50 protein-coding genes, 1 other RNA gene and 2 pseudogenes (1 of these 53 running past the window's edge) are annotated in these 56215 nt (G+C 72.0%); 28 read left to right on the forward strand and 25 right to left on the reverse strand.

Annotated elements, in window-relative coordinates; translation table 11 throughout:
- Positions 1-690: 690 nt before the first annotated feature.
- A pseudogene (locus tag ACWD68_RS11475) lies at positions 691-1839 on the reverse strand (hypothetical protein); the annotation flags it as partial.
- 245 nt (positions 1840-2084) lie between these two features.
- On the opposite strand from ACWD68_RS11475, the gene ACWD68_RS11480 reads away from it, so the two are divergent.
- The 3 genes from ACWD68_RS11480 to ACWD68_RS11490 are packed head-to-tail and all read left to right on the forward strand — an operon-like array spanning position 2085 to position 5134.
- On the forward strand, positions 2085-2936 hold the full coding sequence (locus ACWD68_RS11480) for a Nif3-like dinuclear metal center hexameric protein (protein ID WP_451806214.1): 852 nt from the start codon (positions 2085-2087) through the stop codon (positions 2934-2936).
- Positions 2933-3676 (forward strand): zinc ribbon domain-containing protein, encoded by a 744-nt coding sequence (locus ACWD68_RS11485; RefSeq protein WP_451806299.1) that lies wholly within the window; start codon positions 2933-2935, stop codon positions 3674-3676. The genes ACWD68_RS11480 and ACWD68_RS11485 overlap by 4 nt, the downstream gene beginning before the upstream one ends.
- 12 nt (positions 3677-3688) lie before the next feature.
- Complete coding sequence (locus ACWD68_RS11490; RefSeq protein ID WP_451806215.1) at positions 3689-5134, forward strand: bifunctional RNase H/acid phosphatase; 1446 nt, start codon at positions 3689-3691, stop codon at positions 5132-5134.
- Positions 5135-5146: 12 nt separating this feature from the next.
- Here the strand turns inward: ACWD68_RS11490 and ACWD68_RS11495 are convergent, their stop codons facing one another.
- Positions 5147-5947, reverse strand: coding sequence for a helix-turn-helix domain-containing protein (locus tag ACWD68_RS11495; protein WP_451806216.1), 801 nt, complete (start codon positions 5945-5947; stop codon positions 5147-5149).
- Between the two features lie 121 nt (positions 5948-6068).
- Here ACWD68_RS11495 and ACWD68_RS11500 point away from each other — a divergent pair, with 121 nt between their 5' ends.
- Positions 6069-7085, forward strand: coding sequence for a zinc-dependent alcohol dehydrogenase family protein (locus tag ACWD68_RS11500; protein ID WP_451806217.1), 1017 nt, complete (start codon positions 6069-6071; stop codon positions 7083-7085).
- Here the strand turns inward: ACWD68_RS11500 and eda are convergent.
- Both eda and yaaA read right to left on the reverse strand, forming a co-directional pair.
- Complete coding sequence (gene eda / locus ACWD68_RS11505) at positions 7037-7747, reverse strand: bifunctional 4-hydroxy-2-oxoglutarate aldolase/2-dehydro-3-deoxy-phosphogluconate aldolase (protein ID WP_451806218.1); 711 nt, start codon at positions 7745-7747, stop codon at positions 7037-7039. The genes ACWD68_RS11500 and eda overlap by 49 nt on opposite strands.
- Before the next feature lie 69 nt (positions 7748-7816).
- Positions 7817-8617, reverse strand: a complete 801-nt coding sequence (gene yaaA, locus ACWD68_RS11510; RefSeq protein WP_451806219.1) for a peroxide stress protein YaaA — start codon at positions 8615-8617, stop codon at positions 7817-7819.
- A 227-nt stretch (positions 8618-8844) separates the two neighbouring features.
- Here yaaA and ACWD68_RS11515 point away from each other — a divergent pair, with 227 nt between their 5' ends.
- From ACWD68_RS11515 to rnpB, 4 genes and pseudogenes are all read left to right on the forward strand, one after another.
- Positions 8845-10278 (forward strand): RNB domain-containing ribonuclease, encoded by a 1434-nt coding sequence (locus tag ACWD68_RS11515; RefSeq protein ID WP_451806220.1) that lies wholly within the window; start codon positions 8845-8847, stop codon positions 10276-10278.
- Positions 10279-10593: 315 nt separating this feature from the next.
- The gene (locus ACWD68_RS11520; protein ID WP_451806300.1) at positions 10594-11412 is read left to right on the forward strand and encodes an AraC family transcriptional regulator; all 819 of its coding nucleotides are present in this window, start codon (positions 10594-10596) and stop codon (positions 11410-11412) included.
- A 191-nt stretch (positions 11413-11603) separates the two neighbouring features.
- Positions 11604-12368 (forward strand): annotated as a pseudogene (locus ACWD68_RS11525) (DMT family transporter); the annotation flags it as partial.
- A 70-nt stretch (positions 12369-12438) separates the two neighbouring features.
- Positions 12439-12844, forward strand: an RNA gene (gene rnpB, locus ACWD68_RS11530) — RNase P RNA component class A.
- Between the two features lie 103 nt (positions 12845-12947).
- Here rnpB and ACWD68_RS11535 read toward each other — a convergent pair.
- From ACWD68_RS11535 to ACWD68_RS11545, 3 genes are all read right to left on the reverse strand, one after another.
- Positions 12948-14300, reverse strand: coding sequence for a hypothetical protein (locus ACWD68_RS11535; protein ID WP_451806301.1), 1353 nt, complete (start codon positions 14298-14300; stop codon positions 12948-12950).
- Positions 14301-14485: 185 nt separating this feature from the next.
- Positions 14486-14926 (reverse strand): MazG-like family protein, encoded by a 441-nt coding sequence (locus ACWD68_RS11540; RefSeq protein ID WP_451806221.1) that lies wholly within the window; start codon positions 14924-14926, stop codon positions 14486-14488.
- 35 nt (positions 14927-14961) lie between these two features.
- A complete protein-coding gene (locus tag ACWD68_RS11545) occupies positions 14962-15507 on the reverse strand; it encodes a DoxX family protein (protein ID WP_451806222.1) in 546 nt (181 codons plus the stop codon).
- 132 nt (positions 15508-15639) lie between these two features.
- Between ACWD68_RS11545 and ACWD68_RS11550 the strand changes: the two genes are divergently transcribed.
- A complete protein-coding gene (locus tag ACWD68_RS11550; RefSeq protein WP_451806223.1) occupies positions 15640-15966 on the forward strand; it encodes a nuclear transport factor 2 family protein in 327 nt (108 codons plus the stop codon).
- Positions 15967-15989: 23 nt separating this feature from the next.
- Here the strand turns inward: ACWD68_RS11550 and ACWD68_RS11555 are convergent, their stop codons facing one another.
- The 3 genes from ACWD68_RS11555 to ACWD68_RS11565 form a co-directional block, all read right to left on the reverse strand.
- Positions 15990-16214 (reverse strand): hypothetical protein, encoded by a 225-nt coding sequence (locus ACWD68_RS11555; protein ID WP_451806224.1) that lies wholly within the window; start codon positions 16212-16214, stop codon positions 15990-15992.
- A gap of 136 nt (positions 16215-16350) precedes the next feature.
- Positions 16351-17118 (reverse strand): ABC transporter ATP-binding protein, encoded by a 768-nt coding sequence (locus ACWD68_RS11560; RefSeq protein ID WP_451806225.1) that lies wholly within the window; start codon positions 17116-17118, stop codon positions 16351-16353.
- A 91-nt stretch (positions 17119-17209) separates the two neighbouring features.
- Positions 17210-18676: an ABC transporter permease gene (locus tag ACWD68_RS11565; protein ID WP_451806226.1), complete on the reverse strand. Its 1467-nt coding sequence runs from the start codon at positions 18674-18676 to the stop codon at positions 17210-17212.
- A 362-nt stretch (positions 18677-19038) separates the two neighbouring features.
- Between ACWD68_RS11565 and ACWD68_RS11570 the strand changes: the two genes are divergently transcribed.
- A complete protein-coding gene (locus tag ACWD68_RS11570) occupies positions 19039-20220 on the forward strand; it encodes a D-alanyl-D-alanine carboxypeptidase family protein (RefSeq protein WP_451806227.1) in 1182 nt (393 codons plus the stop codon).
- A 270-nt stretch (positions 20221-20490) separates the two neighbouring features.
- Here the strand turns inward: ACWD68_RS11570 and ACWD68_RS11575 are convergent, their stop codons facing one another.
- Positions 20491-21258, reverse strand: coding sequence for an SDR family oxidoreductase (locus ACWD68_RS11575; RefSeq protein ID WP_451806228.1), 768 nt, complete (start codon positions 21256-21258; stop codon positions 20491-20493).
- 145 nt (positions 21259-21403) lie between these two features.
- Here ACWD68_RS11575 and ACWD68_RS11580 point away from each other — a divergent pair, with 145 nt between their 5' ends.
- Positions 21404-23050, forward strand: coding sequence for an alkaline phosphatase D family protein (locus tag ACWD68_RS11580; RefSeq protein WP_451806229.1), 1647 nt, complete (start codon positions 21404-21406; stop codon positions 23048-23050).
- Here the strand turns inward: ACWD68_RS11580 and ACWD68_RS11585 are convergent.
- A complete protein-coding gene (locus ACWD68_RS11585) occupies positions 23037-24065 on the reverse strand; it encodes a Gfo/Idh/MocA family protein (RefSeq protein WP_451806230.1) in 1029 nt (342 codons plus the stop codon). The two genes, ACWD68_RS11580 and ACWD68_RS11585, sit on opposite strands and share 14 nt — an antisense overlap.
- 81 nt (positions 24066-24146) lie before the next feature.
- Here ACWD68_RS11585 and ACWD68_RS11590 point away from each other — a divergent pair, with 81 nt between their 5' ends.
- The 3 genes from ACWD68_RS11590 (at position 24147) to ACWD68_RS11600 (ending at position 27757) form a co-directional block, all read left to right on the forward strand.
- On the forward strand, positions 24147-25535 hold the full coding sequence (locus ACWD68_RS11590; protein ID WP_451806231.1) for a multidrug effflux MFS transporter: 1389 nt from the start codon (positions 24147-24149) through the stop codon (positions 25533-25535).
- Complete coding sequence (locus ACWD68_RS11595; protein WP_451806232.1) at positions 25481-26662, forward strand: serine hydrolase domain-containing protein; 1182 nt, start codon at positions 25481-25483, stop codon at positions 26660-26662. The genes ACWD68_RS11590 and ACWD68_RS11595 overlap by 55 nt, the downstream gene beginning before the upstream one ends.
- A 90-nt stretch (positions 26663-26752) precedes the next feature.
- Positions 26753-27757, forward strand: coding sequence for a small ribosomal subunit Rsm22 family protein (locus ACWD68_RS11600; protein WP_451806233.1), 1005 nt, complete (start codon positions 26753-26755; stop codon positions 27755-27757).
- Here ACWD68_RS11600 and ddaH read toward each other — a convergent pair.
- Complete coding sequence (gene ddaH / locus ACWD68_RS11605) at positions 27754-28617, reverse strand: dimethylargininase (RefSeq protein ID WP_451806234.1); 864 nt, start codon at positions 28615-28617, stop codon at positions 27754-27756. The two genes, ACWD68_RS11600 and ddaH, sit on opposite strands and share 4 nt — an antisense overlap.
- Before the next feature lie 155 nt (positions 28618-28772).
- Here ddaH and ACWD68_RS11610 point away from each other — a divergent pair, with 155 nt between their 5' ends.
- Both ACWD68_RS11610 and ACWD68_RS11615 read left to right on the forward strand, forming a co-directional pair.
- Positions 28773-29426: a TetR/AcrR family transcriptional regulator gene (locus tag ACWD68_RS11610; protein ID WP_451806235.1), complete on the forward strand. Its 654-nt coding sequence runs from the start codon at positions 28773-28775 to the stop codon at positions 29424-29426.
- A 129-nt stretch (positions 29427-29555) separates the two neighbouring features.
- On the forward strand, positions 29556-30290 hold the full coding sequence (locus tag ACWD68_RS11615; protein ID WP_451806236.1) for a bifunctional DNA primase/polymerase: 735 nt from the start codon (positions 29556-29558) through the stop codon (positions 30288-30290).
- Positions 30291-30298: 8 nt separating this feature from the next.
- Here the strand turns inward: ACWD68_RS11615 and ACWD68_RS11620 are convergent, their stop codons facing one another.
- The 5 genes from ACWD68_RS11620 to ACWD68_RS11640 form a co-directional block, all read right to left on the reverse strand.
- On the reverse strand, positions 30299-31309 hold the full coding sequence (locus ACWD68_RS11620) for a hypothetical protein (protein WP_451806237.1): 1011 nt from the start codon (positions 31307-31309) through the stop codon (positions 30299-30301).
- Positions 31266-32141 (reverse strand): iron uptake transporter permease EfeU, encoded by an 876-nt coding sequence (gene efeU, locus ACWD68_RS11625; protein WP_451806238.1) that lies wholly within the window; start codon positions 32139-32141, stop codon positions 31266-31268. Before efeU ends, ACWD68_RS11620 begins: the two co-directional genes overlap by 44 nt.
- Before the next feature lie 2 nt (positions 32142-32143).
- Positions 32144-33445 carry an iron uptake transporter deferrochelatase/peroxidase subunit gene (efeB, locus tag ACWD68_RS11630; protein ID WP_451806239.1) on the reverse strand — a complete coding sequence of 434 codons (1302 nt, stop codon included), beginning with the start codon at positions 33443-33445 and terminating at the stop codon, positions 32144-32146.
- A gap of 10 nt (positions 33446-33455) precedes the next feature.
- Positions 33456-34604, reverse strand: coding sequence for an iron uptake system protein EfeO (gene efeO / locus ACWD68_RS11635; RefSeq protein WP_451806240.1), 1149 nt, complete (start codon positions 34602-34604; stop codon positions 33456-33458).
- 190 nt (positions 34605-34794) lie between these two features.
- On the reverse strand, positions 34795-35541 hold the full coding sequence (locus ACWD68_RS11640; RefSeq protein WP_451806302.1) for an ATP-binding cassette domain-containing protein: 747 nt from the start codon (positions 35539-35541) through the stop codon (positions 34795-34797).
- A 158-nt stretch (positions 35542-35699) separates the two neighbouring features.
- On the opposite strand from ACWD68_RS11640, the gene ACWD68_RS11645 reads away from it, so the two are divergent.
- Positions 35700-36344 carry a PhzF family phenazine biosynthesis protein gene (locus tag ACWD68_RS11645; RefSeq protein ID WP_451806241.1) on the forward strand — a complete coding sequence of 215 codons (645 nt, stop codon included), beginning with the start codon at positions 35700-35702 and terminating at the stop codon, positions 36342-36344.
- A gap of 302 nt (positions 36345-36646) precedes the next feature.
- Here the strand turns inward: ACWD68_RS11645 and ACWD68_RS11650 are convergent, their stop codons facing one another.
- Positions 36647-37342 (reverse strand): biliverdin-producing heme oxygenase, encoded by a 696-nt coding sequence (locus ACWD68_RS11650; RefSeq protein ID WP_451806303.1) that lies wholly within the window; start codon positions 37340-37342, stop codon positions 36647-36649.
- 196 nt (positions 37343-37538) lie between these two features.
- Positions 37539-38396, reverse strand: coding sequence for a type I methionyl aminopeptidase (gene map, locus ACWD68_RS11655; RefSeq protein ID WP_451806242.1), 858 nt, complete (start codon positions 38394-38396; stop codon positions 37539-37541).
- Positions 38397-38454: 58 nt separating this feature from the next.
- On the opposite strand from map, the gene ACWD68_RS11660 reads away from it, so the two are divergent.
- Entirely contained in the window at positions 38455-38691 is a 237-nt protein-coding gene (locus ACWD68_RS11660) for a hypothetical protein (protein ID WP_451806243.1), read from the forward strand.
- 436 nt (positions 38692-39127) lie between these two features.
- Here ACWD68_RS11660 and ACWD68_RS11665 read toward each other — a convergent pair whose 3' ends face one another.
- The gene (locus ACWD68_RS11665; protein ID WP_451806244.1) at positions 39128-39730 is read right to left on the reverse strand and encodes a hypothetical protein; all 603 of its coding nucleotides are present in this window, start codon (positions 39728-39730) and stop codon (positions 39128-39130) included.
- A 116-nt stretch (positions 39731-39846) separates the two neighbouring features.
- Here ACWD68_RS11665 and ACWD68_RS11670 point away from each other — a divergent pair, with 116 nt between their 5' ends.
- The 3 genes from ACWD68_RS11670 (at position 39847) to ACWD68_RS11680 (ending at position 41999) form a co-directional block, all read left to right on the forward strand.
- Positions 39847-41010 (forward strand): sialidase family protein, encoded by a 1164-nt coding sequence (locus ACWD68_RS11670; RefSeq protein WP_451806245.1) that lies wholly within the window; start codon positions 39847-39849, stop codon positions 41008-41010.
- Between the two features lie 68 nt (positions 41011-41078).
- On the forward strand, positions 41079-41783 hold the full coding sequence (npdG, locus tag ACWD68_RS11675) for an NADPH-dependent F420 reductase (protein ID WP_451806246.1): 705 nt from the start codon (positions 41079-41081) through the stop codon (positions 41781-41783).
- 54 nt (positions 41784-41837) lie between these two features.
- Complete coding sequence (locus ACWD68_RS11680; RefSeq protein ID WP_266758085.1) at positions 41838-41999, forward strand: hypothetical protein; 162 nt, start codon at positions 41838-41840, stop codon at positions 41997-41999.
- 41 nt (positions 42000-42040) lie between these two features.
- Here the strand turns inward: ACWD68_RS11680 and ACWD68_RS11685 are convergent, their stop codons facing one another.
- A complete protein-coding gene (locus tag ACWD68_RS11685; RefSeq protein ID WP_451806247.1) occupies positions 42041-42838 on the reverse strand; it encodes a site-2 protease family protein in 798 nt (265 codons plus the stop codon).
- A gap of 257 nt (positions 42839-43095) precedes the next feature.
- Between ACWD68_RS11685 and ACWD68_RS11690 the strand changes: the two genes are divergently transcribed.
- Positions 43096-43254: a hypothetical protein gene (locus tag ACWD68_RS11690; protein WP_451806248.1), complete on the forward strand. Its 159-nt coding sequence runs from the start codon at positions 43096-43098 to the stop codon at positions 43252-43254.
- Between the two features lie 14 nt (positions 43255-43268).
- A complete protein-coding gene (locus ACWD68_RS11695) occupies positions 43269-46817 on the forward strand; it encodes an AfsR/SARP family transcriptional regulator (RefSeq protein ID WP_451806249.1) in 3549 nt (1182 codons plus the stop codon).
- Between the two features lie 55 nt (positions 46818-46872).
- On the opposite strand, the gene ACWD68_RS11700 is transcribed toward ACWD68_RS11695, so the two are convergent.
- The 3 genes from ACWD68_RS11700 to panB all read right to left on the reverse strand — a co-directional run bounded on the left by ACWD68_RS11700 (position 46873) and on the right by panB (position 49808).
- Positions 46873-47694 (reverse strand): ABC transporter permease, encoded by an 822-nt coding sequence (locus tag ACWD68_RS11700; protein ID WP_451806250.1) that lies wholly within the window; start codon positions 47692-47694, stop codon positions 46873-46875.
- A complete protein-coding gene (locus tag ACWD68_RS11705) occupies positions 47691-48725 on the reverse strand; it encodes an ATP-binding cassette domain-containing protein (protein ID WP_451806251.1) in 1035 nt (344 codons plus the stop codon). Before ACWD68_RS11705 ends, ACWD68_RS11700 begins: the two co-directional genes overlap by 4 nt.
- Positions 48726-48923: 198 nt before the next feature.
- Positions 48924-49808, reverse strand: coding sequence for a 3-methyl-2-oxobutanoate hydroxymethyltransferase (gene panB, locus ACWD68_RS11710; protein WP_451806252.1), 885 nt, complete (start codon positions 49806-49808; stop codon positions 48924-48926).
- A 239-nt stretch (positions 49809-50047) separates the two neighbouring features.
- Between panB and ACWD68_RS11715 the strand changes: the two genes are divergently transcribed.
- The 5 genes from ACWD68_RS11715 to ACWD68_RS11735 all read left to right on the forward strand — a co-directional run.
- Positions 50048-51649, forward strand: coding sequence for an MFS transporter (locus tag ACWD68_RS11715; protein WP_451806253.1), 1602 nt, complete (start codon positions 50048-50050; stop codon positions 51647-51649).
- A 99-nt stretch (positions 51650-51748) separates the two neighbouring features.
- Positions 51749-52369, forward strand: coding sequence for a TetR/AcrR family transcriptional regulator (locus tag ACWD68_RS11720; protein ID WP_451806304.1), 621 nt, complete (start codon positions 51749-51751; stop codon positions 52367-52369).
- Between the two features lie 200 nt (positions 52370-52569).
- Positions 52570-53607, forward strand: coding sequence for an endonuclease/exonuclease/phosphatase family protein (locus tag ACWD68_RS11725; protein ID WP_451806254.1), 1038 nt, complete (start codon positions 52570-52572; stop codon positions 53605-53607).
- Positions 53608-53796: 189 nt separating this feature from the next.
- Complete coding sequence (locus ACWD68_RS11730; protein ID WP_451806255.1) at positions 53797-55020, forward strand: MFS transporter; 1224 nt, start codon at positions 53797-53799, stop codon at positions 55018-55020.
- Positions 55021-55126: 106 nt separating this feature from the next.
- Positions 55127-56215 carry the 5' portion of an NAD+ synthase gene (locus ACWD68_RS11735; protein ID WP_451806256.1) on the forward strand. It continues 666 nt past the right edge of the window, so 1089 of the gene's 1755 nt are visible here — the first part of the coding sequence; it begins with the start codon at positions 55127-55129; the stop codon falls past the right edge of the window.

Consider the following 56215-nt stretch of genomic DNA (forward strand, 5'->3'; position numbering starts at 1 on the left):
GGCGGGGAGTGCGGCTCGGGTCCTGGTGCCGAGGCTCATGCCGGGTGGGGGTGTGTCGGCGACCTTGGTCCAGAGGTTGGTCTCGGGCGGGCGGGGTGCGCCGCTCTTGGCGGGGAGTTCTCCGACGGCTGGGGCCGGTGCGAGGGGCGGGAGTGGTCCGGTGGTGTCGGGACCGATTCTCACGACGGGCGGGAGTGGTTCGGCGGTGTCGGGGCCGAGTCCCGTGCCGGCGGGGAGTGCGGCTCGGGTCCTGGTGCCGAGGCTCATGCCGGGTGGGGGTGTGTCGGCGACCTTGGTCCAGAGGTTGGTCTCGGGCGGGCGGGGTTCACCGGTCTCGGTGGGGAGTTCCCTGACGGCTGAGACCGCTGCGAGGGGCGGGAGTGGTCCGGTGGTGTCGGGGCCGATCCTCACGGCGGGCGGGAGTGGTTCGGCCGGCTCGGCGCCGGGGCGCATGTCGGCCCGCCGCGCTTCGGCGGCCGCGGTCCTGGTGGTGAGGCTCGTCACCGTCGGCAGCGGCACCGTGTCCCTGGGCGCGGGACCCGCACCGGTGCGTGCCGCCTCGGCGGCGTCGACATCGAGGAGCGCGTCGGTGCTCGGCGCCTCCGTCAGGTCCGTTCTCAGGGTCAGGTGCACCGAGGGAGTCCGGGCCGGGCCCGTTCTCTGGGCCGCCCGGTCGGTCGACGCGGTCGACCGGCCCTTCAGGGGCGCCTGCTGGAGGGGGACAGGGCGCGGCGCGGGGCGTCTCGGGGGAGCCGGATTCCTCAGGTCCGGCTCCCCCGCCCCGTCGGGTGCTTCCAGTCGTGCGACGCCGCACGGTACGACCCCCGTCGCGTACGGCAGTTGGAGCACCCCCTCCGTGGTCCACAGTCCGGTGCCGGGCAACCAGCCCTCGGGCGCCTGGCGATGGTGGATCCGGCGCTCCGACGGGCGCCACACACCCACCCAGGTGCTGCCCGGCCCGTCGATGCGCAGGGCGACGGCGCAGGACTCCGGGGTCAGCACCTGTCCCGGCTGGATCGCGAACGGGGTGATCGAGCAGCCCGTCGCGGTCAGGCAGTCCGGGAAGCGGACGGGCAGGGTGCTGCCGAGCACGCCCCAGCCAAGACGTTCCCGGCCGGGGGACGGCGCGTCGGAACGGATGAGGAGAAGCCCGCTGTCCGCGTCCGCGAGAAGCAGCCGGTCGTTGCTGTGCTCGGCGATCTGGAGGAGCGGCGACACCTCTCCGCCGCGTTCCAGGTCGACGACCACGGTCTTGGTGCGGCCGTTCTGGACGCGGTCCAGCGCGAGCAGGCGTCCCGTGCCGTCCAGCCACACCCCTCCCGAGCAGTGGCCCGGTACTTCGGCCAGATACTCGGGGCCGAAGGCGCCGCCCGCCACCAGCCACACCGCCGTGGATCCCCGGCCCACGGCGAGGGCGTACGCGCGTTCCCCGTCCGGCGCGGGCGGCAGCAGCCGCAGCCGGGTGCCGGCGTCGGGGCACTCCACCGCGCCGAGTGGGAGCTCGCCGGTGCCGGGACCGGTCGGGTAGAGGAGGGAGAAGGCGTGGCGTCCGTCGGCCGCGCGATGGATCAGCACCCGTCCGTCGGTCAGCGGCAACACCTCGGTGCCGGGCTCCTCGGGCTGAGGGCCGGGCAGCGGCACGGCGTACGGCTCGGGGCCGTCCAGCGTCCAGCGCTCCGGGTACCAGGACTCGCCGTCGCGCGCGAGCCGCGCCCCGTAGGCGCCGTCGACGGTGATCACGCACAGGGGACGGGCAGGCCACCGACTCGCGTCGTCGCCGTACTCGCCGCCGTTCTCGCGCTCGCTCTGCACCACGGGCTCCGTCGCACCGGCCGTCATCGTTCGGTCACCTCCGGCGACGAAGGTAGTTTTCGCACGCACAGACGTGGGACCGACGGGCTGCCGCTTCACACATAAGGGTGGCCACATCGGGATTCGCCTGAGGGAACGGGGGCGGATGTGCTGAACGATGGTGGGGAGACCGGGCCAGGAGCGGCGGGAACCGCGTTCCGTCCGCCGTCCGGGTGCCGGTCCCGCGGTCCGCGAACGGTCGGACAAGGACGTAAGCCAGGTAGCCTTTCCCCGTGCCCCGTCTGTCTGAAGTCATCGCCGCGCTCGACACCCTCTGGCCTCCGGAGCAGGCCGAGCCGTGGGACGCGGTCGGCACCGTCTGCGGCGACCCCGACCAGGAGGTCACGCGCGTGCTGTTCGCCGTCGACCCGGTCCGGGACATCGTCGACGAGGCGATGAAGCTGGACGCCGACCTGCTCGTCACCCACCACCCGCTCTATCTGCGCGGTACGACGACCGTGGCGGCCGGCACCTTCAAGGGCCGCGTCGTGCACACGTTGATCAAGAACGACATCGCGCTGCACGTCGCCCACACCAACGCGGACCGCGCCGACCCGGGAGTCAGCGACGCCCTGGCCGGGGCGCTGGACCTGCGGGTCGTACGGCCCCTCGTGCCGGACGCCACCGACCCCGAGGGGCGCCGCGGCCTCGGCCGCGTCTGTGAGCTGGACCACCCGCTGACCGTGCGCGAGCTCGCCGAGCGGGCCGCCGAGCGGCTGCCCGCCACCGCGCAGGGCATCCGCGTCGCGGGCGACCCCGAGGCGCTGGTCCGCACCGTCGCGGTCAGCGGCGGCTCCGGGGACAGCCTCTTCGACGACGTGCGCGCCGCGGGCGTGGACGCCTTCCTCACCGCGGACCTGCGCCACCACCCGGTCTCCGAGGCCCGCGCCCACAGTCCTCTCGCGCTGCTCGACGCGGCGCACTGGGCCACCGAGTGGCCCTGGTGCGAGCTGGCCGCCGCCCAGCTCGACGAGATCTCCGACCGGAAGGGATGGGGACTGCGCGTCCACGTCTCCCGGACGGTCACCGACCCCTGGACCGCCCACGCGGCCTCTCACCACGACACATCAGGAGCCCCCAACTGAACGCCGAGCCCGCCGACCAGATCCGACTTCTCGACGTCCAGGCCCTCGACGCCCGCCTGCAGCAGCTCGCGCACAAGCGGAGGTCGCTGCCCGAGCACGCCGAGATCGAGTCGCTGAACAAGGACCTCACGCAGCTGCGCGACCTGCTCGTCGCCGCACAGACCGAGGAGAGCGACTGCGCCCGCGAGCAGACCAAGGCCGAGCAGGACGTCGACCAGGTGCGTCAGCGCGCCTCCCGCGACCAGCAGCGCCTCGACTCGGGTGCCGTCACCTCCCCCAAGGACCTGGAGAACCTCCAGCGCGAGATCGTCTCCCTCGCCAAGCGCCAGGGCGACCTGGAGGACGTCGTCCTCGAGGTCATGGAGCGCCGCGAGTCCGCCCAGGAGCGGGTCGCGGAGCTGACCGAGCGCGACGCCTCGGTCCAGGCGAAGATCGACGACGCGACCGCGCGCCGTGACGCCGCCTTCGAGGAGTTCGACGGCGAGGCCGCCTCGCTGACCAAGGAGCGCGAGGTCATCTCCGCGTCGGTGCCCGCCGACCTTCTCAAGCTCTACGACAAGCTGCGCCTTCAGCAGGGCGGCGTCGGCGCTGCCAAGCTCTACCAGCGCCGTTGCGAGGGCTGCCGCCTGGAGCTCAACATCACCGAGGTCAACGAGGTGAAGGCGGCGCCCCGCAACACCGTGCTGCGCTGTGAGAACTGCCACCGCATCCTCGTACGTACGTCCGAGTCCGGCCTGTAGGGAGATCGGCGCGTGCGGGAGTTCATCGTCGAGGCCGACGGCGGTTCCCGGGGCAACCCGGGGCCCGCGGGCTACGGCTCCGTGGTCATCGACGCGGCCACGGGGGAGACGCTGGCGGAGCGTGCCGAGTACATCGGCATCGCCACCAACAACGTCGCGGAGTACCGGGGTCTGGTCGCCGGGCTGGAGGCGGCCCGCGACCTCGACGCGACCGCGCGCGTCCGGGTCCGGATGGACTCCAAGCTCGTCGTCGAGCAGATGTCCGGACGCTGGAAGATCAAGCACCCGGACATGAAGCCCCTGGCGGCGGAGGCCGCCCGCGTTCTCCCGCCCTCCCAGGTCACCTACGAGTGGATGCCGCGCGAGCGGAACAAGCACGCGGACCGGCTGGCCAACGAGGCGATGGACGCCGGCAAGCGCGGCGAGACATGGTCGCCGTCGGCGTCGACGGCGGAACTGGACGCCCGGGCGGCACGGTCCGCGGCACCCGGGCCGACGGGCCCGCCCGGCGACGCGAGGGCGGGCGCGGCCAAGGCACGTGCGGCACTGGCCGGTACCCGCGCCGACGCGGAGACGCCCCGCGAGGGACGCGGGGAACCGCTCGCCCGGCCACAGCCGGCCGGCGGCCCGACGACCGCCGGCCCCGGCTCGCCCTCGTCGCGACGCGACGAACCCGCGCGGCCGGGAACCGGCGTGCACGCGGCGAAGCCGGACGACAGCGCCGCACAGCCGGTGGCCGACGCGCGGGCGGCGAAGTCGGGCGATGACGAGCGGGCCGCGCGGAACGTGGCCACCACCGCGCCGACGACCGGCTGGGGCGCGGCCCCCGACATGGGCGCGCCCGCGACCTTCGTACTCCTGCGGCACGGCGAGACCCCGCTGACCCCGCAGAAGCGGTTCTCGGGCAGCGGCGGCAGCGATCCGTCCCTGTCCGACGTGGGCCGGGAGCAGGCGGATCGGGTCGCCGCCGCGCTGGCGGCACGCGGCACCATCCAGGCGATCGTGGCTTCCCCGCTGGCCCGGACCCGGGAGACCGCGGGGGCCGTCGCCGCCCGGCTCGGCCTCGAAGTCGTCATCGAGGACGGCCTGCGCGAGACGGACTTCGGTGCCTGGGAGGGACTGACCTTCGCCGAGGTGCGCGAACGCCATCCGGAGGACCTGAACACCTGGCTCGCCTCACCGGAGGCCGAACCGACCGGCGGCGGCGAGAGCTTCGCCGCGACCGCCCACCGCATGGCGGCCACCCGCGACAAGCTGATCGCCTCCTACGCGGGCCGCACGGTCCTGCTCGTCACCCATGTCACCCCGATCAAGACCCTCGTACGGCTGGCGCTCGGCGCCCCGCCGGAGTCGCTGTTCCGGATGGAACTGTCGGCGGCGTCCCTCTCGGCGGTGGCGTACTACGCGGACGGCAACGCGAGCGTCCGGCTGTTCAACGACACGTCTCATCTGCGCTGAGCGGCACGGTGGTCAGCCGCGCCGGGCGGCACGGTCGCGCAGGATCCCGGCGGTCTCCCGGTCCGCCGGGAGGAACGCCTCCAGATGGAGCTCGGCGAGCGTGACGTCCACCGTTGTCGCGAACGACGTGAGTGTGGTGAGCAGCCTCAACTCACCCTCCGGGCACCGCAGTCGCAGCGGCACGGCGAAGCCGAGGTAGTCCGCGCCGGGTTCGCTCACCGGCACATACTCCGCCAACTCCTCCACCAGCGCGCCGAGATGCGGATCGAGGCTGCGTACGGACCGGGCCCGCAGGTTCTCCACGATGTGCCGGCCCCAGGCGTCCAGGTTCACCACGCGTGACGCCATCCCGCGCGGATGCAGGGCCAGCCGCAGGACGTTCACCGGCGGTGCCAGCAGCTCGGCTGCGGCTCCCTCGGCCAGCACGTCGAACGCCGCGTTGGCCGCGACGAGTTCACCGCGCGGTCCCGCCACCACCGCCGGATACGGCAGATGCCCTTCGAGGATGCTGTCCAGCGCCTCCCGTACGGGCTTCAGCGCGGCGGCGTCCAGCGGTGACTCGGTGTACGCGGGAGCGTAACCGGCCGCCAGGAGAAGCGCGTTGCGCTCCCGCAGGGTCAGGCCCAGTGACTCGGCGAGCCTGATCACGATCTGCCTGCCGGGCACCGAACGCCCGCGCTCGATGAAGCTGACGTACCGCTGCGTCGTGCCCGCCCGCGAGGCGAGCTCCAGCTGGCTCACCCGGCGCGCGTGCCGCCAGCGCAGCAGCTCCCGGGCGAAGGGAGGGGGTTCGGCGGAGGTACCGGTCGTCATGGGACCAGTTGTACGTCATGGGTACGGCACCCGGCCCGTCATACCTTGCCGGGAATTGAGGGGGAGCCCCGTTCCGAACAGCATGGACGCATCCACTCAGGAGCCCACCCAGGGAGCGGACATGCGCGCCTACCACCTCGAAACGCTCGGCACCGTCGACGGGATCGTCCCGCGAGAGTCGGCCCGGCCCGAACCGGGGCCCCGCGAGATCCTCGTCCGTGTCCGGGCCGTCTCCCTCAACAAGCGCGACCTGCTGATCCTGAAGGGGACCTACCCGCTGAAGGCCGTACCGGACGTGATCCCGGTGAGCGACGGAGCGGGGGAGGTCGTCGCGGTGGGAGCGGAGGTGACACGGTTCGGGGTGGGGGACCGTGTGGCGGGCACGTACTTCCCGAACTGGCTGGACGGCCGGATCACCCCGGCCCTGTTCGACCAGCCCGGCGCCACCCTCGACGGCATGCTGACCGAGTACGCGTGCCTGGGCCAGGAGGCCGCGGTCCGGGTTCCGGACCATCTGACCTGGGAGGAGGCGGCCTGTCTGCCCTGTGCCGGGGTGACCGCCTGGCAGTCCCTGACCGGCGGCGAGCCGCTCACCCCCGGCCAGGCCGTGCTCACCCTCGGCACCGGCGCGCTGTCCCTCTTCGTCGTGCAGTTCGCCAAGGCGATGGGCGCCGAGGTCATCGTGACCACATCGAGCGCTGTCAAGGCGGACCGTCTCAAGGCGCTCGGCGCGGACCACGTCGTCAACTACGCCGAGAACCCCGAATGGGGGCTTGCCGTCAGGGAGTTGACCGGCGGGCGCGGTGCCGATCTGGTCGTCGAGACCAATGGGCCCGACACCATCGAGCAGTCGATGCGAGCGGCCGCGCTCTACGGCCAGATCGTGCTCCTGATCACCGGCAACCCGCGCAGGAACGGTATCGAGATCTCCAACGCGGCCTACGCGGCGAGCCTGGCCACGATCCGCCGGGTGTTCGTGGGCAGCCGTGCGCACTTCGAGTCCATGAACAGGGCGCTGGAACTGCACGGGACCCGCCCGGTCGTGGACCGTGTGTTCGGCTTCGACGAGGTGCGGGAGGCGTTCCGGTACTACGAGAGCGGTGTGGCCTTCGGCAAGGTGGTCATCCGTGTGGGCTGAGCGAGGGTGGGCTGTGGCTGCCGGCGCAGCGCCGACGCCTCCCGTGCCAGTTCCTCCACCAGGCGCCAGTCCCGCGCCGCGATCGCGTCGGCCGGGAGCATCCAACTGCCGCCCACACAGCCCACGTTGGGGAGTGCGAGATAGTCCGGCGCACTGTCGGGGCCGATGCCGCCCGTCGGGCAGAACCGCGCCTGGGGGAGGGGCCCGGCCAGCGACTTCAGATACGCCGTGCCGCCGGCCGCCTGTGCGGGGAAGAACTTCATCTCACGCACCCCGCGTTCCAGCAGCGCCACCACCTCCGAAGTGGTGGACACCCCCGGCAGGAACGGCACGCCGGACGCCTTCATCGCGCCGAGCAGTGCGTCCGTCCAGCCGGGGCTGACCAGGAAGCGGGCGCCCGCCGCGACGGACTCCGCCACCTGTCCCGGTGTCAGTACCGTGCCCGCGCCCACCACCGCGTCCGGCACCTTTGTCGCGATGGCCCGGATCGCGTCGAGCGCGGCCGGGGTCCGCAGCGTCACCTCGATCGCGGGCAGTCCGCCGGCGACCAGGGCTCGCGCCAACGGCACGGCGTCGGCGGCGTCCGCGACCACGACGACGGGGACGACGGGCGCGAGATCCAGGACGGAGGCACGCGGAGACGGGGGCAGCGGCGAGGTCATGCCCACATCCTGCCCGGGGTCTGCACCATGCGCAAAGGTCGTTGCGCATGGTGCAACGTCATGTGCCGCTCAGTGGATCTCCCTCACCACCACGTCGAGCGCCCACGGCCTGCCCGCCCTGCCGGGGGCCTCCGCCTCCACGGCGTATCCGAGGTCCCGCAGCGCCTCCACCAGCTCCGCCGGGTCCTTCGGTGCCGTGCCCGCGGTGAGCAGGCTGCGGACGATCTTGCCCTTGGTCGCCTTGTTGAAGTGGCTGACGACGGAACGCTTCTCGACCCCGTTCACCATCTGCGCGTGCAGCACCCGGACGGTCGCCGTCCGCCCCGCGACCTCGCCCTTGGGCTTCCACGCCGCCGTGTACGCCGAGGACCGCAGGTCCAGCACCAGCCCGTCGCCCGCGGCCTCGGGGAGAGCGGTCGCCATCGGCGTACGCCAGTGCGCGCCCAGCGCTCCCAGGCCGGGCAGCCTCACGCCCATCGAGCAGCGGTACGAGGGGATGCGGTCGGTCACGCGCACCGCACCCCACAGCCCGGAGAAGACCAGCAGCGAGCGGCCCGCGCGCCGCTTGGCGGGGGTGTCCAGCGAGGCCAGGTCCAGGGCGTCGTACAGGACCCCCGTGTAGATCTCCCCGGCCGGGCGCGCGCCCGCGGTCCGCAGTTCCGTGTTCTTCGCGATCTCGCCGCGCAGGCCCTCGCTCAGTCCGAGCACCTCGCGGGCCTTCTCCTCGTCGGCCACGCACAGCTCGACCAGCTCGTCGAGAACCGCCTGGCGTGCCTCCGTGAGACCGGGCAGGGAGAGCGACTCCGTCTTGAGCGCGGTTCCCCGGCCCGAGGGGGCCTTGCCCTCGGAGGGCGGCAGCAGCACGAGCACGGTTGGTTCTCCTCACGGTGGAAATGGCCCGGCGCCAGCCTACGGTGTGCGACCGGGACGCTTTCGCCGTCCGGCAGGGCCCCACCGGACCCCACCGGCGCCGGCGCCGGCGCCCCGTCCGGGCACCCCGTCGGGCAGCCGCCCGGTCGGCTTACCGCCGCTCCCGGCCCACCCGCCGGCCGCCCGCTCGGCGTGCTCAACGGTTGCCCCCGGCCTACGCTCGATCCATGCCTCGCCGTCACGTCCGTGTCACCGGTGCACCGGAGGCTCCGCTGCGAGCCGCCCTCGGCGCTCTGCGGACCGAGCTCGGGGTGCCCGTGAGCTTCCCGGCCGAGGTCCTCGCGGAGGCCGGGCGGCCACCGCGTCTGCCCTCGTACGACGCGACGGACATCCCCCTCTTCACCATCGACCCGCCGACGTCCGACGACCTCGACCAGGCGATGCACCTGTCGCGCCGCGAGCGGGGCGGCTACCGCGTCCGGTACGCCATCGCCGACGTCGCCGCCTTCGTGGCACCCGGCGGAGCCCTGGACGCCGAGGCACACCGGCGCGTGATGACCCTCTACTTCCCGGACGGGAAGATCCCCGTCCACCCGCCCCGGCTCTCCGAGGGTTCCGCGAGCCTTCTGCCGGATCAGACCTGCCCGGCCGTCCTGTGGACGATCGACCTCGACGCGGACGGCCGTACGGAGTCGACCGGCGTCCGCCGCGCCCTGGTCCGCAGCCGCGCCAAGCTGGACTACGCGTGGGTGCAGCGGCAGATCGACGCGGGGACGGCGGAGGAACCGCTCGCCCTGCTCAAGGATGTCGGCACCCTGCGCGAGGGCCTGGAGATCGAGCGCGGCGGCATCTCGCTCAATGTGCCGGAGCAGGAGATCGTCGAGAAGGACGGGACGTACGAACTCGTCTACCGGGCCCCGCTGCCCGCCGACGGCTGGAACGCGCAGGTCTCCCTGCTCACCGGGATGGCGGCGGCCGACCTGATGCTCGCGCACGGCACGGGGGTGCTGCGGACGCTGCCCGCCGCGCCGGACGGGGCGGTCGGACGGCTGCGCCGTACCGCGCGGGCCCTGCACATCGACTGGCCGCACCACGTCTCGTACGCGCAGCTCGTCCGCTCCCTCGACCCGCACCGGCCGCACCACGCGGCCTTCCTCCTGGAGTGCACGACGCTGCTGCGCGGTGCCGGGTACACCGTCTTCCGGGACGGGGTGCTCCCCGAGGTCACCGCGCATGCCGCGGTCGCCGCGCCCTACGCCCACTGCACGGCCCCGCTGCGCCGGCTCGTCGACCGCTACAGCTCGGAGATCTGCCTCGCGGCCGCCGCCGGTGAGCCGTCTCCCGAGTGGGTCCTCGAGGCGCTCGACGCCCTGCCCAAGGAGATGGCGGAGGGCAGCCGGCGCGCGGGCACCGTCGAGCGTGAGTGCGTCGACATCGTGGAGGCCGCCCTGCTCAAGGACCGGGTCGGCGACCTCTTCGAGGGCTGCGTGGTGGACGTACAGGAGCACGAACCCACGGTCGGCACCGTGCAGTTGGAGTCTCCGGCGGTCTTCGCCCGGATCGCGGGCGGTACGACCGACCTGCCCCTGGGTGAACGACTGAGGGTCCGGCTCACCCAGGCGGACCCCGGAACGGCGAAGGTGCAGTTCGCGCCTGCGTGACCACGGGGACGAACACGCACGGTCCGTCGCCGAGCCCACCCACCGCTTCTCCCCTCCCTTCGCCGCCCCCTCCTTCCGCCGCCTCCCCGCTTCCCCCGCCTCGACGGATCTTCCCGGCGCGGCATGGAAACGGGGGACGCGCGTGTTGCCGCTCGTAGCGGCGACTTCGCCGCGGGGGAAGAGGTGACGGCGGTGACACGGGCGACGGCGACTCCGGCCGGACCGGGAGACGCGATCACGGTGCTGCGGGGCGGGACGGCCGCGGTCCTGCAGGGGCCGGCGACCGCGGCCGTACGGCGTGGGCCGACGGCGGCCGTGAAGGAAGAGGCCCGCTGGACCCGGGCCACCCTCGGCCGGGACGGCCGGCCCCTGGACCTGCTGACCGCCCGCTTCGACCAGCACCGCTACGCACCGCACGCCCACGACGAGTTCACCATCGGCGTCTGCGTCGGCGGCTCGGAGATCATCGACTACCGCGGGGGCCACATCCGGACCGGCCCGGGGTCCATCGTCGTGCTGGCCCCCGGCGAGATGCACACCGGCGGGCCCGCCGCCTGCGACGGCTACGCCTACCGGGCCCTGTACGCGGAGCCATCGCTGCTCTCCGAGGGCGCCGTCGGCGGCCTCCCGCACTTCCGTGAACCCCTCCTCGACGACCCCGAACTCGCCGCCGCGCTGCGCGTCGCGCACACCGAACTGAGCCTCTGCCCCGACCCGTTGGAGGCCGAGTCGCGCTTCCCGTGGCTCCTGGCCGCGCTGGCCCGGCGCCACTCCACGGCCCGCCCCGACCGCGACCAGGTCCCGGGTGCCGCACGCGTGGCCGACGCCGTACGGGACCGCCTGGCCGACGAACTCCAGGCCCCGCCCTCCCTCGCCTCCCTCGCCACGGACCTGGGACTGTCCCGCTACCAGCTCCTGCGCGCCTTCCGTACGACGATGGGGATACCGCCGTACGCCTGGCTGGCCCAGCACCGGGTGCACCGGGCCCGGCCGCTCCTGGAGTCGGGGCTGCGCCCCGCCGAGGTCGCCGGGCTCGTCGGCTTCGCGGACCAGGCGCATCTGACACGCTGGTTCCGCCGCGTGCTGGGGGTGACACCGGCGGCGTACCGCGCGAGCGTGTTCCCGTCGCCGTAGCGCGGACCGGTCGTGCCGCCGTAGCCCGGATCGGCCGGGCCGCCGAGACCCGGACCGCTCGGGCGTCCTGGCGTCGTGGCGCAACAGCGTTCAAGACGCCTCACCGTGCGGCGGCCGACACTGCTCCCATGACTGCACGCGGCTGGTTCCTGTTCTCCCTGATGGGAGTGGTCTGGGGCATCCCCTACCTGATGATCAAAGTGGCGGTGGACGAGCTGTCCCCGTCGGTGGTGGTGTTCACGCGGTGTCTGATCGGCGCCGCGCTGCTGCTGCCCTTCGCGATCCGGCAGGGCGGCCTGACCCGGACCGTACGGGCCCACTGGCGCCCGATGCTGGCCTTCGCGTGCATCGAGATCATGGTGCCCTGGTGGACCCTGACGGACGCCGAACGCCATCTGTCCAGCTCCACCGCGGGTCTGCTGATCGCCGGGGTGCCGATCGTCGGCGTGGCCGCGGCCCGGCTCTTCGGCGACACGGAACGACTCGGCGCCCGCCGTGTCGCGGGCCTCGCCCTCGGCCTGGGCGGCGTCGCCGTCCTCACGGCCCCGCATCTGACCGGCGGCGACGCCAGATCGCTCGTCGAGGTGCTGCTGACGGTCGTCGGCTACGCCACCGCGCCGGTCATCGCCGCGCGCCACCTCAAGGACGTGCCGTCGCTCCACCTCACGGCACCCTGCCTGGCCCTGGCGGCGCTGGTCTACGCCCCCGCGGCGGCCGTCACCCGGCCGGACGCGATACCTTCCGGACAGGTCCTGGCCGCCCTCGCGGGCCTGGGCATCATCTGCACGGCGGTCGCCTTCGTGGCCTTCCTGGAACTGATCAAGGAAGCGGGCCCGACCCGGGCGACGGTCATCACCTACGTCAACCCGGCGGTCGCGGTGGCCGCGGGCGCCGTGTTCCTCGACGAACGCCTGACCCCCGGAATCCTGGCCGCCTTCGCCCTCATCCTGGCGGGCTCGGTCCTGGCCACGGCGACGGCCGGTCCTCGGCGGCGCCCCCGCCCGGTACCATGGTCGACACGGCAGACGAGCCGGGCGGACGGCCGCGTGAAGGTTCTTGTGGACCTTCCCGAGGAACGTCCGGGCTCCACAGGGCAGGGTGATGGCTAACGGCCACCCGGGGTGACCCGCGGGACAGTGCCACAGAAAGTAGACCGCCGAGAACTCCGGTTTTCGGTAAGGGTGAAACGGTGGTGTAAGAGACCACCAGCGCTTGAGGCGACTCAGGCGGCTAGGTAAACCCCACCCGGAGCAAGGTCAAGAGGAGCCGCTGTGAAAGGCGGCTCTGCGCGGACGTTCGAGGGCTGCCCGCCCGAGTCCGCGGGTAGACCGCACGAGGCCGGCGGCAACGCCGGCCCTAGATGGATGGCCGTCTCCCCGGCCGCCGCGAGGCGACCGGGCGACAGAACCCGGCGTACAGCCCGACTCGTCTGCCGGCAGGGCTCCGGCCCGGTCCCAGGACCGGGCCGGAGCCCTTCGGCATGTCCGGGGGCAGAACCCCGCGGGGCGCGGCCGTCCGCCCCGGTTCCCGCGTTCTCAGTTCGTCACGGTGAACCAGGTGGCCCGGGACTTCTTCCACTCGGCGTGGGTGAGGTCCTTGGCCTCCGTGCCGTCGCCGTACAGGTCGGCGGAGCCGTCGTCGGTGATCAGCTGGGCGCGGGCTCCGGACACGGTGAGGTCGGGGACGTCGACGATCGCCTCCCAGCCGCCGGGGTCCGAGGTGGGCAGATCGAGGCGCTTGACCGGCGCGTGCCCGGGGACGCCGTCCCAGGAGTAGAGGGCGTACGGGTCGGAGTTGTCGTCGGCGGCCCAGGAACCGGCCACGATCAGGTACTGGTTCGACGCGTTCTTGCGGATGTCGCGGATCGCCAGGCCGCCGAGGTCGAGTTCGATCGGCGTGCCGAAGGCGGCCGACGTGCCGCTGCTCAGCACCTTGTCGAAGTTGGTGACCGGCACGACGAGGGCCTTGCCGCCGGGTACCGCGGGGGCGAGCGGCGCGCGGAAGCCGAGGTAGGCCGTGGTCGTCGAGCCCGGCGCGAACTCCAGGCCCTCCACGTTGAACCCGTCGATCTGCTTGGGCACCTGGCCGTCCTCGGTGCCCGCGGCGAAGCCGTAGCGGTCGCCGTTCGCCTCGTCCCAGGCGACGAGGTTGTCCCGCAGCTTCTTGTACGAACGGCCGTACGTGAGGGCGGTCGAGGCGCCGGAGCCGGTCACCGTGGTGGTGAAGACCGTGTTGCGGTCCGCCTTGTACTCGCCGTCCTTGTTGTTGCCGAGCGAACCCGTCCAGTAGATGGTGTCGCCGACGCGGGTGGCGGCCTCGATGTCGATCTCCTTGGAGACGCCGATCCTGGAGCCGAAGTCCCAGGTCCTGACCGGCGCGCCGGACGTCGAACGGTCGTACAGACGCAGGGTGTTGGACTCGTCGTCCGCCACGACCGCGTAGCCGCCGCCCACGTCGACGGCCGCCGAGGCGTCGCTGGAACCCGTGAAGTACCGGCTGTCGGATGCGAGTTGGACGGCGGCCGACGCCGCGTAGTGCAGCGTCTTCGTGGCCGTCCGGCCGTCGACCCCGGTCACCTTCACGGTGAGGTCGGTGTAGCCCCGGCCGCGCGCGGCGACGGCGACCTTGCGGGTGGCGCCCGTGCCGGTGACGGTCACGTCGCCCGTGGTCGCCACCGCGGTCCTGCTGCTCTTGCTGACGGTGACGGTGAGCGCGCCGACGTCGGCCCCGCTCTGCGCGACGGTCACGTTCACGGCCGGATCGGCGGTCGCGCCCACCGCGCCCGACAGATACGTGGCCGACAGCGAAAGGCTCGGCGTGCCGTAACTCGCCGCGTGTGCCTGGCTTCCCAGCCCCAGGGTCGCGAGTGTCAGTACGCCGGCGAGCATCGCCGCCGTCCTGCGGCCGGTGGGGAAAACGTAGTCCTGCACGGGGACCCTTTCGTCGGCTCTGCGTCGACGAGAAGGCTGAGCCGCGCCCGCCAACTCCAGACCGCGCGGACACGTCCGCGGAGTGAACACTTCCGGTCGCCGCAGGCACGTTCGGGACCCGGACGGCGGAGTCCCTTGCCTCGTCAGGGCGTTGGGGCCGTGCCGAGCGAGCGGCCGGCGACGGACGCGAGGTGGGCCGTGAAGGCCTCGCGCGCGTCCGGCGCGAGGGTGCGCAGCGCCACCATCGCGGTGATCACGACATCGCACAGTTCCGAGCGGACGTCGTCCCAGGTGTGGCTCACGCCCTTGCGCGGGTTCTGGCCCGTCGCGCCGATCACCGCCTGCGCGACCTCGCCGACCTCCTCCGACAGCTTCAGCACACGCAACAGCAGGCCCTCCCGGCCGCCGTGCGGCTGGTTGGCGTCCAGCCAGGTGTGCAGCCCCTCGATCGTGTCCCAGACGTCCTGACCGGGGGCGTCCGCGACCGCGTCGACGGCGGTCTGCCCGGCCGGCGCGGCGGGGGCGCGCACCACTCCGTCGGCGTCGTCGTGTGCGGCCGGAGCGTGTGCGATGTCATCAGCCATGGACCCAGCCTCCCCAGCCCGAGGAGAACCGACTCCTACTCGTCGAACAGGGCCTCCTGCTCGCCCTCGCGTGCCTTGCGCACCCGGTTGTTCCGGATGCCGACGACGACCGCGGTGACCGCCGCCGTCGTACCGAGCGCGATCGGCACCATCCAGCCGCGGTTCACCGCGTGGCCCATCAGGTGGTCGAGGGACAGCCGGCCCGGACCCGTCACCGCGAGGCCGGCCGCCGCCAGGCCGAGCGACGCCGTGTACTCGTAGCCACCGCTCTGGGCGAAGAACCCGTTCGGTACGTGCACGGCCGCCGCGCCCGCCATCGCACCGGCGGCCGCGGCGCCCGCCGCGGGCGTGGCGAGGCCCAGCGCCAGCAGCGTGCCACCGCCCGCCTCCGCGAGGCCCGCCGCCGTGGCGCTCGTCCTCCCGGGCGAGTAGCCCATGGCCTCCATGGCCGCTCCGGTGCCCTCGATGCCGCCTCCGCCGAACCAGCCGAACAGCTTCTGCGCCCCGTGCGCGGCCAGTACGCCGCCCGTGCTCAGACGGAGCAGCAGCAGTCCCAGATCACGCCGGTCGATACAGGTCACGGTGACTCCCAGAGCAGACAGCGGCAACGGTTCCCTCCCGGGTCTCCACCGTCGCACCGATGGGACGGGTCCGGCGTGCCCGCGCCGCCGTTCGGGTGGCGGGTGCGGGGGACCGGTGTGAGTCTGGCTCCCATGACGATTCAGGTAGCGAAACTCAGCGACCCCGCCGTCCGGGCCTTCGTCACCGCGGTGAACGCCCATGACCGGGACGCTTTCGAGGCGGTTCTGGCGCCCAGCGCCACCATGTCGGACGACGGCTCCGACCGTGACCTCGGCGACTGGACCGACCGGGAGATCTTCTCCTCCCGCGGCCACATGGACGTCGACAACGAGTCCAACGGCGGGCGTTCCCTCCTCGTGCGGTACCGCAACGACACCTGGGGCGAGATGAAGACGAAGTGGAGTTTCACGGTCGACGACGGCGGCCGGATCAGCCGCTTCGAGACCGGCCAGGCGTAGCCGTCCGTCGCACCGGCCGACGGTCACCGTCCGTCGTACGGCGCCTGGATACCGACGGGGTCGACCTCCACCCGCTGCACCTCTCCGACGCCGATCCGGAGCGTGCCGCCGAACTCCGCCAGACCCGCGAGGAGTCCGTGCGGAACGGGCTGATCCTGGCGTATGCGTGGAGCACCGACGACCTCGCGCGTGCGGCCGCCTTCGCGGCTGGCGAGCGCGGCGCCCGCGGTGCGGCACCGGCTGAACATCCTTCAGAGCGCGCCGAAGGGCCGCTCACCGGCGCGCAGTTGACCGAGGTCGACGGCGTGCTCGGACGGTGAGCGGCCCGGGAGGCGCGTGCGGGAGCGTGCGGGGCGTGTACGGGTGGCCGGGGCCGCCGCGGGCTCAGTAGCCCTGAGTGGCGCCGTACTGCTGCTGCGCGTACTGCTGCTGCCCGGAGAGGTGGTCCGCCCGCTGAGGGGCGGCGCGGCGGGCGCCGTCCTGCTCGGTCAGGGTGATCCGCCCGGCCTTGATGGTCGCGAGGCGCGGTGCGCGGCGGGCGATGGACGAGTCGTGGGTGACCATGATGAAGGTCAGCCCGTACTCGTGCCACAGCCCTTCGAGCAGGCCCATGATGTCGTCACGGGTGCCCTCGTCGAGGTTGCCGGTCGGCTCGTCGGCGAGCAGCACCTTCGGCTTCTTGACCAGTGCTCGGGCGATGGCGACCCGCTGCTGCTGACCGCCGGACAGCTCGGTCGGGACGTGCGTGAGGCGTTCGCCGAGGCCGACCGAGCGGAGGGCTTCGGCGGCCCGCTCGCGCCGCTCGGCGGGCTTGACGCCGAGGGGGACCAGGGCGGTCTCGACGTTCTCCTGCGCGGTCAGCGTCGGGATGAGGTTGAACGACTGGAAGATGATGCCGATCTTCTCGGCCCGCAGCCGGGTCAGCTTGGCCTCGCTGATGGAGGCGAGGTCCACGCCGTCCAGCTCGACGCTGCCGGAGGTCGGCCGGTCGAGACCGCCGATCATCTGGAGCAGCGTCGACTTGCCGCCGCCGGTGGGGCCCTGGATGACGAGCTGGTCGCCGTCCTCGATGGCGAGGTCGACGCCGCGCAGCGCCTCGACCGTCTCCTTGCCCCGCGTGTAGCGCTTGGTGACGCCGGTGAGCTTGTACATGAGGTTTCTCCGAGGATGAAGGGGGTGGGGCGCCGCGGCCCGGGGGAATGGAGGCGGCGCCCCGGCTCAAGGGGTGTGGCCCGGGGGCGGGTTACGAGACGCTGCGGAGCGCGTCGGCCGGGCGCATCCGGGAGGCACGCCAGCCGCCCATGGCTCCGGCGATCAGACCGCCCGTGATGGCCAGGCCCGCGGCGAGCGCGATGGTGGTCACCGAGACCGGCGCGGTGAGCGCGATGTCGATGGTGTTCTTGGCCGCGGAGGCCGCCTGTCCACCGGGACCGCCACCACCGGGACCGCCGCCCATGCCACCGCCGCCGGTGGAGCCGAGCTCCGCCGTCAGCTTCGGGCTGATCGCGGTGACGGCGTAGGCCGCGCCGAGACCGAGGGCGATGCCGAGGACGCCGCCGAGCAGACCGTTGACGATGGACTCGCCGACGACCTGGCGGGTGACCTTGCGGGAGGGCCAGCCGAGCGCCTTCAGGGTGCCGAACTCGCGCACCCGGCGGGAGACGGCGGAGGAGGTGAGCAGCGCCGCGACCAGGAAGGCGGCGACGAGGACCGCGACGGACAGCCACTTGCCGACGCTCGTCGCGAGGTTCGAGGCGGTGGACAGCGAGCCGGAGACGGTGTCCGCGAGGTCCGCCGAGGTGGTGACGGTCGTCCCGGAGATGTTCTTCTGGATGACCGCCTTGACCGTGTCGATCTGCTTCGAGTCGGTCGCCTTGACGTAGATCGTGGTGACCTTGTTCTTCGCGTCACCGAGCGTCTGGGCCTGCTTCAGCGGCAGGTAGACGTCGGTGGTCGACTCGCTGCTGTCGGGCGTCGCGATGCCGATGATCGTGTACTTCGTGCCGGAGATCTTGAAGGTCTTGCCGACCTTGTACTTGTTCTCCTTCGCGTACGACTTGCTGAGCACCGCGACCTTCGCGTCGGTCTGCGCGGCCGTGAACGTCCTGCCCGTGGTGATCTTCGAGGTGGCCAGCGGACCGAGGTCCTGGTGGGCCACGTCGACGCCCGCGACGGAGTAGGAGTTCACGTCGAAGGAGGCGCCGCCGCCCTGCACCTGCGGCGCACCCGTGCTGCCGCCGTTCTGGCCGCCGGGGCCGCCCTGCTGGGCGGAGCCCGAGGTGGAGGACTTCGCCTTGCCCTGGGTGAAGGAGCCGTCGACCTTGGTGACGTTCAGGCTGAGCGCGCCCACCGCGCTCGACACGCCCTTCTGTGCCGCGACCTCGGTGACGAGCGAGGACTTCAGGGACTGTCCGCCCTGGGTCATCACCCGGTCCGAGCTCTGCGTCTTGCTGCTGTCCGACTTGGCGTCGAAGTCGAACTTCGGCCGCCCCGAGGAGTTGCCCGTCGGTGCCGTCTGGGCCTTGGTGACCGTCATGTCCGTGCCGAGCCCGTACAGCGACTTCAGGACCTTGTCCTGTGCCTGCTGCATGCCGGCCGACACCGAGTTGACGGTGATGACCAGCGCGATACCGAGCGCCAGACCCAGGGCGATCACCAGCGCCGCCTTCTTGCGCCGGCTCAGCTCACGCTTGAGATAGATGCCAAACATCCCGTTCCTCAAAGGTTCTTGGCGCCCGCTGTGGGCGCGGCCACAAGCTATGGAGAAACCTTTGAGCCGGGCTGAGTAAGGGATGTGTGAGGGCTGAGAATCCGGACCCCCGAATCAATATTGCGTCAGACAGCCCATTCCTAAGCTCTCTAGGGCTCACTGCCAGGAAACGCCTGTTGAGTGACCCCTCGGTGAAGACCGGCGGGCCCGTTCTCCGCGCATCTCCCGGTGGGACGGGTGGAGGGTGCGAAGGGGCGGGCCCGTCGCTTCGCGCGCCGTTTTGCCGCCGCTTTGGAATCGGCATTCCTTCTCTTTGTCACCCCGCTGTCGGGCGTCCCGGACAGGCTTTGTACGGTCCCGGGATGCGTGATTCTTCCGGGCTCTCCCGCCGTGCCGCTCTGGGCCTCGCCGCCGCCGTACCTCTCGCCGCCACGACGGCCACGACCGCGTCCGCCGCGACGACGATCGGCGGTGCGCGACTGGCCCGTGCCGGGGTCCAGGCGAGCCGCGCGTCGGGCCTGCCCAAGCGGCTCACCGCCCGCGCCTGGCTGGTCGCGGACCACACCAGCGGTGAGGTGCTCGCCTCGTACAACGCGCACCGGCGGCTCGCGCCCGCCTCCACCCTGAAGATGCTGTTCGCGGACACCGTGCTGAAGAAGTTCGAGCGCACCGAGACGTACAAGGTGACCGACGCCGATCTCGCCGATGTCCCCGCGGGCTCCAGCCTCGTCGGCGTGAAGCCCGGCATCACCTACACCGTCGAGCAGCTCTGGCAGGGCGTCTTCCTGCGCTCCGGCAACGACGCGGTGCACGTGCTCAGCCATATGAACGGCGGCGTCGTGGCGACGGTCGCCGAGATGCAGGCCCTGGCGAAGGACCTGCAGGCCCTGGACACGCAGGTGGTCAGCCCCGACGGCTTCGACCACAAGGGCCAGTTGTCGTCCGCGTACGACCTGACGCTCTTCGCCCGGCACGGCCTCGCGAACGCCGACTTCCGCGGTTACTGCTCGACGAAGACCGCGGACTTCCCGGCCGGAGGCAAGAAGACCTTCCAGATCCAGAACACCGACCGTCTGCTCACGGGCGCGTGGGGCCTGGACACGTATGACGGCCTGATAGGCGTGAAGAACGGTTACACCAGCCATGCAGGCAACACCTTCACGGGTGCGGCGACCCGGGCCGGACGGACCCTCCTCGTGACGGTGATGCACCCGAAGAGCGGCGGCAACGGCGTCTACGAGGAGACGGCCCGGCTGCTCGACTGGGGTTTCGGAAAGGCGGCGGACGCCGAGCCGGTCGGCACGCTGGTCGATCCGCTCAGTGAGGGCGGTGCGAGCGCGGCGCCCACGCGGAAGGCGGCGAAGGGCGCCGCGGGAGCTCCGGCGGCGGACGCGGCGGCGGACGCGGGCGGACCGTCGTGGGGGCTGGTCGGCGGGGTCGGGGGAGCCGTGGCGCTCCTCGCGGGCGGCGCGCTGGCGCTGCGCAACCGCAGGCGCGGGTCCGCCGGGGAACCGGCCGAGGCGGAAGGCCGTCGGCCACGATGACGGGGGCAGCCGCTCCGCGGTCCGGTGCACACCTCGCGTCCCGCGCGAGGTCCGCCCCCACCCGGGCCGCGGAGCGACTGCCACCTCCCCCCTCGGTGTGGACCGTGGTCGAACCGAAGTCTCGTGCTTCAAGTGTGAAGCTCTGATGGGGGAGATGCTGAGCATAAGCCCACTAACGGCTTATATGGTCCGGAGGGTCAGCTTCCGTTTGTGCAGGTTGACCCGTTGACCAGTTGCCGGTGAACCACCCGGGCGCTCCGTACGTGCGCGTCAGCCACGGCCGACGTAAGGCATGGTCGTCGCCAGTACCGTCGCGAACTGCACATTCGCCTCCAGTGGCAGCTCGGCCATGTGCCGCACCGTGCGCGCCACATCGGCCACGTCCATCACCGGTTCGACCGACAGCTCGCCGTTCGCCTGGAGCGTCCCGGTCCGCATCCGCTCGGTCATGTCGGTGGCCGCGTTGCCGATGTCGATCTGGCCGCAGGCGATCCGGTACGGGCGCCCGTCCAGGGACAGTGACTTGGTCAGGCCCGTCAGCGCGTGCTTGGTCGCGGTGTACGCGATCGACCGGGGGCGGGGTGTGTGGGCCGAGATCGAGCCGTTGTTGATGATCCGCCCGCCCTGCGGGTCCTGCTCCTTCATCTGCCGGTACGCCGCCTGCGCGCACAGGAACGCGCCGTTCAGATTGGTGTCGACGACATGCCGCCAGGCGTCGTACGGCAGCTCTTCGAGCGGCACGCCGCCCGGCCCGAACGTGCCGGCGTTGTTGAACAGCAGGTCGAGCCGCCCGAACCGGTCCCGCGTGGCGGTGAAGAGGGCCGCCACCTCGTCGGGGTGTGATACGTCCGTGCGTACGGCGATCGAGGGTCCCTCGGGCGCGAGTGCCGCCGTCTCCTCCAGGGACTCGGCCCGGCGCCCGGCCAGCGCCACCGACCAGCCGGTGCGCAGCAGCTCGGCGGCCACCGCGCGGCCGATGCCGGAGCCCGCCCCGGTGACCACCGCGATCTTCGTCTGCAGGGGATTCATGGCGTTCATGGGCCCGCAGCGTACGGGAGCGCTGCTCGGCCGGTCCGGCGTCCGGAACTCACCCATCCGTCATCCGGCTGTTGTGTACGCGCCAAGTCGACGTTGATCCTGGCCACTCCAATGCCTCGTACGACCACAGTCAGGGGAGGGCAAGATGGCACCCGCAGGCCACGACCATCCGTCGCAGCACACCCCCGAACTCCGCGCCGTCGCCCGTCACATCGGGCGCCGCCGATTGCTGACCGTCACCGGCGCCGCCGCCGCGCTCGCCTTCGCCGTCGACCTGCCGGCCGCGGGCGTGGCGAGCGCCGCCGAACTCGACGCGGCGAAGATCACCGACGACCCCTTCACCCTCGGCGTCGCGTCCGGTGACCCGCTGCCGGGCTCCGTGCTCCTGTGGACACGGCTCGCACCCGCGCCGTACCAGGCCGACAGCGGTCTGCCCGCCGAACGCGTCACCGTGCACTGGGAACTGGCGCACGACGACCTCTTCCGCAAAGTCGTCAGACGCGGAACGGCCACCGCCCACCCCGAGTTCCACCACGCCGTGCACGTCGAGGTCGGCCACCTCGACGCGGACCGGGTCTTCCACTACCGCTTCCGGGCGGGCGGCTGGGTCAGCGAGACGGGCCGCACGCGCACCGCGCCCGCACCCGGCGCCCGGGTGTCCGCCCTCAAGCTCGCCGCCGTCTCCTGCCAGGCCTACCACGACGGGTACTTCACCGCGTACGGCCATCTCGCCGAAGAGGACGTCGACGTCGTCCTCCACCTCGGGGACTACCTGTACGAGTACGCCGTCAACTCCGTCGGCGGCGCCCGGAAGTACACCGACCGGACGCTCCCCGACCTCTTCAACCACGAGACAGTGACCCTGGAGGACTACCGGCTGCGGTACGCCCTCTACAAGTCCGACCCCGATCTGCGGGCCGCCCACGCCGCGCACCCCTTCGCCGTCACCTGGGACGACCACGAGACCGAGAACAACTACGCCGACGACATCGACGAGAACGGCGGCCCGCCCGAGGAGTTCCTGCTGCGCCGCGCCGCCGCCTACCGCGCGTACTGGGAGAACCAGCCCCTGCGCCACCCGCAGCTCCCGCACGGGCCCGACGCCCAGCTGTACCGCCGGCTGCGCTGGGGCCGGCTGGCGCAGTTCGACATCCTCGACACCCGGCAGTACCGCTCCAACCAGGCCTACGGCGACGGGTCGCACATCCCCGGGCCCGAGTCGGACGACCCGGCGCGCACCATCACCGGGCCGGCACAGGAGCGGTGGCTGATCGACGGCTGGCGCCGCTCGCACGCGCTGTGGAACCTCGTACCGCAGCAAGTCACCTTCTCCCAGCGCAAGCTGGACCTGAACCCGGTGGCCAAGGTGTCCATGGACGCCTGGGACGGCTACCGGGCCTCGCGCCGGCGGATCCTGGCGGGCGCCAAGTCCACCGGGACCGAGAACCTGATGGTGCTCACCGGAGACGTGCACGTGGGGTACGCCTTCGACATCCTGGACGACTTCGACGACCCCGCGTCGGCGACGCTCGGCACGGAGATCGTCGCCACCTCCGTCACCAGCGGCAAGGACGGCGCCGAAAAGCCCGCGAACTGGGCCACCTACACGCAGGCCAACCCCCACCTGAAGTTCTACAACGGGCGGCGCGGCTATGTGACCGTCGAGCTGGGACGGGACGCGGCGCGGGCCGACTTCAGGACGGTGTCCGCGGTGACGACCCCGGGGGCGCCCGTCACCACGGCCGCGTCCTTCGTGACGGAGGCGGGGAACCAGGGGCTCAAGCCGGCCTGACGTCCCGCGCGTCCGCCTCGCCGGGATAGCGGACGCCGACGCGGTCCCGGATCGTGTCGAGCGTCCGCATCACGGCGAGCGTGCCGTCGAGCGGGACGAGCGAGGACTCGGTCTCCCCGGCGCGCAGGGCGCGCATCACCTCGGCGGCCTCGTGCTTGAGGCTGTTGCGCCGGCCCGACGCGGGGTCGGCGCGGAACGTCTCGGGCTCGCGGCCGTCGCGGTGCAGGACGAAGTGGTCCGGGAAGAAGAAGCCGTCCGGGACGTCGATACGGCCCGCGGAGCCGGTGACGGAGGCGGCGACGGGGGTGCCGCCGTTGATGGAGCAGTGCACCGAAGCGAGAGCCCCGCTCTCGAAGGAGAGCAGCGCACCCGTCTGGAGATCGACGCCCTCGTCGGAGAGCACCGCTCTCGCGACGATGTCCGAGGGCTCCCCGAGCAGCAGCTGCGCGAACGACACCGGATAGATGCCGAGATCGAGCAGCGCACCGCCGCCCTGCGCCGGGTCCCGCAGCCGGTGCGAGGGCGGGAACGGTCCCGCGAGACCGAAGTCGGCCTGCACCGTGCGCACCTCACCGATCACGCCGTCGTCGACGAGCGCCTTCAGCCGCCGGACCAGCGGATTGCAGTACATCCACATGGCCTCCATCAGGAAGCGGTCGTGCCGCCGCGCGAGCGCGACCAGCTCCTCGGCCTCCCGCGAGTTCAGCGTGAACGCCTTCTCGCACAGCACATGGCGCCCCTCCTCCAGACACATCCCGGCCGCCACCCGGTGCGCCGAGTGCGGCGTGGCGACGTACACGATGTCGACGTCCTCGTCCGCGGCGAGCGACGCCCAGTCGCCGTACGCCCGCGGAATCCCGAACCGTTCCGCGAACGCCTTCGCCGAGGCGTCCGTCCGTGAGGCGACGGCCACCACCTCGGCGTCCGGCATGTCCACCAGATCAGCCGTGAACGCCGCGGCGATCCCGCCGGTCGCAAGAATTCCCCACCGCACGCGTTCACGCTCGCCCGTCATGCACGCCCCTTGATCCGTGACCCGAACACGCTGTTCGAACTGAGAGCATAGGGTGCGCATCTTTCGGAGAGGGAGGGGATCATGCCCGAGCGTGGCCGCACCATGCGGGACCAGGAGGGCCCGCGAGGGCACATACCGAACGCGGGGACCGCCGACACCGCACCGGTGGCCGCCGAGGCCACCCGGCCGGCCGGCGAACCGGCGTCCGGCGCCGCGCCACGACCGCCGGCAGGCCCGGGCTCACCCGGCCGCACCGGACTCCTCGTCACCCTGATTCTCGGCGGGCTCACCGCCACACCCCCGCTCGCGATGGACATGTACCTCCCCGCGCTGCCGGAGGTCACCGGATCGCTGCACGCGCCCGCCGCCACCGTGCAGCTCACGCTCACCGCGTGCCTCGCGGGCATGGCGCTCGGACAGCTCGTCGTCGGGCCGATGAGCGACAGATGGGGCCGCAGACGCCCGCTGCTCGCCGGCCTCGCCGTCTACGTCGTCGCCACCGTGCTGTGCGCCCTCGCGACCGACGTCGGACTCCTCGTCGCCTTCCGCCTCGCCCAGGGCCTCGCGGGCGCGGCCGGAATCGTGATCGCCCGCGCCGTCGTCCGCGACCTGTACGACGGCATGGCCATGGCCCGCTTCTTCTCCACCCTCATGCTGGTCTCCGGGGTCGCACCGGTCGTCGCGCCGCTCATCGGCGGACAGATCCTGCGCGTCACCGACTGGCGGGGCGTCTTCGTGGTCCTCACCGCGGTCGGCATCGCGCTGACCGCCGTCGTCTGGGCGAAGCTGCCCGAGACCCTCCCACCCGCCGCGCGGCACGGCGGAGGCGTCGGCGAGGCACTGCGCGCGATGCGCGGACTGCTCGCCGACCGGGTCTTCGCCGGGTACATGCTCGCGGGCGGCTTCACCTTCGCGGCCCTGTTCGCCTACATCTCCGCGTCGCCCTTCGTCATCCAGGAGATCTACGGCGCCTCCCCGCAGACCTTCAGCCTGCTCTTCGGCGTGAACTCGGTCGGTCTGGTGATCGCCGGTCAGATCAACGGCAAGCTGCTGGTGGGCAGGGTCGCCCTCGAGAAGGTCCTCGCCGTGGGCCTCGCGCTCGTCGTCCTCGCCGCGACCGCGCTGCTGCTCATGTCCAGTGGCGTCCTCGGCACGGTCGGGATCGCTCCGGTGGCCGCCGCGCTGTTCGTGCTGATGTCCGCCATGGGCCTCGCCCTGCCCAACACCCAGGCGCTCGCCCTCATGCGGGTGCGGCACGCGGCCGGATCCGCCTCCGCGCTGCTCGGCACCTCCTCCTTCCTCATCGGCGCGATCGCCTCCCCCCTCGTCGGCATCGCCGGAGAGAGAACCGCTGTCCCGATGGCCGTCGTCCAACTGGTGGCGGCACTGGTCGCCGTCGCCTGCTTCGTGGGACTGTGCCGTCCTCGGAGGACGGGACGTACATCGAACGGAAAGGCGGCGGACAGCTGAGCGCACCACGACTGCGGATCGGCACACCGGAACGGGCCGGACTCGACACCGGAGAACTGCGGCAACTCGTCCACGAGGTCCGCGCCCTCACGCGCGGGGCCGACCCCTGGGCGGCGGGCGTGGTGCTGGTCGCGGGGCGGGGCCCGGTCATCGCCGTCGAGGAGGCGGCGGGGTGGGCGGTGCGCTACGCGGCCTACGACGGGCAGACCGGCACCGGGGCCGAACTGCCGCCGGGCGCGCGCGTGCCGACGACCGTCCACACGCCCTTCGACCTGGCCTCGCTCACCAAGCTGTTCACGGCGGTCGCCGCGGTGCAGCAGCTGGAGCGCGGCACGCTGGGCGTCGACGCCCGGGTCGGCGCGTATCTGCCGGAGTTCCGCGCGGCCCGCGAGCACGGCATCACCGTACGGCAGTTGCTCACCCACACCTCCGGGCTGCGCCCCGAACTCCCGCTGTACGACTGCCCGGACGACACGGCCCGGCTGGCGCTGCTGCGCGCGGAGGCCCCCTCCTCCGAACCGGGCGCGTATCTGTACTCCGACCTCAACCTGCTGCTCCTGCAGTACGTGCTGGAACGCGTCACCGGCCGGGCGCTCGACGTACTCGTCCGCGACGGCATCACCCGCCCGCTCGGGATGCACGCCACCACCTTCGGACCCTGCCCCGGCGCGGCGGCCACGGAGGACCAGCGGCGCCCCTGGGCCAAGGCGGACCGGGGCATGCTGCGGGGCGTGGTGCACGACGAGAACGCCTGGGCGCTCGGCGGGGTGGCCGGTCACGCCGGCCTCTTCTCCACCGCGCGCGATCTGGCCGTCTTCTGCCGCACCCTGCTCGCGGGCGGCTCGTACGGCCCCGCCCGCATCCTCGGCCCCGACTTCGTCGAGCTCCTCCTCACCCCGCCGGGCCTCGGATTCGCCCTCGACCAGTCCTGGTTCATGGGCACCCTCGCGGGCCGCGGCGCGGCCGGCCACACCGGTTTCACCGGCACCTCGCTGGTCCTGGACCCGGCGACGGACACGTTCCTCGTGCTGCTCGCCAACACGGTCCACCCCCGCCGCCGCCCGGCGGACAACGCGCCCAGAGCGGCAGCGGCCACCCGGCTGCGGCGAGCGGTGCGGGGCACCTGAGAGATCGCCTCGCGGGCGCGGGCGGTGCGGGGCACCTGAGAGATCGCCTCGCGGGCGCGGGCGGTGCGGGGCACCTGAGAGAATCGGGCCGTGAACGCCCCCGTACCCCCCGTACCCCCCGCCGACACCCTGCGCAGCGCCCTCGCCGGGCTGCTCGACGGCCTGCCGCCGAAGGCCGCCGCACAGGCGGTCGAGCGGCTGATCGTGAACTACCGGGGGACCACCCCGACCCACGCGCCGATCCTCCGGGACCGCTCGGACGTGGCGGCCTACGCCGCCTACCGGATGCCCGCGACGTTCGAGGCGGTGCGCGCGGCGCTGGACGCGTTCGCGGACGCGGTGCCCGGCTGGGCGCCGGGGAGCCATGTGGACGTCGGCGGCGGCACCGGCGCGGCCACCTGGGCGGTGAACGCGACCTGGGAGGGCGTCCGCCCGGTGACCGTGCTCGACTGGGCCGAGCCGGCCCTCGCGCTCGGCCGGGAGATCGCCGCCGCCAACCCGGAGCTGAAGGGCGCCGAGTGGCACCGCTCCCGTATCGGAGCGGCGCTCACCATCGAGAGCACTGATCTCGTCACCGTCTCCTACGTCCTGGGCGAGCTCACCGAAGCCGACCGCGTCTCGGTCGTGGACGCCGCCGCGAGCGCCGCCCGGGCCGTCGTGATCATCGAGCCCGGCACCCCCTACGGCTACACCCGGGTCCTCGCCGCCCGCGACCGCCTGATCGGCGCCGGCTTCCACATCGCGGCCCCCTGCCCGCACAGCGCCGCCTGCCCCATCGTCCCCGGCCAGGACTGGTGCCACTTCTCCGCCCGGGTCGCCCGTTCCTCCCTGCACCGTCAGGTCAAGGGCGGTTCCCTGCCCTACGAGGACGAGAAGTTCAGCTATGTCGCCGCTACCCGCTTCCCGCCCGTCCCGGCGCCCAACCGCATCGTGCGCAAGCCGCAGATCCGCAAGGGGCAGGTCCTGCTCGACCTGTGCGAGCCGGACGAGGCGCTGCGCCGGGAGACGGTGACCAAACGCCACGGACCGCTGTACAAGGCGGCCCGTGACGCGGAGTGGGGCGACGCCTGGCCGCCGCCCGGGGACACTCCCTAGATCGCTCCCCGCCCTCGCCCCCGCTCCTGGCTCCCGGCCCGGCCGCGCAGTTCCTGCGTGCAGCACTTCACGCTGCCGCCGCCCTTGAGGAGCTCACCGAGGTCGACGCCGACGGGCACGAAGCCACGCTCCCGGAGCGGGTCGAAGAGGCCCGTCGCCTCCTGCGGCAACAGCACGTGCAGGCCGTCCGAGACCGCGTTGAGGCCCAGCGCGGCGGCGTCCTCGTCCTCGGCGGTCAGCGCGTCCGGGAACAGCCGGCGCAGCACCTCGCGGCTGCCGGGGGAGAAAGCCGGCGGGTAGTACATGACCTCGTCCGCCGTGTCGTCGAGGACGGCGAGAGCCGTGTCCAGGTGGTAGTAGCGCGGGTCGACCAGGTCCAGGCCGATCACCGGGCGGCCGAAGAACTCCTGCGCCTCCCCGTGCGAGAGCGGGCTCGCGCGAAAGCCGCGGCCCGCGAGCAGATACGACCCCGTGACCACGAAGTCGCCCTCTCCCTCGTTGATGTGCGCCAGCTCGCGGATGTGCGCGAACCCGCGGGCGCGGAACCACTCCAGGTGCGCCGCCGCCTCCGGTTCGCGCTCCCGGAAGGCGAACCGGGCGCCCAGCACCCGGCCGTCCACGACCGTCGCGCCGTTCGCCGCGAAGACCATGTCCGGCAGCCCGGGGCGGGGCGTGAGTTCCTCGACCGAGTGGCCGAGGGAGCGGTAGCGGTCCCGGAGGTCCTCCCACTGGGCGAGGGCGAGCGGTACGTCGACCGGCTTGGCGGGGTCCATCCACGGATTGATCGCGTACGTGACGTCGAAGTGCACCGGCGGGCACATGAGGTAGCGCCGGGGCGCGGCACGGCGGAGAGGAAGCAAGGAAGGCTCCTTACGCAACCGCAGGGGCAGTTGATGCTCATGGTGCGGTGCGCACCGTCCCGGGAGCGGGAGGCGAACGGGCCGTGTCCACCGGAGGGACGGTGCCCCCGCCGGAGGCGAGACGCACCGTATCGTCGGCCTGATAGGTTTCCCGCATGGCCGAGAAGCCCAGCTCCAGCCCCGATTCCACCCGCCGCAGCGAGAAGTCCCGCCGCGCGATCTATGCCGCGGCCCTCGCCCTGGTCGGCGAGGCCGGCTATCCCAGGACCACGATCGAGGGCATCGCGGCGCGGGCCGGAGTCGGGAAGCAGACGATCTACCGGTGGTGGTCGTCGAAAGCCGAGGTGCTGCTGGACGCCTTCCTGGACCTCGGGGAGCAGGCCGCTCGGGCGGCGGGCCAGGAGCCGTACGAGATCCCGGACACGGGGGACCTGGCCACCGATCTGAAGCTGGTGCTGCGCGCCACCGTCGACGAGCTGCTCGACCCCGCCTTCGAGGTGCCCTCCCGCGCCCTGGCCGCCGAGGGTGTCGTGAACGAGCGGCTCGGCGCCGAGTTCGTGGCCAAACTGCTCGAGCCCCAGCTCCAGCTGTACGTGCGGCGGCTGCGTTCGGCGCAGGCCAAGGGCGACGTGCGCCGGGACGTCGACCCCCGGATCGCCCTGGAGCTGTTCGTCTCCCCGCTCGCCCAGCGCTGGCTCCAGCGCACGGCCCCGATCTCGTACGACTACACGGACGCGCTCGTCGACTACGCCCTGCACGGTATCGCCCCCCGCCCAGGGGTGGAGAAATCACCTCACATCATGCAATAACGCCTGATCAGGGTGGGGTGAACGCATCGCCCCACCTACCCCGGTTGTCGGCTCCGGCCACCCGGGGCGCAGGATGGTGGGACCATGGGGCAAGAAGGACGAGTGCACCGAGGCTAGGCGAGGAGATAGATGAGCGCAGAGTTCGGCCGCCGCTCCGGCGCGCAGGGCAGGATCTCCCAGTGGCTGCGCGGACGCAGGCCGAAGGGCCCTGCGGAGACGTCCGAGGGCGGGCGTGAGGCCCTGCTGCTCGCCGCCGCCGCCGCGGGTCTGCCGCTAGCGCAGGCCGCGTACCCGTCCGGCTACCGCTGTTCCTGTGACCGCGTCGGCTGTCCGACCCCCGCGCGCCATCCCATCTCCTTCGCCTGGCAGACACAGTCGACGACCGACCGCGCACAGATCGAGCGGTGGGCCCGGCACCAGCCGAAGGCGAACTTCATCACCGCGACCGGCATGGTGCACGACGTGCTCGACGTCCCGCTGGAAGCCGGACACGAGGCGCTGGAGCGGATGCTGGCCTCCGACCTCGAGGTCGGACCCGTCGCGGAGACCGGCGACGGCCGCATGCTCTTCTTCACCCTCACCCGGGGTACGCCCGAGGACGAGGACGAGTGGTGGCCGTGCGAACTGGACTGCCATCCCGAGACGATGGACGAGCACCCCGGCTTCCGCTGGCACTGCCGCGGCTCGTACGTCCTCGTGCCGCCGGCCCAGCTGCCCGGCGGTCTGAGCGTCGACTGGGTGCGCGGGCCCGAGCATCCGCTGCCGGATCCGCTCACCCTCCTGGAGACCCTCACCGACGCGTGCGCCCGCTATGCCGGGGAGAACGGCGTGGAGCAGCTCGCCGCCTGGCCGCACCGGGGCTGAGACCCCGGCTACTCGCCCTTGGCCCCCGTCAGCCCCTCGATCCGTCCGAGGACCGACACCTGGTCGCCCGAACCCTTCGCCGGGTCCAGGACGACCTGGTTGGAGACGAACTCCAGGGTGAGGGACTGCTTGACCTCACCGGTCGTCAGGGCCTCGACGTCGGCGCTCGGAGCGGGAATCGCGGTGCCCGCGGCGGCGGTCTGCTTCTCGTAGCGCTGCGTGGCGAAGAACACCAGCGCCCCGCCGTCCGTGGTGCGCAGACCCACCGGCGCGTAGGCGCGCGAGGTCAGCGGCTCGTCGATGTACTGCCTGGCGAGGCCGGGCTTGCGGGCGAACTTCTTGCGCTGGGCCCGCCACTGCGAGGTGTGGACGCCCGCGGCGAAGGTGCTGCCGCCCGCCTTCAGATAGGTCGCGTACGTCCGGCCGAGCTTCTCCGGCTCTATCGCGAGCGCCGCGTCGTCGGCCGTGACCGGCTGCGCCCAGCCGTCCTTGTCCTTCGTGAACTTCGGTACGTCACCGGCCCCGAGGACCGTCAGATACGAGGCCTGCCACACCTCGGCGGCGCTGCCCCGGGTGAAGACGAGCAGCCAACGGCTGCCCGGCACACCCTTGTTGGCCGCCGCGTTCGCCACGAACCAGCGCGGCCAGCCCGCCTTCGCCGGTACCGAGTACTCGGCGTCGTCGAACTTCAGCGGTGAATGCGCCGGATTCCCGCCCGGGTTGTTCGTGCGTCCGGCCTTCAGCTTGGCGCCGTCGATGTCCGCGAGCGGACCGGTCACCCGGTCCGCGTCCTTGGAACGGTCGTACGTCTTGTCTGCCTCGTTGTAGGCGGCGGTGAAGTCCTGGAGCGCGCGGGCGGCTTCGGCGGCGGTCGCCGCGGGCACGACCTTTCGCTCGCCGTGCACCACCACGCAGCCGTTCGCCGCCAAGGACAGGACGGTCACCGCCCCCGTGGCCAGGGCGAAACGGATGGGGCTACGTGGCCTTCGTGGGCTGCGACCCGTGCGATCCCTGCTCATCAGGTGCCTTCACCTTCCCCTTCCCGGAGGCGAACCCTACCGGGGCGAGGAAGATCGTGAGCGTCGGCACCAGGTACAGCGCCCACACCGTGACCTGAAGAACGGTCGGGTCGGGCTGGAAGTTGAAGACGCCCTTCAGCAGGGTGCCGTACCAGCTGGTGGGGTCGATCGTGTTGCTGATGTCGAAGGCGAGGTTCGTCAGTCCGGGGACGAAGTCGGCTTCCTGGAGGTCGTGGACGCCGTAGGCGAGGACGCCCGCGGCGACGACGACCAGCATGCCGCCGGTCCAGGTGAAGAACTTGGCGAGGTTGATCCTCAGGGCGCCGCGGTAGAAGAGCCAGCCGAGGAGAACCGCGGTGGCCAGGCCGAGAGCCACGCCGATCAGTGGGCGGGGGGTGCCGTCGCTGGCCGAGTGCACCGACGCCCACACGAACAGGGCGGTCTCCAGGCCTTCACGGCCGACGGCCAGGAACGCCGTCGCGACCAGCGCGCCGGTTCCCATGGCCAGGGCCGCGTCGAGTTTGCCGTGCAGTTCGGACTTCAGGTGCCGGGCGGTGCGCCGCATCCAGAAGACCATCCAGGTGACCAGGCCCACGGCGAGGACCGACAGCGAGCCGCCGAGCGCCTCCTGGGCCTGGAACGTCATCTCCTGGGAGCCGAATTCGAGGGCGCAGCCGAAGCCGAGGGCCACGGCGATCGCGACGCCGATGCCGATCCAGATCGGCTTCAGGGCGTCCCTGCGGCCCGTCTTGACCAGGTAGGCGATGAGGATGCAGACGACGAGGCTGGCTTCCAGACCCTCGCGCAGCCCGATCAGGTAGTTGCCGAACACGGCTACGCCTCCTTGGAGAACAGCGCGCGGCCCCACCAGTCGTCCTTGTCGCGGACGCCGGGCGGGACGGCGAAGACTGCCGAACCCACGTGCTGGATGTACTCGTTGAGCGCGTCGATACGCGACAGGTTGCGCTGCACGGGGATGAATCCCTTGCGCACGTCCCGCTGGTACGCGAGGAAGAACAGGCCCGCTTCGAGCCGGCCGAGACCGTCCGTGCCGTCCGTGAAGGAGTAGCCGCGGCGCAGGATCGTCGCCCCGTCGTTGGAGTGCGGGTGCGCGAGCCGGACATGGGCGTCGGGCTTCATCGCCTTCAGGAACGGCTCGTCGCGCTCCTTGGCCTTGCCGACGGGCGCGCCCTCGCCCTTGTCGCGGCCGAAGATGTCCTCCTGCTCCTGGAGCGAGGTGCGGTCCCAGGTCTCGATGTTCATCCGGATGCGGCGGGCGACGAGGTACGAGCCCCCGTTCATCCAGTCGGGACCGTCCTTCCCGTCCACCCACACGAACTTCTTCAGCCGGTCCGTCTCGGTGCCCGCGATGTTGCGGGTGCCGTCCTTGAAGCCCATCAGGTTGCGCGGGGTCTGCGCGTCCGGAGTCGTCGACGACGTCTTGCCGAAGCCGAGCTGCGACCAGCGTATGGCGACCTTGCCGAAGCCGATGCGGGCGAGGTTGCGGATCGCGTGCACCGCGACCTGCGGGTCGTCCGCGCACGCCTGGATGCACAGGTCGCCGTTGCTGCGGGCCTTGTCCAGGTTGTCGCCCGGGAACTTCGGCAGGTCGACGAGCGCCTCCGGCCGCCGGTCCGCCAGGTCGAACTTCTCGAAGAGCGACGGACCGAAGCCGATCGTCAGCGTCAGCCGGGAGGGCTTGAGTCCCAGCGCCTCGCCGGTGTCGTCCGGCGGTGCCTCGGCCAGACCGCCGTACGCGCCCTCACCGACCGCGTGTCCGGCGGTCATCCGGGCGGCGGCGGCCGTCCAGTCCTTGAGGAGCTGGACGAACGCGGCCCGGTCGTCGGTCTTCACGTCGAACGCGGCGAAGTGCAGCCGGTCCTGCACCGCTGTCGCGATGCCCGACTGGTGTGCGCCGTGGAAGGCGACCGCGGCGCCGGTCTCGGCCGCGGCCGGATCGACGTCGTTGCCGGTACGGGTCATCGCGACGGCGCCGCCGGCCGCGGCGGCACCGAGCGCGAGCCCGGCACCGCCCCAGCCGATCAACGAACGCCGGGACGGCGTGGAGCCGGTGCCGGCCGCCGTGGCGGCCTGCGTGCTGTCGGTGCTGTCCGTGCTGTCCTGGGGGTCCGTCATGGCGTTGCTCCTACTTCACGACGGCGGCGGCGAGCTTGGACAGGGGCTCGGCGAGCGCGTTGACCGCGTCCGAGAGCTCCTTGCGGTCGGCCTTGCCGACCTTGTCGTACGAGGTGAAGTCGTACGAGGTCTTGTCCGTGCGGTACTTGTCGAGCAGCGTGTTCAGCGCGGCGAACTGCTTGTCGAGCTCCGTCGTCAGCGCCGCGTCGTTCTCCGTGGCGACCGGCTTGAGCAGCTCGTACGCTTTCTGCGCGCCCTCGACGTTGCCCTTGAAGTCGCTCAGGTCGGTGTGCGAGTAGCGGTCCTCCTCGCCCGTGACCTTTCCGCTGGCGACCTCGTCCAGCAGCTCCTTGGCGCCGTTGGCCATGGAGGTCGGGGTGATCTCGGCCTTGCCGACCCGCTTCTGCCAGTCGGTCAGGTCCGTGACCAGCCGGCCGGCGAGCTCCTTCTCACGGTCGCCGATCTTCTTGTCCTGCCACAGGGACTTCTCCAGGCGGTGCCAGCCGGTCCAGTCCGTGGCCGGGTCCTGGCCGTCCTCCAGGCCGTCCTCACGGACGTCGACCTTCGGGTCGATGTCACCGAAGGACTCCGCGACCGGCTCCGTGCGCTCCCAGCCCAGACGCGAGGAGGCGAACTCCTTCTTCGCGGCCTCGATGTCACCGGCCTTGACGGCCTTGGCGAACGCCTCGGCCTTCGGCAGCGTGGCGTCGGCCTGCTCCTGCGCGTACTCGCGGTACGCGGCGACGGCCTTGTCCAGACGCGGGTCGCGCTTGGCGACCTTGCCACCGGTGACGGTGAGCTTCTGGCGGACGCCGTGGCCCTTCATGCCCGGGCGGCAGGCGATCTCGTACGAGCCGGCCTTCACCTCGGCGGTCAGCGTGTACTTGGTGCCGGGGCCGATGTTCTCCTTCTCGGAGACGATCCGGTCGTCGGGGAAGACGATCTCGACCTCGGTGGCCTTCGACCCCTTGTTCTCGATCTTCAGCGTGACCTGGCCGGCCGGAACGGTCTTGGCGGAGGTCTCGCACTTCGAGTCCGCGGCGGTCACCTGGATCGCGTCGCCGTTCTTCGCGTCGCTCTTCTCGGTGCAACCCGTGACGGCGGCCAGAGCGGCCGCGGTGGCGGCAGCGGTGACAACGGAGAGTCGGACGGCTCGCATTCAGGCTCCAAGAGAAGTTCGGACAAACCGTACGGTGGGGCCCGTTCGGCATGGTGAGGCTGGCCTAACTTATCTGAGGCTTCCCTCAGTGATACCCAGCCGTGCAGTGATTCAGCTCTCACAGGTGCGGCACAGGAACGGCTTGATCACGGCGACTCAAACCAGACCCCATGGGCAGGTCAAGAGAGAGTCAAGCGTCCCGTTTCGAGGTGATCAGGGCGGCCCCGGTCCTGGGGTGCGGCACCACCTCGACCGGCTGCCGGTAGACGTCGGTCAGAAGCCCGTCGGTGAAGAGATCCGCCGGCCGGCCGTGGGCCGCGACACGACCGGCGCACAGAATCGCGACCCGGTGCGCGTACGCCGCCGCGAGCGCGAGGTTGTGCAACACCACGACCACCGCGTCCCCGGCGTGCGCCCTTTCCCGGCACACCCGCAGCACCAACTCCTGGTGCCGCAGGTCGAGGGCGGCGGTCGGTTCGTCGAGCAGCAGCGGCGGGGCGCGCTGCGCGAGCACCCGGGCGAGCGCGACACGCGCTCGTTCCCCGCCGCTGAGCGCGGCGAACGAGCCCCTGTCGGTCGCGCTGGGCGAGGACGCACAGCTGCCGGACGGGAACGGCGAGTCGGGCTCGGGTTCGGGTGGCTCCGGCGGTTCATCGGGCACCACCGGCGGCGCGGGGACGACCGGGTCCACGACGGGCGGTGTGAGCGGCGCGCCCGCTTCCACCGGTTCGCAGCTGCCGGCCGGCGCGCTGGGGGCCGCGGCCGCGGTGACCGCCGCGGTGGGCGCCGGTGTGGTGTTCGCGATGCGCAGGCGGCGTACGGAGTAGTCCGCCGGAGACCCGGCCGCCCGCCCCCGACGCCGCTCCACATGACCACGGAGCTGCCGGGGGCGGGCGGCCCCAGCGGAACGGGCATACGGAACCGATACGCGGAACAGGCGTGCGGAACGGGTGTGCGAGTGGGTGTGCGAAGTGGGCTTACGGGGACACGGTGGCCCGGCCGCCGTAAGAGCCCGTCCGTCCGCGCACCCGGCCGTTCCCCGGCGGTCCCCCGGCTGGGAGGCGCGTGCCGCGCGGGTGGTGTTTGAATGCCGGAGTGACTGACTACGACGTGCTGCGGGTCTTCTGCGGACCAGGCGGCGGGTATGGCAATGAACTCGGTGTCGTGCGCGAGGGCTCGGTGATGCCGGACCGCGCGGAGCGGCAGGAGTTCGCCGCGAAGCTCGGCTTCAGCGAGACGGTGTTCGTCGACGACCCCGAGCGCGGGGTCATCGACATCTACACCCCGGCGCTGCGGCTGCCGTTCGCGGGACACCCGTGCGTCGGGGCGGGCTGGCTGCTCGACGTGCCCGAACTGGTCACGCCCGCCGGTGCGGTGGGGGTCCGGCTGGACGGCGAGTTCAGCTGGATCGAGGCGCGGGCCGAGTGGGTGCCGCCGCGGACGCTCCGGCGGTACGCGTCCGCCGCCGAGGTCGAGGCGCTGGAGGTGCCGCCGTCGGGGGAGTGGATCTATGCCTGGGCCTGGGAGGACGAGGCCGGCGGCAGGGTTCGGGCCCGCGCGTTCCCCGGCCGGAACGACGGCATCGAGGAGGACGAGGCCACCGGGGCGGCGGCGCTGCTGCTGACCCGGCAACTCGGCCGGGCTCTCAACATCACCCAGGGCAGGGGCTCCCAGATCCTCACGGCTCCCCAGCCGAACGACTGGGTCGAAGTGGGCGGCCGGGTCCACCTGGAACGCTGAGCACCCGGCCAGAAACACGGACGCGAGTCACGGAGCGAGGGCCGCGGGGGTCTAGGTGCCCCGTCAGGGGCGCGAGGAACTGCGCGATCAGCCCCCCACCGGCCCGCGGCTGTGTATGCCAGGGTGGTGTCCGGAGGAGTGTCGGAGCCGCTCGGTGCGAGCTACGTGCCCCGTCAGGGGCGGGGGGAACTGCGCGACCAGCCCCCACCGGGCCGCGGCCGTGTACGCCACGTGATTCCCCCGGAGCGATCCGGGATCCGGGGCAAGGGCCCGGGGGGAACCCCGGGCCCGGCAGCGGATGATCACGCGGTCAGCGGGAACTCCTCACCGAGGGCCCTGAACACCCCGGTGTTCAGGGCGAACGCCCGCTTGCACTCCGCCACGATCCGCTGCCTCTCCAGATCGTCGGCCAGGACCCCGTCCAGCAGTTCGCGATAACTCCGCTTGAACGCGGCCGGGTTGGAGATGTCCCCGAAGACGTAGAAGCGGACGCCGTCCCCCTTGCGGCTGAAGCCCCAGGTCTGCTCCGCCTTGCCGCGGATGATCTGGCCGCCGGAGAGGTCGCCCAGGTACCGGGTGTAGTGGTGGGCGACATAGCCGCCCGGCCACTCCCGGGCGCACTGCGCGACCCGGTCCGCGTACGCGCGGGTCGCGGGCAGCGCGGTGAGCGTCTCGCGCCAGTCGGGGCCCCGGAGATGGGCCAGGTCGCGCTCGAGAGCGGTGCGCCGCAGCAGCTCGGGCCGCAGGAAGGGCCCGGCCACCGGATCGGCGGCCAGCCGCTCGGTGTCCGCCTCCAGCGCCTCGTACACGAACCACAGTTGCTCGGTGTAGCGCGCGTACGCCTCGACGCCGAGCCGGCCGCCGAGCAGGTCGCTCATGAACGTCGAGGTCTCCGCCTCGGTGTGCTGCTCGTGCGAGGCGGTGCGGATGAGCGTCGAGAAGGGCGTGCTCGTGGTGTCCGGCGCGCTCGTCGCGGCCGACGTGTCCGACGCGTTCATGGGGCCTCCGGAGCCGCTGAGGAAGGGCGAGAGCTGTTGCAAGGTCATGCGCATCTTCTATGGTTAGGCTTACCTAAGTCAACAGCCTTCCCGACATCCTGTCGGTAAAACCGTACCCCGATTCCCGGTCGCTTCCACATGAGAAAGCCCGCCCTGTGGACAGGGCGGGCTCTGACGGCTCGGGAACTCCGGACGGCTACGGCAGGGTGAGGATCTCCGCACCGCTCTCGGTGACCACGAGGGTGTGCTCGAACTGCGCCGTGCGCTTCCGGTCCTTCGTCACGACCGTCCACCCGTCGTCCCACATGTCGTACTCGTGCGTACCGAGCGTGAGCATGGGCTCGATGGTGAAGGTCATCCCGGGCTGGATGACGGTGGTCGCGTGGGGGCTGTCGTAGTGCGGGACGATCAGCCCGGAGTGGAACGACGAGTTGATCCCGTGCCCGGTGAAGTCCCGGACGACCCCGTACCCGAACCGCTTCGCGTACGACTCGATGACGCGCCCGATGATGTTGATCTGGCGGCCCGGCCTGACGGCCTTGATCGCGCGGTCGAGGGACTCACGGGTCCGCTCGACGAGCAGCCGCGACTCCTCGTCGACGGCGCCGACCGGGTAGGTCGCGTTGTTGTCGCCGTGCACGCCGCCGATGTACGCCGTCACGTCGAGGTTGATGATGTCGCCGTCACGCAGGACCGTGGAGTCCGGGATGCCGTGGCAGATGACCTCGTTGACCGAGGTGCACAGCGACTTGGGGAACCCGCGGTAGCCGAGGGTCGACGGGTAGGCGCCGTGGTCGCACATGTAGGCGTGGGCCACCCGGTCCAGCTCGTCCGTCGTGACACCCGGCGCGATGAGCTTCGCGGCCTCGGCCATCGCCTGCGCGGCGATCCGCCCGGCGATCCGCATCGCCTCGATCGTCTCGGGCGTCTGCACCTCCGGGCCGGTGTACGGCGTGGGGGCGGGCTTTCCCACGTACTCGGGACGCCTGATGTTTCCCGGCACGGGACGGGTGGGGGAGAGCTCCCCTGGTACGAGCAGCGACTGGCCAGACATGGCAGCGAGTCTAACCAGCGGGCATGGGGGAACATGTCCTAGGCGAAAGGAGCTGGTGATGGCCCTGTTCAAGAAGCGGACGGTCGGCAAGCCCGGCGAGTGGTACTACTGCCTGGAGCACAAGAAGGTCGAGGAAGGCCCCGAGTGCCCGGCCAAGGACCGCTTCGGCCCGTACACCACCCGCGGGGAGGCCGAACACGCGATGGACCTCGCGCGCGAACGGAACCTCGAGTGGGAGACGGACCCGAAGTGGCACGACGCGTCGGGCAAGGCGCCGGGCTCCGAGGACGACTGAGACACCGGGCGAGGGCTGAGGACTGCGGGGCTGCGACCGCCCCGGGCCCGGGGGCGGTCGTGGGCGACCCGGACCGGGCGAGGAGTCGTACACGTCCCCTCAGGAAGCGGTCACCGGAGGCGCGGGCGGGAGGTTCTCCGCCCGCGCGGACCGCATCCGCAGCCGCGTGCTCGTCGGTGCGGTCGTCGTACGACATCAGCTTCGCGAGGCCGACGGCGAGCAGCCCCACCGCCCCGACGCAGAGCGCCCCGTCACCGGCGGGGGAGAGCCCTCGGCCGTCACCAGCGGGGGCGGGCCCCCTGGGCCGCCATCAGCAGGCGCGCGCTCCCTGGGCCGCCTGCGCATGGGACTGCCCCGCGCAATCAGTGACGGGAGGCCGCCCCGGCGTCGGACCCGCGGAGATCCCTGGGCCGTCACCGGCCGGAGTCGGCTTCCGCTACCACCGGTACGACGGTGGGGCCGTCAGTTGGTCCGCGAAGCGGGACAGGCGGTCGCGGAAGCGGCGTCGCCCCCGGGGTGAGGGCAGCGCGTTCTCCCCGGCCGCCGCGCTGACCAGATGCTGCACGGTGTCGAGATCGAGCTCGGGGTCCGGCGGCACGGCGAGCGACTCGTGGGCCAGCGCCGGCAGCTCACCGTCCCCCGGGGACAGGGCCAGAACCGTCGCCCCGGCCCGCCGGGCGTCGTGCACCCGCTCCAGCAGCGGCGCCCCGGGCGCGTCCGGCGCCACCACGAGCAGTGTCTCGCCGCGCCGTGCCGCCTCGATCCGTCCGAGCCCCACCGCCAGATGAGCCGGATCGGACCCCCGCGCCCCGTGCCGCACCAGCGTCGGCGACAGCTCCGGCGTCCCCGACCACGCCGCCTCGTCCACGAGATGCGCCGCGAGGTGCCAGGGCTCGTACTCCTCCGAACCGACCAGCAGCAGCCCGCCGCCGTACGACACCACGGACCCCCGCAGCGTTCCGCCGAACCGCCGTGTCGCACCCAGCCATTCGGTCCCGGCAAGCACTTCGCGCAGCAACGCGACCCGTACGGCATCCATGGCCGCATCCTGCCGCAACCTGCCACTCGTGACCGGGAGTTCACCACGAATTCGCCCAAGTTGGGCAGAAGTCCGCACCACTGACCCCACGAGCAACCACAGGAGGGAGCCCGACCATGACGGAGTCGAGCGCCGAGCCCAGCACCGGTACGGGCCCCGGGGCGAACACGGAGACGACCGCCGAGACCAGTGGGGATGCGGCTACGAGTGGCGAGCTGAGCGTTCCCTTCCGGTCCGGGCGCGAGGGCTACGCGAGCTTCCGGATCCCCGCCGTCGTCGCCACCGGAACCGGCACCCTGCTGGCCTTCTGCGAGGGCAGAGTCGGTTCCGCGCAGGACCACGGCGACATCGACATCGTGCTCAAGCGGTCGGTGGACGGCGGCCGTACCTGGGGCCCTCTCCAGGCCGTCGCCAAGAACGGCGTCAACCTCGCCGGCAACCCCGCGCCCGTCGTCCTCGACACCGGCCGCGTCCTGCTCGTCCACGTCCGCAGCGCGGCCTCCGCCTCGGAGGACGCCCTGCTGCGCGGCAAGGTGAAGGCGGCCGACGGGCGGCGCGTGTGGGTGCAGCACAGCGACGACGACGGGCTCACCTGGTCGGCCCCGAAGGAGATCACCGGGCAGGTGAAGAAGGCCGGTTGGCGGTGGTACGCCACCACGCCCGGGCACGCCCTCCAGCTCGGCTCCGGCCGGGTGCTGGTCCCCGGCAACCACACCCTGCCGCCCACGGGTACGGACAACGGCACCGAGGCGAAGTACAACAGCGGCCACTGCCTGCTCAGCGACGACCGCGGCGCGACCTGGTACCTCGGCTACCTCGACGAGAACACCAACGGCTATGTCAACGTCAACGAGACCACCGCGGCCGAACTCCCCGACGGCCGCGTCTACTTCAGCAGCCGCAACGACTCCCCCTCGCCCGGCAACCGCGCCGACGCCCATTCCCGCGACGGCGGCAGAACCCTGGTCAAGCCGTTCCGCCCGCAGGCCGGCCTCGTCACCCCCGTCGTCCAGGGCAGCCTCCTGCAGCTCCGCGACCCCGACCTGCTCCTGTACTCCGGGCCCGCGGATCCTGCGTTCCGCGCCCTGATGACCATCCGTGCCTCGGCCGACGGCGGCACCACCTGGCGGTCCGCGCACACGGTGGACGGGCTGCCCGCCGCGTACTCCGATCTCGTGCGCGTCGACGCCACGACCGTCGGACTCCTCTACGAGACGGGTGACTTCGGTGCCTACGAGACGATCACCTTCCGGCGCGTCCCGGTGACCGCGCTCGGGTGACCGCAGTCACCCGGGGAGCGCGGCCACCTGAGACGCACGGCCCCCACGCGCGCACGTAAAGTCGGCCCATGACCTCTACTGACAGTGCACAGAAGGCCCCCGCCAAGGACCCCTGGGACCTGCCCGACGTGTCCGGGCTCGTCGTCGGCGTACTCGGTGGCACCGGTCCGCAGGGCAAGGGCCTCGCCTACCGGCTCGCCAAGGCAGGGCAGAAGGTGATCATCGGCTCGCGCGCCGCGGACCGTGCGCGGAGCGCGGCCGAGGAGCTCGGCAACGGTGTGGAGGGAGCCGACAACGCGGAGACCGCGCGACGCAGCGACATCGTGATCGTCGCCGTGCCGTGGGAAGGTCACGGCAAGACCCTCGAATCGCTGCGCGAGGAGCTGACCGGAAAGCTCGTCGTCGACTGCGTGAACCCGCTCGGCTTCGACAAGAAGGGCGCCTACGCGCTGAAGCCGGAGGAGGGCAGCGCCGCCGAACAGGCCGCCGCCCTGCTGCCCGGCTCCCGGGTCACCGCGGCCTTCCACCACCTCTCCGCCGTGCTGCTCGCGGACCCGGAGATCGAGGAGATCGACACCGATGTGATGGTCCTCGGCGAGGAGCGGGCGGACGTCGAGATCGTCCAGGCCCTCGCGGGCCGTATCCCCGGTATGCGGGGCGTCTTCTCCGGCCGCCTGCGCAACGCCCACCAGGTCGAGGCCCTGGTCGCCAACCTGATCTCGGTGAACCGCCGCTACAAGGCACACGCGGGTCTGCGGGTGACGGACGTATAGGTCGCGTGGGGGACACTGGTCGAAAGCAGTGTCCCCCCGACAGGAGCCGACCCCATGCCCCGCCTCGCTCTCTACGCCCTCGCCGTCTGTGTCCTCTCCGTGGCCGCGGCCGTCGTCTCGTTCGTCCAGGGCAGCTGGCTGGGCATCGTGTGGGTGCTGATCGCGGGCCTGTCGTCGAACATGACCTGGTACTACGCGCGGCGCGGCCGGGCGTAGCAGCCGGTCGGGACTCCGGACAGGTCAGGAGTTCAGGCCGGTCAGGACTTCAGGCAGATGTCGTTGTTCTCCTGCCAGAAGCGGTAGAGCCACTGGCCGCAGTCCGCTTCACCCGGGCCGATGCCCAGGCCGCGCAGGACGGCATCGATGATGTCGAAGAACTCGCGGTTCACCGACGGGATCCACAGCACCGCGAACACCGCGAGCAGACCGAACGGCGCGAACGGCTCGACCTGCCGGCGGACGCCGTACGACAGCCAGGGCTCGATCACGCCGTAGCCGTCCAGGCCCGGGACCGGCAGGAAGTTCAGGATCGCGGCCGTGACCTGGAGCAGCGCGAGGAACGCCAGTGCGTAGCGGAAGGCGTCCGGGACTCCGTCCAGGGCGTGCAGCCAGAACGGCGCCGTGCACACGACGGCGAACAGGACGTTCGTCAGCGGGCCCGCCGCCGAGATCAGGCTGTGCTTCCAGCGGCCCTGGATCCGGTCCCGCTCGATGAAGACCGCCCCGCCGGGCAGACCGATTCCCCCCATGATCACGAAGATCACCGGCAGCACGATGCTCAGCAGGGCGTGGGTGTACTTCAGCGGGTTCAGGGTCAGATAGCCCTTGGCGCCGATCGAGATGTCGCCGCTGTGCAGGGCGGTGCGGGCGTGCGCGTACTCGTGGAGGCAGAGCGAGACGATCCAGGCGGCCGTCACGAACAGGAAGACCGCCATACCGGGCAGCTCGGCGAATCCGGTCCAGGTCGCCCAGCCGGTCACCGCCGTGACAGCCACGATCCCGACGAAGACGGGGCTGATCCTCCGGTCGCTGCGGCGGGTCGCGGCGGTGGTCATGGGGCTCCCTGGACTGGCTGGGCTGATGCAGGTGTGCTCGGGCCTGCCCGACCGTACCGGGCTCATGCCGAAAACGTCTCGCCATCGGGCATTGGTTCCGGGGAGGGTGGGGGGATGGGGGCGATGGCGGGCGTTCTCCGCGGACCGGCGGACGGAGCGCTGTGGTACCCCTTCGATACCCCCTTCGGTACCCGCTTCTCGGCCGGCGACGAGGTGAGCCCGGTCGCTCCCGCCGCACGGTCCGTACGATCCACCTGGTGCACCAGGACTTCGCGGGGACCGAGCCCGGCTCGCGCACCTGGGTACCGGTGCCCGCGTCGCGGTCGCCGGCGGCCGTGGACGGGAGCCCCCGGTGGTTCGGCGAGGGCCGGGCCGGAGCCCTCGCCGAACTCGACGTACCCGACCCCCGCACCTGACGTCACCGGAGACAATGGACCCCGTGCGCTATCGCATCCTCGGTACCACCCAGGCACTCCGCCCCGACGGCACGCCCGTCCCGGTCGGCGGCGCGCGGCTGCGTGCCCTGCTGACCGTCCTCGCGCTGCGGCCCGGACGGACCGTTTCGGCGGCCGTCCTGGTCGGCGAAGTGTGGGACGGCGACCCGCCCGCGGACGCGCCCGGCGCGCTGCAGGCGCTGGTCGGGCGGCTGCGCAGGGCGCTCGGGGTGGGCGCGGTGGAGTCGGTGGACGGCGGTTACCGGCTGGCGGCGTCCACCGACGACATCGACCTGCACCGGTTCGAGCGGCTGGCGGGCGAGGGCACCCGCGCCCTCGCCGACGGCGACGCCGCCAAGGCGGCCGTCGTCCTGGAGGACGCCCTCGCCCTGTGGCACGGCCCGGTCCTCGCCGACCTCCCGGACCGTGCCGCCGAGTCGGCCCGCTGGGAGACCCGCCGTCTCGACGTCCGCCGTGCCCGCCTAGCCTCGGCCCTCGCCCTCGGCCACGCCGAACAGGCCCTGCCCGAGCTCACCGCCCTCTGCGATCTGCACCCGCTCGACGAGCCGCTCCACGTCCTGCGGCTGCGGGCCCTCCGCGACGCGGGCCGGCCCGCCGAGGCCCTCGCCGCCTACGAGTCCGTACGCGCCCTCCTCGCCGACCGGCTGGGCTCGGACCCGGGTCCGGAGCTGCGTTCCCTGCACGCGGAACTGCTGGCCGGACCCCGGAACCGGTCAAGCGCCCACGGCTGGGCAGACGCGCGTTCCGGCACCGGAACACCCAGCTCCGCCGGGCCCGCCTCCGCCGAAGGCGCCCTCACCCCGGCCACGGACACCGCGGCCCCGGCCGAGGGCATCGGCGTCGGCACCGGCGGCGCCTCGGGCATCGGAGTGGCACGCGCGGGCGCCGAACACCTGGTCCCGGACGTCCGGCACCGGGCTCCGGACGCCGATCACACGGCCCTGGACGCCCCCGGACCCGCCGAAGGCGAAGCCGCCCTCCCGGGCCCGGCGGACACCATCCGTACCCGCCCCGCGTCACCGCCGCCCGGTAACCTCCGGGCCCGGCTCACGTCCTTCGTGGGGCGGGAGCCCGACATCGATGCCATCCGGGGCGATCTCGCGGGGGCCCGGCTCGTGACGTTGCTCGGGCCCGGTGGGGCGGGCAAGACACGGCTGTCCCAGGAGGTGGCCGAGGCTTTGGCCCCCACCCTGCGGGACGGGGTGTGGCTGGCCGAACTGGCACCGGTGGACGACCCGAAGGCCGTACCCGAAGCGGTGCTGACCGCCGTCGGCGCCCGCGAGACCGTGCTGCGCGGAGCCGGTGCCGAGGAGTTGCGGGCCGTGGCCGACCGGCACGACGACGCGCTCACCCGGCTCGCCGAACACTGCGCCAAGCGCCGGATGCTGATCGTCCTCGACAACTGCGAGCATGTGGTCGAAGCCGCCGCGCACCTCGCCGAGGCGCTGCTGGAGCGCTGTCCGGGACTGACCGTGCTCGCCACCAGCCGCGAACCCCTCGGCGTACCGGGGGAGTTGCTGCGTCCGGTGGATCCGCTTCCGGAGCCCGTCGCGCTGCGGCTGCTCGCCGACCGGGGAGCCGCCGCCCGGCCCGGTTTCCGCGTGGAGGACGACCATGAGGCTGCCGCGGAGATCTGCCGGCGCCTCGACGGCCTCCCGCTCGCCATCGAACTCGCCGCCGCCCGGCTGCGGATGCTCACCCCGCGCCAGATCGCCGACCGGCTCGACGACCGGTTCCGGTTGCTCACCTCGGGCAGTCGCACCGTGCTGCCCCGGCAGCAGACCCTGCGCGCCGTCGTCGACTGGTCCTGGGACCTGCTCGACGAGGTCGAACGGGACGCCCTGCGGCGGCTGTCCGTCTTCGCGGGCGGCTGCGACCTCGCCGCCGCCGAGGCCGTCTGCGGCGGGGCGGCGCTGGATGTCCTCGGCTCGCTCGTCGACAAGTCCCTTGTCGTCGCGGCCCCTTCGGGCGAGGGGGAGATGCGCTACCGGCTGCTGGAGACCGTCGCCGAGTACGCGGGGGAACGCCTCGACGAGTCCGGCGCCCGCCACACCACCGAGCGCGCCCACCTCACGTACTACCGCGAACTCGCGCGCACCACCGACCCCCTGCTGCGCGGTCCCGAACAGCGTTACGCGATCGACCTCATCGAGCGCGAGTACGAGAACCTGCGCACCGCCCTGCGGCACGCGGTCGCCGAACGCGACGAGCAGGAGGCGCTGTGCATGGTGCTCTCGCTGACCTGGTACTGGCAGATCCGCGACCAACGCCTCGACGCCCGCGCCTGGTCCCGCGAGGTGATGGCCCTCGGCCCCGACCCCTTCGCGCCGCCCGCGCGCCCGGCCGCCGCGCTGTACGAGCGCTGCACGGACTTCCCGCCGCCGATGCGCGAGGAGGTCCTCGAAGAGGCCCGGCGCGGTGTTCACCTCGTCCATCTCGCCTATATGGACATGGACATGGGGGCCTGGCAGACCCCGGAGGCGCAGGAGAAGCTCCGCATCATCGGCGCGACCTACGAGCCCGGCATGCCGCAGACCTGCCGTACTCCCGGCTACCTCTGGTTCTACGCCGTGCTGCTCACCGGCACGATGGAACGCTTCACCGAGGTGATCAACAAGACGGTCAGCACCTGCCGCGAACTCGGCTACGACTGGGAACTGGCCACTGCCCTCCAGATGCGCGCCAACATCCTCGCCAACCGCGCCGACATGGCGGGCGACGCCACGGTGGACGCCGACGAGGCACTGGAACTCTTCGTCCGCATCGGTGACGCGTGGGGCGCCGCCGAATCGCTCTCCGCGCGCGGCGAGGCCCATGAACGCAAGGGCGACTACCGGGCCGCCGCCGCGGACTACGCGGAAGCGGAGAAGTACGCCGAGCGGCTGGGTGCCCGCGCCCAGAGGGCGGTGCTCAACGTCCGGCTCGGCGGCATGTACATCGAGCTGGGGGACCCCGAGCGCGGTGAGCGGATGATCCGCGAGGTCCTGGCGACCGGACACGGTGCCCACAACGAGGCCATGCCGGCGGCCCATCTCTTCCTCGCGACCTGGCTCGGCCGCAGCGGCCGGGTCGCCGAGGGGCGCGAGCAGATACGGCTGCTCCGCCAGGACTTCGGGGCCGGTTCCTTCGTCGTCTTCGACGGGTTCATGCTCGGCATCGAGGCCTGGCTGGACGCGATCGACGGGCGGAGCGAAAGCGCCCTGGACAAGGCGCGCCTGGCGATGGCACGGTCCACCGACCGGCTGTCGCGGATGATCGCGCCGCACATGCCCTCCGCCCATCTGACCACGGCCGCCATCGCCCTCGCCGATCTGGACGGCGGCCGTCGCGCCCGTGACGCGGCCCGGCTGCTGGGCGCCGCGGACGCGCTGCTGCCACCGGGCCACTTCGCCGGTCCCATGGAGGCGGAGGTGCGCGCACAGGCCGAGACGGGCGTGCGGGCCCTGCTCGACGACGGGGTGTACGAGGCGGCATACGCGGAGGGCGGCGGCTTCTCCGAGGAGGAGGCCGCCGCCCTCATCTGAGGCGCGGACGCGCCCGGTGCGCGATGGTCCCGGTGCGCGGGACCCGGGCCGAACGTCAGCTCTTGGTACGGAACTTGTGAATGGCGACGGGTGCCATCACCACGGTCAGGGCCAACGACCAGCCCAGCGTCACCCACAGGCCGTGCGCGACCGGGCCGCCCACCATCAGCCCGCGCGCGGCGTCCGCCAGGGCGGAGAGCGGGTTGTACGCGGTGAAGTTCTGCAGCCAGCCCGGCATCGACTTGGTCGGCGCGAAGATGGACGATCCGAACTGGAGCGGCATCAGCACCAGGAAGCCCATCGCCTGTACGGACTGCGCGCTCTTCATGATCACGCCGAGGGTGAGGAACACCCACATCAGGGCCGAGCCGAACAGTGCGGACAGACCCACGGAGGCGAACAGGCCGGGCCAGTTGGTGATGTCGAAGCCGACCAGGACGCCGACGACCATGAGGACCGCGGTCGCGATGAGCATCCGCATCACTTCCACCGCGATCTTGGCGAACAGCACCGAGCCGCGCCCGATCGGCAGGGACCGGAACCGGTCCATGACACCGGAGTTGAAGTCGGTGTTGAAGCCGGTGCCCACTCCCTGGGCCATGTTCATGCCCATCATGGCCATCAGGCCGGGCACCACGTACTGCACGTACGCCTGCTGGCCGCCACCGAGCGACTGCCCGATGGAGCCGCCGAAGACGTAGACGAACAGCAGCGTGAAGATGACCGGGAACAGGATGGCGTCGAACATCGACTCCGGGTCCTGGCGGATCCACAGCAGGTTGCGGCGGATCAGCGCGCCGGTGTGGCGCAGATGGGAGCGCAGCGGGATCGGCGCGTCGGAGACGACGTCGGGCGGGGTGACGGTGGCGGCGCTCATACGGCGACCTCCTCGCGGGAGTTGGCAGGCATGGCGTCCTGCGGGGCACTGGCCTTGTGGCCGGTGAGGGAGAGGAACACCTCGTCCAGACTGGGCAGTTCGGTGGAGATGGAGGCGATCGTGATGCCGCGCGCGGTGACCGCGCCGACCACGGCGGTGAGTTGCTCGTCGCTGAGGATCGGGACCAGCACGCTGCCGGTCTCGCTGTCCACGATCGTCGTGGCGAGGCCGGTGAGCCCCAGGTCGTCGAACATGGCGGCCAGCGGGCGCAGTTGCAGCGGGTCGACCGGGCGGATCCGCAGCGTCCGGCCGCCGACGCGCGCCTTCAGCTCGTCGACCCGGCCGTTCGCGATGACCTTGCCGCGGTCGATGACCGTCAGCTCGGAGGCCAGTTGCTCGGCCTCCTCCATGTACTGGGTGGTGAGCAGCACGGTGACGCCGTCGGCGACCATGCGCTTGACCTCCTGCCACACCTCGTTGCGGGTGCGCGGGTCGAGGCCGGTCGTCGGCTCGTCCAGGTACAGCACGGCCGGGCTGCCGATCATCGAGGCGGCGAGGTCGAGCCGGCGGCGCATACCGCCGGAGTACGTCGACGCGGGGCGCTTGGCGGCTTCGGTGAGGGAGAAGCGCTCCAGGAGCTCGTCGGCCCGCCGGCGGGCGTCCTTGCGGGGCAGGTCGAGCAGCCGGCCGATCATGTAGAGGTTCTCCCAGCCGGGGAGCTTCTCGTCGACCGAGGCGTACTGGCCGGTGAGCCCTATCACCCGGCGCAGCTGCCGGGGCTGCTTCAGCACGTCGTATCCGGCGACCGTGGCCTGGCCGGAGTCAGGGGTGATGAGGGTGGACAGGCAGCGGACGAGGGTGGTCTTGCCGGCGCCGTTGGGACCCAGTACACCGAGGACGGTGCCCTCGCGCACATCCAGGTCGACACCGTCCAGCGCCTTGGTCTCGCCGTAGTGCTTGACCAGCCCCCGTACGCTGACGGCGCTGCGGCCGGTCGCAGCTTGCCGGGGCGTCTTGTCGATTCGCGTCATGTCCGTCAAGGTGTCAGCCGCCACCGACAAACGACCGACAGGATGCCTACAGGTTCCGACCGTTACCGATAGGTCGCCGACAGTCGACCGACAGGACGCGGAGAGGGGGCGGAAAGGCGACAACCCGCCGACGGGGGAAGATCGGCGGGTTGCCTTGGTGCCGCAGTGGCTCGGGGGCCCCGGTGGGCCTCGGTGGGCCTAGTGGACGGAGTGCTCGTCCAGCGGGAACGTCCCGCCGACCACGTCCTCGGCGAACTCCTTCGCCGCGTCGCCCATGACGCGGCGCAGGTCGGCGTACTGCTTGACGAACTTCGGCACCTTGCCGCCGGTCAGGCCGAGCATGTCGGTCCACACCAGGACCTGCGCGTCGGTCTCGGGACCCGCGCCGATGCCGACGGTCGGGATGTGCAGGGTGCGTGTGACCTCGCCGGCGAGCTCCGCCGGGACCAGTTCGAGGACGACGGCGAAGGCGCCCGCGTCCTGGACCGCCTTGGCGTCCCGCAGCAACTGGTGCGCGGCCTCCTCGCCCCGGCCCTGCACGCGGTAGCCCATGGAGTTCACGGACTGCGGGGTCAGGCCGATGTGGGCCATCACCGGGATGCCGGACTCGACCAGCAGCTCGATCTGACGGTGCGAGCGCTCGCCGCCCTCCAGCTTCACCGCTCCCACCCCGGCCTCCTTGACCAGGCGGGTCGCCGAGCGCAGCGCCTGCACCGGACCCTCCTGGTAGGACCCGAAGGGCAGGTCGCCGACGATCAGGGCGCGACTGGTGCCCCGTACGACCGCGGCGGACAGCATGGTCATCTCGTCCATGGTGACGGGGACGGTCGTCTCGTACCCCAGGTGGCAGTTGCCCGCCGAATCGCCGACGAGCATGACCGGGATGCCGGCCTCGTCGAAGACGGACGCGGTCATCGCGTCGTAGGCGGTGAGCATGGGCCACTTCTCGCCGCGCTCCTTGGCGGCGGTGATGTCGCGCACCGTGATACGGCGAGTGCTCTTGCCCCCGTACAGCGCCTTGTCGGCGGTGGCCTTGAGGGCACCCTCCGCAGGCTGCTTCGGGGCAGCCGAAAGCTGCGTCATCGCAACGGCTCCTTCTGTCATCTCGAGGCACCCTGACGGCGTCCCCGGATCACCTCCATGGTGGCATCTCGTGCCACGCGGGGCTAGACCGGGCCCGGGGACCTCCGTGTCGCTCTCGCCACGCCCGCCCAGCCCGGCCGGCCGTCTCCGACCGGAGACCTGGGTCTCTTCGTAAGTTCTGTGTAAAGCCTTTCCAATACGATACGGTGCCGTATCGTATTGGTCCTAGGGTGTTCGTCATGACAACTTCCGCTCCTCCGCCCGATCGACGCGTGCCCGAGGCGGTGCACCGGCGCCGCTGGGCGATCCTCGGCGCGCTCATGCTGAGCCTGCTCATCGTGGTGCTCGACAACTCCATCCTGAACGTCGCGATCAAGACGATCTCGACCCCGGCGCCCACCGGCCTCGGCGCCACGCAGGGTGAGCTGGAGTGGGCCATCAACGCCTACACCCTGGTCTTCGCCGGGCTTCTGTTCACCGCGGGCCTCCTCGGTGACCGGCTCGGTCGCAAGAAGGTGCTGCTCGGCGGTCTCGCCGTGTTCGGCCTCGGGTCGGCGCTGGCCGCCGAGTCCGGCTCGCCGGTCCAGCTCATCGTGTTCCGCGCGCTGATGGGTCTCGGCGCCGCCTTCGTCATGCCCGCCACCCTGGCCGTCCTGATGAACGTCTTCGAGCGCGACGAGCAGCCCAAGGCCATCGGCATCTGGGCCGGCGGCGTCGGCCTCGCCATCGCGATCGGCCCGATCACCGGCGGTGTCCTGCTCGACCACTTCTGGTGGGGCTCGGTGTTCCTCATCAATGTGCCGATCGTGCTGCTCGCGATAGCCCTGATGATCTGGCTGGTCCCGGACTCGCGCGACCCGAACCCGGGCCGCCTCGACCCGGGCGGTGTCGTCCTCTCCATCATCGGCCTCGTCCTGCTCGTCTACGGCATCATCAAGGGCGGCCAGCTAGCCGACTTCACCGACCCGCGGGTCCTCGCGACCATCGGCGCGGGACTCGTGGTCCTCATCGGTTTCGTCATGTTCGAGAAGCGCAGCGACCACCCGTCCATCGATGTGACGTACTTCAAGAACAAGGTCTTCTCGGCGGCGATGTCGGCCATCGCGCTGGTCTTCTTCGCACTGATGGGCGTGACCTTCTTCTCGGTCTTCTACACGCAGAGCGTCCGCGGCTACTCGCCGCTGCAGACCGGCCTGTTGATGCTGCCGCTGGCCGTGGCCCAGATCATCTTCGCGCCGCGCGCCCGGCTGGTCGTCGACCGCTTCGGAAACCGCGCCACCTGCACGGCGGGCCTGGTGATCATCGCCGCGACGCTGGCCGCGTTCGCCACGCTGGAGGCGGACACGCCGATCTGGCTTCTCGAGGTCATCTTCTTCCTGATGGGCACCGGCATGGCGCACATCATGACCCCGACCAGCGTCGTCATCATGCAGGCGCTGCCGCGCGAGAAGGCCGGCTCCGCGTCCGCGCTCAGCAACACCTTCCGCCAGGTCGGCGGTGCCCTCGGCATCGCGGTCCTCGGTTCCGTGCTCTCCACGGCCTACCGCAACGGCATCGAGGACAAGCTCGGCCTCGTCCCGGCGCCCCTGCGGCACACCGCGGGCGAGTCCATCGAGGCCACCCTCGGGGTCGCCGCCAAGCTCGGCCCGCAGGGCAAGGCACTGATCGACCCGGCGAACGACGCCTTCCTGCACGCCATGCACGTCACCGCCCTGTGCGGCGCGGGTGTCGCGGTCATCGGCGCGGTGGTCGTCGCCCTGTTCCTGCCCGGCCGTCCGGCGGCCCCGCGCGAGGGCAAGGACGAGGCCGAGCTGGTGACGGCGGACCTCGGACAGGACTGACAGTGCCGTTCGGGACCGTGGGCACCCCTCACCGGGTGCCCACCGTCGCCGTACACCAGGGAGAATGACACCAGGTCGACGATGAGAACGGAGTTCGACGTGAGCCTCGCGGACAGCCGAGACAGGCAGGGGTGCCCCGCCCGGGGCCGCCCCCGGAGCGAGGCTGTGGAGCGCGCCATCATCGAGGGCGTCATGGAACTCCTGGAGGAAGGAGTTCCGCTCGCGGACATCTCCATCGAGCGTCTCGCCCGCACCGTCGGCGTCGGCAAGGCGACGATCTACCGCCGCTGGAGCGGCAAGGACGAGTTGTTCGTCGACGTGCTGCGCGCCGCCGAGCCCGCGGATCCCGAACTCCCCGGCGTCTCCATGCGCGACGACCTCGTCGTCCTGCTGGAGTCGCTTCGCCGGCGCGGCCTGGTCAGCCGCTCCTCGGCGATCCTGCACAACGTGCACGCGCAGATGAAGAGCAGCCCCAAACTGTGGGCCGCGTACGACGCCATGGTCATCGCCCCGAGGCGCCAGCTGGGCTACGAGGTGCTGCGCCGCGGACAGGAGAACGGCGAACTCCGCGACGACGTCGACATCGAGCTGCTCAACGACATGTTCGTCGGCCCGATGCTCGTCCGGAGCGTCATGCGCCCGGACACCGAGCTTCCCGAGGGTCTCGCCGAACGGATCGTCGACACGCTGCTGGAGGGCCTGCGCCCCGCCCGGCCGTGACGCGCCCGGTTTCTGACGGGTCGAATGTGCGTGTTTCGTCACAGAGGGCGCATCACGGGCCCGTACGTGGAACTCCGGGCGGGAAGTTGAACGTCCCCTTGCCTGTACGGCCGTCACGGACGGCGAGAACGACACCGAACATCCCCTAGGGTCGTAGTCGAGGGGCAGACGGTGCGCACGGCATTTTGTGAGGCGACGGTATGGCGCAGGCGTATATGACGGAGACGGGCAGCGGCGGCCAGGAGCCGGACCGCAGAGAGCCCCGGCTTCGACGCCTGCTCGACGGCTGGCGCGGCGACCGCGGCATCTGGCGGCGCGGGCTGATCCTCGCCGCGATCGCGCTCCTGCTCGCCCTGGTGATGCTGACGCACGCGCAGATCCCGAACCGGATCGGCAACCTCGGCAGCCTCACCGAGACGTTCCTGCCGTGGCTCGGGGTGTTCATCCCGGTCCTGCTGGTCCTCGCCTTCGTGCGGAAGTCCGCCAGTGCCCTGATCGCCGTGCTGCTGACGGGCGTGGTCTGGCTGAACCTCTTCGGCGGACTGCTCACCGACAAGACCGGTGCCGGCGGCGACCTGACGGTGGCCACCCACAACGTCAACGCCGACAACCCGGACCCCTCCGGCACCGCCCGTGACGTGGCCGCCTCCGGTGCCGACGTGCTGGCGCTGGAGGAGCTGACGGCCTCGGCCGTGCCGGTGTACGAGAAGGCGCTCGCGTCGACGTACAAGTACCACTCGGTGCAGGGCACCGTCGGGCTGTGGAGCAAGTACCCGCTCAGTGCGGCCCGGCCGGTGGACATCAAGCTCGGCTGGACGCGCGCCATGCGGGCGACCGTGACGGCGCCGGCCGGCCGGGTCGCGGTGTACGTGGCCCATCTGCCCTCGGTGCGGGTGAAGATGGAGGCCGGGTTCACCGCCCGGCAGCGCGACAAGAGCGCGGACGCGCTGGGCGAGGCGATCGCCGGCGAGCCCGTGAAGCAGGTCGTCCTGCTCGGTGACCTCAACGGCACGATGAACGACCGGGCGCTCAACGCCGTCACCGCGCAGATGCGCTCCACGCAGGGCGCGGCGGGAACCGGCTTCGGGTTCAGCTGGCCGGCGTCGTTCCCGATGGCCCGCATCGACCAGATCATGGTCAGGGACATCGAGCCGGTGACCTCGTGGACCCTGCCCGAGACCGGCAGCGACCACCTCCCGGTCGCGGCGCGCGTCAAGCTGGACGCAACCGCTTCTTAACCCTCTGGAACACCTCCCGGAATACTCTGCCGGGCAGGATTTGTTCAGCGACTGAACTTAATGTTTGGATCGACCCGTGACCCGCGCACATCGCTGTGCGCGGGCGCGTCCGTGCGCACCCCCGTATCCCGCGTGCCGCCGGCGCCCGCACGCGGCCCCGCTCGTCCCCGCTCCTTGGAAAGGCCTCTCATGCCTCTGGCCCTGCTCGCCCTCGCCGTGGGCGCCTTCGGCATCGGCACCACCGAGTTCGCCATGATGGGCCTGCTGCCCGACGTCGCGGACGACCTGCACATATCGATCCCGACCGCCGGACACCTGGTCTCCGCGTACGCGCTCGGCGTCGTCATCGGCGCTCCGCTGCTCGCCGCGGCCACCGCCCGGATGTCCCGCCGCAAGGTCCTCATCGCCCTGATGGGCCTCTTCGTGGCGGGCAACGCGCTCTCCGCCTTCGCCCCCGACCACCACTGGCTGCTCGCCGCCCGCTTCCTGAGCGGTCTGCCGCACGGTGCCTTCTTCGGCGTCGGCGCCGTCGTCGCCACCGGCCTGGTCGCCCCCGAGCGCAAGGCCCGCTCCGTGTCGCTGATGTTCCTCGGACTGACCGTCGCGAACATCGCCGGTGTCCCGGTCGCCACGCTCGTGGGACAGCACCTGGGCTGGCGGGCCGCCTTCCTCGGGGTGAGCGTGATCGGCGTGGCCGCCATCGCCTCGCTGCTCCTGCTGATCCCGCACGCCCCCGCGCACACCTCCTCCGGCGGTCTGCGCGGCGAGCTCGCCACCCTGCGCTCGCTGCCCGTCTGGCTCGCCCTCGGGACGACGGTCGCGGGCTTCGGGGCGCTCTTCTCCGCGTACAGCTACGTCACGCCCATGCTCACGGACGCCGCCGGATACGCCGAGGGCAGCGTGACGCTGCTGCTGGCGCTCTTCGGGGTCGGCGCGACGGCGGGCAACCTGCTCGGCGGCCGCCTCGCGGACCACTCCCTGCGCGGGACCCTCTTCGGCGGCCTGGTGTCCCTCGTCGCCGTCCTCGCGCTCTTCCCTGTCCTCATGGGCGCCCAGTGGAGCGCCGCCGTCGCGGTCACCCTCCTCGGCACGGCCGCCTTCGTCACCGGCTCACCCCTCCAGCTGATGGTCATGGAGAAGGCCTCCGCCGCGCCCTCCCTCGCGTCCTCCGCCAACCAGGCCGCGTTCAACCTCGCCAACGCGGGCGGCGCGTGGATCGGCGGGCTCGCCCTGGCGGCGGGCTTCGGCGCCACCTCCCCGGCGCTCGCCGGAGCCGCCCTCGCCGTGCTCGGCCTGGCCGTCGCCGGAGCCGCGTACGCCATCGACCGCCGCCGCGCCGCCGCCGGCGCGAGTGCCTCCGGCCGCCTCGTCGCCGCGCACGTGCCCGCGCGGGTGGAGCACGCGCACCACTGAGGCGGTGCGCCGACACGGCTCACGAGGCGGCGCCCGAAGCCTGCGCCGGCTCGTGAGTGGGCAGCCCCACACCCCATTGCGTCGCTCTGACGATTACACTGGATCCGTGCCTCAACTACGCCTCGCCCTGAATCAGATCGACTCGACCGTCGGTGATCTCGCCGGCAACGCCGAGGCGGTCGTCCGCTGGACCCGGCACTCCGCCGAGCAGGGAGCGCATCTGGTCGCGTTCCCCGAGATGGTGCTGACCGGCTACCCCGTCGAGGACCTGGCCCTGCGGTCGTCCTTCGTCGAGGCCTCCCGCACGGCCCTGCGCGACCTGGCCGCGCGACTGGCCGACGAGGGCTTCGGGGAACTGCCGGTGGTCCTCGGCTACCTCGACCGGTCCGAGACCGCGCAGCCGAAGTACGGCCAGCCGGCCGGCGCCCCGCGGAACGCCGCGGCCGTGCTGCACCGGGGCGAGGTGGCGCTGACGTTCGCCAAGCACCACCTCCCGAACTACGGCGTGTTCGACGAGTTCCGGTACTTCGTGCCCGGCGACACCATGCCCGTCGTGCGCGTCCACGGCATCGATGTCGCCCTCGCGATCTGCGAGGACCTCTGGCAGGACGGCGGCCGCGTCCCGGCGGCCCGCTCCGCCGGGGCCGGACTGCTGCTGTCGATCAACGCCTCCCCGTACGAGCGCGACAAGGACGACACCCGCCTGGAACTGGTCCGCAAGCGGGCACAGGAGGCCGGGTGCACCACCGCCTACCTCGCCATGATCGGCGGCCAGGACGAGCTGGTCTTCGACGGCGACTCGATCGTCGTCGACCGCGACGGCGAAGTCGTCGCCCGCGCGCCGCAGTTCGCCGAGGGCTGCGTCGTCCTTGACCTGGACCTCCCGGCGGGGGCCGCCGAGCCGGCCACCGGCATCGTCGACGACGGACTGCGCATCGAGCGGCTCGTCCTCTCCGAGGAGCCGCTGCCCGCGTACGAGCCGGAGCTCGCCGGAGGATACGCCGAACGGCTCGACGACGACGAGGAGATCTACTCGGCGCTCGTCGTCGGCCTGCGGGCGTACGCGGCGAAGAACGGTTTCCGGTCCGTGCTCATCGGCCTGTCCGGCGGCATCGACTCGGCGCTGGTGGCCGCCATCGCCTGCGACGCGCTGGGCGCCCAGAACGTGTACGGCGTCTCCATGCCGTCGAAGTAC

The organism is Streptomyces sp. NPDC005141 (assembly GCF_053599975.1).

Coding starts and splice junctions, on each gene's coding strand:
- ACWD68_RS11680 (WP_266758085.1), top strand. CDS start 41,838: ATGCCCCGCCTCGCTCTCTACGCCCTCGCCGTCTGTGTCCTCTCCGTG.
- map (WP_451806242.1), bottom strand. CDS start 38,396: ATGTCTGGCCAGTCGCTGCTCGTACCAGGGGAGCTCTCCCCCACCCGT.
- efeO (WP_451806240.1), bottom strand. CDS start 34,604: ATGCGAGCCGTCCGACTCTCCGTTGTCACCGCTGCCGCCACCGCGGCC.
- panB (WP_451806252.1), bottom strand. CDS start 49,808: ATGACGCAGCTTTCGGCTGCCCCGAAGCAGCCTGCGGAGGGTGCCCTC.
- ACWD68_RS11555 (WP_451806224.1), bottom strand. CDS start 16,214: ATGTTCAGCCGGTGCCGCACCGCGGGCGCCGCGCTCGCCAGCCGCGAA.
- ACWD68_RS11670 (WP_451806245.1), top strand. CDS start 39,847: ATGACGGAGTCGAGCGCCGAGCCCAGCACCGGTACGGGCCCCGGGGCG.
- ACWD68_RS11695 (WP_451806249.1), top strand. CDS start 43,269: ATGGACCCCGTGCGCTATCGCATCCTCGGTACCACCCAGGCACTCCGC.
- ACWD68_RS11665 (WP_451806244.1), bottom strand. CDS start 39,730: ATGGATGCCGTACGGGTCGCGTTGCTGCGCGAAGTGCTTGCCGGGACC.
- ACWD68_RS11650 (WP_451806303.1), bottom strand. CDS start 37,342: ATGAACGCGTCGGACACGTCGGCCGCGACGAGCGCGCCGGACACCACG.
- npdG (WP_451806246.1), top strand. CDS start 41,079: ATGACCTCTACTGACAGTGCACAGAAGGCCCCCGCCAAGGACCCCTGG.
- ACWD68_RS11535 (WP_451806301.1), bottom strand. CDS start 14,300: ATGCTCGCCGGCGTACTGACACTCGCGACCCTGGGGCTGGGAAGCCAG.
- ACWD68_RS11495 (WP_451806216.1), bottom strand. CDS start 5,947: ATGACGACCGGTACCTCCGCCGAACCCCCTCCCTTCGCCCGGGAGCTG.
- ACWD68_RS11500 (WP_451806217.1), top strand. CDS start 6,069: ATGCGCGCCTACCACCTCGAAACGCTCGGCACCGTCGACGGGATCGTC.
- ACWD68_RS11610 (WP_451806235.1), top strand. CDS start 28,773: ATGGCCGAGAAGCCCAGCTCCAGCCCCGATTCCACCCGCCGCAGCGAG.
- ACWD68_RS11620 (WP_451806237.1), bottom strand. CDS start 31,309: ATGAGCAGGGATCGCACGGGTCGCAGCCCACGAAGGCCACGTAGCCCC.
- ACWD68_RS11615 (WP_451806236.1), top strand. CDS start 29,556: ATGAGCGCAGAGTTCGGCCGCCGCTCCGGCGCGCAGGGCAGGATCTCC.
- ACWD68_RS11570 (WP_451806227.1), top strand. CDS start 19,039: ATGCGTGATTCTTCCGGGCTCTCCCGCCGTGCCGCTCTGGGCCTCGCC.
- ACWD68_RS11705 (WP_451806251.1), bottom strand. CDS start 48,725: ATGACGCGAATCGACAAGACGCCCCGGCAAGCTGCGACCGGCCGCAGC.
- efeB (WP_451806239.1), bottom strand. CDS start 33,445: ATGACGGACCCCCAGGACAGCACGGACAGCACCGACAGCACGCAGGCC.
- ACWD68_RS11550 (WP_451806223.1), top strand. CDS start 15,640: ATGACGATTCAGGTAGCGAAACTCAGCGACCCCGCCGTCCGGGCCTTC.
- ACWD68_RS11685 (WP_451806247.1), bottom strand. CDS start 42,838: ATGACCACCGCCGCGACCCGCCGCAGCGACCGGAGGATCAGCCCCGTC.
- ACWD68_RS11575 (WP_451806228.1), bottom strand. CDS start 21,258: ATGAACGCCATGAATCCCCTGCAGACGAAGATCGCGGTGGTCACCGGG.
- ACWD68_RS11540 (WP_451806221.1), bottom strand. CDS start 14,926: ATGGCTGATGACATCGCACACGCTCCGGCCGCACACGACGACGCCGAC.
- ACWD68_RS11515 (WP_451806220.1), top strand. CDS start 8,845: ATGCCTCGCCGTCACGTCCGTGTCACCGGTGCACCGGAGGCTCCGCTG.
- ACWD68_RS11700 (WP_451806250.1), bottom strand. CDS start 47,694: ATGAGCGCCGCCACCGTCACCCCGCCCGACGTCGTCTCCGACGCGCCG.
- ACWD68_RS11580 (WP_451806229.1), top strand. CDS start 21,404: ATGGCACCCGCAGGCCACGACCATCCGTCGCAGCACACCCCCGAACTC.
- ACWD68_RS11585 (WP_451806230.1), bottom strand. CDS start 24,065: ATGACGGGCGAGCGTGAACGCGTGCGGTGGGGAATTCTTGCGACCGGC.
- ACWD68_RS11730 (WP_451806255.1), top strand. CDS start 53,797: ATGCCTCTGGCCCTGCTCGCCCTCGCCGTGGGCGCCTTCGGCATCGGC.
- ACWD68_RS11565 (WP_451806226.1), bottom strand. CDS start 18,676: ATGTTTGGCATCTATCTCAAGCGTGAGCTGAGCCGGCGCAAGAAGGCG.
- ACWD68_RS11660 (WP_451806243.1), top strand. CDS start 38,455: ATGGCCCTGTTCAAGAAGCGGACGGTCGGCAAGCCCGGCGAGTGGTAC.
- ACWD68_RS11715 (WP_451806253.1), top strand. CDS start 50,048: ATGACAACTTCCGCTCCTCCGCCCGATCGACGCGTGCCCGAGGCGGTG.
- ACWD68_RS11560 (WP_451806225.1), bottom strand. CDS start 17,118: ATGTACAAGCTCACCGGCGTCACCAAGCGCTACACGCGGGGCAAGGAG.
- ACWD68_RS11590 (WP_451806231.1), top strand. CDS start 24,147: ATGCCCGAGCGTGGCCGCACCATGCGGGACCAGGAGGGCCCGCGAGGG.
- ACWD68_RS11725 (WP_451806254.1), top strand. CDS start 52,570: ATGGCGCAGGCGTATATGACGGAGACGGGCAGCGGCGGCCAGGAGCCG.
- eda (WP_451806218.1), bottom strand. CDS start 7,747: ATGACCTCGCCGCTGCCCCCGTCTCCGCGTGCCTCCGTCCTGGATCTC.